Source organism: Pseudoalteromonas shioyasakiensis (assembly GCF_001550135.1).
GTDB lineage: Bacteria > Pseudomonadota > Gammaproteobacteria > Enterobacterales > Alteromonadaceae > Pseudoalteromonas > Pseudoalteromonas shioyasakiensis.
Genome location: NZ_LRUE01000014.1, coordinates 288,357 through 346,027, shown reverse-complemented (window position 1 = coordinate 346,027; position 57,671 = coordinate 288,357). Strand labels below are relative to the sequence as shown.

Below are 57,671 nucleotides of genomic sequence, written 5' to 3'. Positions count from 1 at the left end.
ACTCTGCATAGAATCAATAAATTCTACACCTTCAGCTACATTGTCTAAGTAATCAGCACGGATGATACAACCTGCGCGCCACGTTTGTAGCGTTTTAGAAAGATCTACTTTCCACTGATGAGCACGAGACGCACCTTTGATAAGCGCTAAACCTTGACGGTAAGCAAGTAAACTTGCCAATGTGAATGCATCTTTTAGCTCTGCTAAGTCTAAATCAACGGTATCAGTTGCTTTAGCAGCGTAAGTCATTTCTTTAGCAGCATGCGTATCACAAGTATTTGTTAAGTGACGTGCTTGAACAGCTGCAACTAGTGATGGCACTGCAATACCAAGCTCTAAGGCATTTTGTGCAGTCCATAAACCTGTACCTTTCGCGCCAACTTTATTGTCGATTAAATCAACTAGCGGCTCACCTTCTGTCGTTTCAAGGCTTAAGATATGGCTTGAAATTGACAATAAGTAGCTATTTAAAGTGCCTTCAGACCATTCATTGAAAATGTCAGCCACTTCTTTTGGTGAACGATTAGTACCTAAACGTAATAGTTGATACATTTCTGCAATTAATTGCATTAACGCATATTCGATACCGTTATGCACCATTTTCACAAAGTGACCACTTGCAGATTGGCCTACACGTGCAAAACACGACTCACCTTTGTAGCTTGCCGCTACTTTTTCAAACCACGGCTCAACACGCTCCCAGCCGCCTTCTGAACCACTTGCCATCATTGCAGGACCGTGACGTGCGCCTTCTGCACCGCCAGAAATACCCATAGTGGCAAATTCAAATTTGTTTTGATATTTAAGTTTACGGCTAATGCCATCTTTGTAGTTACTGTTGCCGCAATCTACGATAATGTCATCACAGTCAACACCTGCTTCTGCAAGCTCTGTACATACTTTATCAACCAATTCACCAGCAGGAACTAAAAGAAGAATCGAACGAGGCGGCTCTAAGCGTCTAACCATATCATTTAAATCAGACACAATATGTAAACGGTCTGCCAAACCTAGTGCTTTCGCACAGCTTAGTAACTCGGCACCCGCATCTGGGTTTTTATCATAAGCTACTAATGTCAGCCCTTTTTCAATCAGGTTGAGGGCAAGATTTTTACCCATAACGCCTAACCCTACTAATGCAACTTGCATTTAGTGTCCTCCTCGGTAACAACTATTGGTTAGTTAATCAAAATAATTACGCGCGCATTATACCCAAGCAGCCCAAAAATGCGAGCTTGACAGCCAACTTGAGATAAATCATCGAAATCATGAAGCGACGTTGCACTCAGTATATCAAAATAACCAAGGCATCGGACCAGATTTTTATAATACCCTTTAAAAAGGTATGTGTATTGACGCTACCTGACACCGGTGTCATAATAACGTCATTCACCCTTTGTATACTCTATAATTAATACAAAGAGCCAGATTCTCATAAGTAAAAACAATCATTTTTTACTTATGAGTTCTACATTGTGCTTATGTATAAGCCTATATTAAAGGTTTATAGCACGACATTTTAATAGATAACCATCAATTCGCTTAATATATTTGAGCGCACAGGAGAATTTGATGCTAAGACGCACAAAAATTGTTGCGACCCTTGGACCGGCAACCGATCGCGATAACAACCTAGAAAAAATTATTCGTGCAGGTGCAAATGTGGTTCGTTTGAACTTCTCACATGGAGTAGCACAAGATCACAAAGACCGTGCAGAAGCGGTACGCAGTATTGCTAAGCGTTTAGGCAAACACGTTGCTATCCTTGCTGACTTACAAGGTCCTAAAATTCGTGTATCAACGTTTAAAGACGGTAAAGTAAACCTAGAAGTTGGCGCAAAATTTACCCTTGATGCAAAAATGGAAAAAGGCCAAGGCGACGTTAATGCAGTAGGTATCGACTATAAAGAGCTACCTAACGACGTTAAAACAGGCGACTTACTGTTATTAAACGACGGATTAATTCAATTAACAGTAGATAACGTTGACGGTGACCTAGTTCACACGACTGTTACTGTTGGTGGCGTACTTTCAAATAACAAAGGTATCAACCGTTTAGGTGGTGGTTTAACAGCCCCTGCTTTCACTGATAAAGATAAAGAAGATTTAATCACTGCTACTGAGATTGGCGTTGATTATATTGCTGTTTCATTCCCACGCAGTGGTGATGACATGCGTTATGTTCGCTCTTTAGCAGAAGCCGCTGGCTCAAACGCACAACTATTAGCGAAAATCGAACGTGCAGAAGCCGTTGAAACTGTTGAAGCAATTGACGATATCGTACTTGCTTCTGACGCTGTAATGGTTGCTCGTGGTGACTTAGGTGTTGAAATTGGTGATGCAGCCCTAGTTGGTAAGCAAAAGCTTATCATTAGCCGTGCTCGTTCACTTAACCGTACTGTTGTTACTGCAACACAGATGATGGAATCAATGATCGATAACCCTATGCCAACACGTGCAGAGGTTATGGACGTAGCAAACGCCGTATTAGATGGTACTGATGCAGTTATGTTATCTGCAGAAACAGCCGCTGGTGACTACCCTGAAGAAACAGTAGCGACTATGGCTCGCGTTTGTTTAGGTGCTGAATCACAAAAAGAAACGCACGTTTCTAAGCACCGTTTAGACAGCCGTTTTTCATCAAATGCTGAATCAATTGCATTATCTGCGATGTATGCAGCTAACCACTTAGATTCTGTTAAAGCTATAGTGACTCTGACTGAATCAGGTAGCACAGCTAAATTGATGTCGCGAATCAGCTCTGGTTTACCTATTTATTCATTATCACGTCATCCAAGTACGCTGGGCCAAACAGCACTTTACCGTGGTGTTTATCCTGTATTTTTCGATTCAACGAAGTGTGAAGACGAAAGCATGGTACGTGATGCATTAAACACGCTTGTTGAGCAAGGCTCACTAGTAGCTGGTGATACTGTGATTTTAACTCACGGTGATGCAATGGAAACTATTGGTGCAACAAACACTATGAAGATTGTAACTGTTTAATCTGTTACGAACTTTCATAAAAAAGGCGCAATTAATAATTGCGCCTTTTTTGTTTTTAACTTATTAAATTTTGAATAGCTATTATACCAATCCGCTTAATTAAGTAGTCTATTTTGAGGCAATAAAACCTCGTTGATTACAAGGCAAAAATTTCGTTATTTAGTTGTTCTAAATGAGAAATTTTTAACGCAGTTAGCGACAGGTTTGATCCCTCAAAATGATTAAGTATTATTGCGGGTTGGTATTAGCTCGCGAGCGCTGCTTTCACTTTATCGCGATAGCTACGGCTTACTTTTAGTTCTTGGCCGTTATCTAGCACTAAAAGATACTCACCGCTTACTTGAGTTACAAGTTTGCTAATTTGCTTAGTATTCACAATGGCACTGCGATGAACTCGCACAAATAGTTGTGGATCAAGCTCTTGTTCAAGCTCTTTCATTGTTTTACGAAGGATATGCGTTTGCCCATCTTGGCAATGAAGACACATATAGTCACCAGCCGCATCAACCCATTGAATTGTAATAACAGGCACACGAACAATCTCGCCCTGCTCTTTTACAGCTAATGATTCTGGATAACGACGGTCAGCAAGGCTATCGCCAGTTGCTAACTTCTTTAAAATTTCTTCGCAATTATTGCCTGTAATACCTGCAACAAAGCTCGCTAGTTTTTTCTTATGGGCGTTATCTTGTTGCGTTTTTAAATAGGTATGCACTTTTTCTACCGCCTGTTTTAGTCTGTTGTCATCGACTGGTTTAAGAATATAATCCAACGCATGAATCTCGAATGCTTTAACTGCAAACTGGTCAAAAGCCGTTACAAACACAATAGCAGGTAATGGATTTACGCTCTCACTAAGTGCTCTTGCAACTTCAAAACCGTTCATATTTGGCATTTGAATATCTAAGAAAACCAATTGAATATTGCCCGATAAGCATTCATCAATTGCTTCTTGACCATTGCTACATAAACGAATGACTTCTAAATCGTCAAACTCAGAAAGTCGAACTGCTAAGCCTTTTCTTGCTAGCGGTTCATCATCAACGATCAAAGTTCTAATTTTGCTCATTTCTTAACAGCCTTTTCAAACGGAACGCGCAGATTAACTTTTAATCCACTTGGCGTATTGTCAGAGAGAACAAACGAGTAGTTGTTCTCATAAAGTGTTTTTAAGCGGTCCTGTGTATTAGCTATGCCAACGCCTTGAGAATTAACCAGTTGGCCATTTTTAAGCTCAGTACCAGGACCATTATCGCCTACTTCCAATAATAGTTCATTTGCAAAAACTTGTGCTTTAATATCAATCACACCACCTTCATTTAGTTGCGCTATCGCATACTTTATCGAGTTTTCGATAATAGGTTGGAGGATCAAGCTTGGTACCAAGGCTTCTTTTGCCTGCTCGCTTACATCTACATTAACTTGTAAACGTTCATCAAAGCGTACTTTTTCAATTTCTAAGTACAGCATGAGGGCATGAATTTCTTGCTCTAATGGCACCTTTTTTATTGGGTCTGTATTGAGTGTGTATCGTAAGAAGTCACTCAATTTTGACACCATTAAATTTGCATCTTTGTTCTCTTTTACCAAAATTAAGGTTGAGATTGCATTTAGGGTATTAAATAAAAAGTGCGGATTAAGTTGATAGCGCAGCATTTTCAGCTGAGCTTCGTGAGCCATAGTGGTTGCTTTGAGGGCCTTTTGTCGCTCACTTTGCAATAGCTGGTAATACTTAATACCAAAATACAAACCACTCCAACAAAGAATGATATAAACCGAATCTAACCCTTGTTGAAAGTAATAAAACCATTCATTTGGACGGTAACCGTGACGGTAGATTTCCCATAAATTGAATTTTTGTACAACGGCCCATAATGTGCCTGTGACATAGGAAGCACCAAAAACGACAAGCATTAATACCCAAGGTGAGGCATTCCAAACTTTACGATACATATAACGTAAAGGTACTGTCATTAAACAGCCTGCATAAGCGTTTAGTACAATAACAAATACGTAAATATCACGCATTTCAAAGACTTTTGAGCCGATATAATTAACTAACGCATAACCTATCCAGCCTGCAATTTGCAAAACCCAGAAAAAGCGTTGTCGATTATCAACTAATGATTGCCAATTCAAAATATCAGATTACCTTTCATAATTATTTTTATTATACCGATAGTCACGAGAACAAAGCACTGCCGCCTATCTTAATTTTTTATAGCCTTACCGCATTCTTCAGACATTAAAAAAGCGAAGGCCACAACAGCCTTCGCTTTTTCTCTGCTTTATTTTTAAGCTAGTTTATCTGAAGCCACTTTATAATTTGGATCTTCAATCACATTCACTTCAACTAAATCACGCGCATTGTGTAATAGTTGAATACAATCAGGGCTTAAATGACGTAAATGCAGTTTCTTACCCACTTTTGCGTATTTGTCTGCAAGACTGTCAATCGCTTCAATCGCACTGTGATCAGCAACACGGCTATGTTTGAATTCAATGATCACGTCTTCTGGGTCATTTTTAACATCAAATAGCTCGGCAAAGTTCTTAACCGAACCAAAGAATAAAGGACCATGAAGCTCATACACTTTAGAGCCTTGCTCATCGATGTAATTGCTTGTGTAAATGTGTTTCGCATGCTGCCAAGCAAAAACTAAAGCCGAAACAATGACACCCACACATACTGCGATCGCAAGGTCTGTTACTACGGTTACACCTGAAACAAGCACAATAACAAAAGCATCAGACTTAGGTACACGCTTCATCATTTTGAAGCTTGCCCACTCGAAGGTACCAAGTACAACCATGAACATAACGCCAACTAAAGCAGCTAGTGGGATCATCTCAATGAGGCTGGCTGCAAAAATAATGAATGCTAGCAGTATTAATGCTGCACTAATACCAGATAAACGTGAGCGACCACCTGAATTAATATTGATCATAGATTGACCAATCATCGCACAACCACCCATTGCACCAAAGAAACCACAGGTAATATTTGCAGCGCCTTGACCAATACACTCTTTATTACTGTGACCTCGGGTTTCAGTAATTTCGTCAATTAAGGTCAGTGTTAATAACGATTCAATTAAACCAATTGCCGCTAAAACTAACGCATAAGGGAAGATAATTTTTAATGTTTCAAGATTAAATGGCACCATTGGAATATGGAACTCAGGCAAGCCACCGGCAATTGTTGCTTGCTCATTGCCTGTCATTCCTTTTAAGAAATCAAGTACAGTGCGCGCTTCTAAATCAAAGCCAATCACAATCGCTGTTACAGTAACAATGGCAGCTAACGATGAAGGTACAGCAGTGGTTAGCTTAGGTAAGAAATGAATAATAGCCATAGTTAACGCTACTAAGCCAAGCATAATATAAAGTGCTTGCCCTTCCATCCACTGTTGGCCGCCCATCCCGTCTGGTACTTTAAATTGCCCAAGTTGAGCTAAGAAAATAACAATCGCAAGACCATTTACAAAGCCCAGCATTACTGGGTGCGGAACCATGCGAATAAACTTGCCGAGCTTGAAGATACCTGCGAGTACTTGCAGTATCCCCATCAATAACACGGTAGCAAATAAATACTCTACACCATGATCTAAAACTAAACTTACCATTACAACGGCTAGTGCACCGGTAGCACCAGAAATCATACCTGGACGACCACCAAAAATAGCCGTAATTAAGCCAACAATAAATGCGGCATATAAACCAACCAAAGGCTCAACATTAGCAACAAAAGCAAACGCAACCGCTTCTGGTACCAATGCCAACGCAACGGTCAAGCCTGATAGAATATCGTTTTTAGCAGAGCTTGGCGCTTTGCTGAGTAAGTTAAACATTAAGATCCTCTTTATAGTGAATGCATTTCGGCAAGGCGCAGAATTCTAGCAAAATCCGCAAAAGTTAACAATTATTAACAACAAAACGGCTAGTACCTAAAAGCACTAACCGTTTTCGAAAAAATAAAACGTAGTAGAAAAAGATTAAAGAGGTAAAGACGTACTACGCTTAACGCATGTCATGGTCACATTTGAGTGAACTTCTTGAACAAACTCAAGGTTTAGTAGGTTATCACGAACAAACTGCTCATACCCTTCAATACCTTTTGAAATAATTCGAAGCATGAAGTCCATGGTACCCGCCATGCTGTAACACTCGGTTACTTCATCATAGCTCATAATTAAACGCTCAAACTCAGCTAGATTCGTTCTACCGTGGTTAGATAGACGAACATGGGCATAGACCAACATATCAAAGCCAAGCTTTTTCTCGTCAAGCAAAGCAACTTTACCTTTGATATAGCCATCTTGCTCAAGCTTAGCAATACGACGCCAACATGGAGATTGAGATAAACCAACTTTATCGGCAATTTCTGCCGTAGATAAGCTAGCATCCTGCTGTAATAATGCCAAAATTTGGCGATCTACTTGGTTCAGAGACATTTTATTTCTTTTTCTGTAAAAATACTGGTTAAATTATATAACTGATTTAAAAATCAGTCTGCCTATTTTCTACTATTTATGCAAAAAAATTGCAATTTTATACCGTTCCACTTACAAACTACTTAACTATTGTTACACGTTGGCATTAACCAAAACGTCCGCTAATAAATGGATTTGTTTTTCGCTCATGCCCTACGGTGGTATTCGGACCGTGGCCTGGCAAAATAGCAACTTCATCAGAGAATGATAAAATCTCCGACTTAATTGATTCGAGTAATTGCGCACTATCCCCTTTCGGGAAGTCAGTACGACCAACAGAGCCTTGAAAAATCACGTCACCCACTATCACCTGTTCTGAACCTTGGTGGTAAAAAACAACATGACCAGGCGTATGCCCTGGGCAATGGCGTACAGATAGTTCAAGTTCACCTACGGTGATTGTATCGCCATGATTTAGCCACTTCGTTGGATAAAATGGTGTAATTGGTGCAAAACCAAACATTTGCGCTTGCATTGGCAAGGCATCAAACCAAAATTTATCATCTAAATGTGGGCCAATGATATCAACGCTAAAATGCTCTGCGAGTTGCTTTGCAGCGCCCACATGGTCTAAGTGACCATGTGTTAAGTAAATTGCCTCTAATTGGCAATTTAAAGCAGCAAGTTCTGCTTGAAGTTTGTCTGCATCGCCACCTGGGTCAACCAAGGCCGCTTTATTCGTTTGCTCGCAAATGATAATGCGGCAATTTTGCGCAAAGCCAGTAACAGGAACAGCAATCACTTTCATGTTATTGTCCTTTTTGTAACTGTTCAAACGCCATTAAAATTGGGTATTTTAAATAGCCTTGATCATAAAACGGTGTACGCTCATAGAGCCAATGCAAGCGAGCATCAGCATCTTTTGCAAAGTTTTTATCTTCACGAATTTTTTTATCGAACTCTAAAGCCAATGCAGGTTTTTCTTTAAGCATTTGTCGTGCATAAGGCATTAAAGCGTAATTCTCAACGTATTCAGTGCGCTGAAAAATAGTATTAAACTCGCCCCAAGCAAAGAATGAATCTGGCGCTTCTGGGTGTAGTAAGTGTGTAGCCAGTTCTGAGTATGGCTGCTCAGTTGAGACTTTGTACCAGCCGGTCATATCGACATTTTCTACAGTATTGTAATCAAATGTCGCCTCTACACGAAAACGTCCTTCAAAAGGTGCTTTTGCAAATGAGTAATCAGCAACGCTTGCTTGGGTTAATGGCTCAGAAACAGAACCATTCAACGTCGTTACCTCTACGCCGTGTAATTTAAGCTTACTTACCAATTGGCTGTACGCCGGCGGAATATAAAACGCAGCAGGAACGTTAACGGTCTTTTTAACTTCTTTTTGCCAAAAAACCGGTAATGCGTCATAGTTTTTAGCTTCACCTAAATATTTAACTTCAGGTTGCCCTGACAATGCGCTTTCAGTTCTTGAATAAGCGATCCCTTTAAATTCGATGGTATCTGGCTCTTTAGCATAACCGCGTTCAACAACTAATTGTGTCGGTTTAAAATCGAGCTCTTTTTGAACCGCTTCATTAAGGGCTTTATCGTTTGCAGCTAAAGCGTCAATAGCACCATCAATAAATACATAAGTACCTAATACGCGCTGCTTATAAGGTTTTAAAGAGTGGTTCTCAACTAATATTGTTGGTAATGAACGTAAATCACCCCAACCATTTGAAAAACGTGGTGTTGCCACCCACCCCGCTAAACCTTTTTTAAATTCGCGCTTGTCCATTACAAAAACCAGTGGACCTGGTATATGCCCTGCTTTTTCGAGTTTGGCATCAATAACAGGTTTAAATAGATTATCTAACGCTTGTGACACACTTGGTGATTCACTAGAAAAAACCGGATTATAGCCGTAGGTAACATCATATTGGTAATCAGCGCCATCGGTTACATGGACATCCACGTATAAATCTGGCTTAAATTGATTAATAACCTGCATCACACCGCGTACTTCGGGTGTATCAAGCTTAGTGTAATCACGATTTAAATTTAAATTTAGACCATTCGTTCTAAAGCCCATTTCTATCGGGCCACGCTGATTAATACGGTTGTATTGGCTACTGCGCTCGTGACCATCAACATTTAAAATAGGAATAAACAGAATATTGACTTTGCTCAGAATATCGCGGCGTTTACCTGTTGCAATATCGCGTAGCAACATAAACATGGCGTCTTTGCCATCAATTTCACCACTGTGAATGCCTGCTTGAATGAAGATGGTTGGTTTTGTATCAGCAACAAGTTGTTTTGCATCAAACAAACCTTGCTCATTCGCCACTAACATCTTAACCGCACGACCCGAACTGCTTGTCGTAATAGTCGTTACTTTGAATTGTGTTGGGTTTGCGGCAACAAGGCGATCTACAAACGCCATAGTGTCTGCATAATCAGGCGATAAAGTGCCTTCGCTTAATTCAAAATCTGTGGTTAAAGGTCCTTTTTCTTGCATTAAAGACACACTATCGCCTTGCCATGGCAACAGTGGGGGTAAGTGGCTGTCTAAAGTTACTGCAGCAGATAAAAACACTAAACTCGCAAACATATCACTCTCAAGTGCGGTACTTATTCTATATTGGGGAAATTATAACAACTAATCTGAATGGATTGCGTAAACTGCGGTGATTCAACAAAAAAATGGAGCAAACGACATACGCTATGCAAAATCGTTGTTAGTTATGAATATTAATTAAGATCAAAAAAAGGAGCACTAGGCTCCTTTTTAAACTTTATGAAAAGCGAAATTAAGCCGCTAGGCCTTCTTTTGCTTTTGCAACAAGCGCTGCGAATGCAACTTGGTCATAAACAGCGATATCTGCAAGGATCTTACGATCGATTTCTACAGAAGTCTTTTTAAGACCATTGATAAAACGGCTGTATGAAAGACCGTTTTGACGAGCTGCTGCATTGATACGTGCAATCCAAAGTTGACGGAAAGTACGTTTCTTAGCACGACGGTCACGGTAAGCGTATTGACCCGCTTTAGTAACTGCCTGGAAAGCTACGCGGTAAACACGTGAACGTGCTCCGTAGTAACCTTTAGCTTGCTTTAAAACTTTTTTGTGACGTGCACGTGCGATAACACCGCGTTTAACTCTTGCCATTTCTGAAGACTCCTATTAAGCGAATGGTAACATACGTGAAACTAGACCATGGTCATTCTTATGAACCATCATCTTAGGACGTAAGTGTAATTTACGCTTAGAAGTTTTCTTAGTCAGAATGTGACGAAGATGCGCTTGTTTACGCTTGAAACCGCCAGAAGCAGTTTTCTTGAAACGCTTAGCCGCGCCTCTGTGAGTTTTTAGCTTGTAAGCCATTGCAATAACTCCAAATGTATTGCTTAAAAATTAGCAAGCAGGCGAGAGATATAAAAATAGCTCTACTTTTAAGGCCTAACTTACTGCCATAGTCCGGTGAAGGCTCACTACAAAAGCAGTGCAACCTTACTTATAACCGGTTATTTCAGGTGAACAGTAAACTGTTACTTGCAGACCTGAAATAAAATCGGTGCGTAATATACCCTGTTTATTGCTTTTTAGCAATAGGTGCCATCATCATAACCATCTGGCGACCTTCAACACGATTTGGGAATGATTCAACTTGTGAAACATCTTCTAAATCGGCTTTAACACGGTTTAATAATTCGATACCAATTTCTTGGTGAGCCATTTCACGACCACGGAAACGGATAGTGATTTTAGCTTTATCACCCGCTTCTAAGAACTTGCGTAAGTTGCGTAGCTTAACCTGGTAGTCACCTTCATCCGTACCTGGACGGAATTTGATTTCTTTAACCTGGATTTGCTTTTGCTTTTTCTTTTGTTCTTTTAGTTCTTTGCTTTTTTCAAAGATGAACTTACCGTAGTCCATAACCTTACAAACAGGTGGCTCAGCATTAGGACTGATTTCTACAAGATCTACACCCGCATCATCAGCGATAGCTTGCGCCTCTTTTAATGACACGATGCCAGCTTGCTCGCCGTCGATGCCAATTAAACGAACTTCTTTAGCTGTAATATCTTCGTTGATACGATTTTTTTGAGCTGTTTGTTGCCCTTTCTTGCCGCCTCTAATGGTACGATCCTCCAAGAATATAAAATAAAAAGCGTGTAGTTGGCTGTTTGTTTTGCCCTACACGCTCATGATTTATTGTCGATTTTTAATTTCTTCGCTTACTTTAGCAACGAAATCATCAACACTAAATTTGCCTAGGTCTTCACCTGTGCGAGTGCGTACTGCCACTTCTTGTTGTTCAACTTCTTTATCGCCAACAACAAGTAAATATGGAATACGTTTTAACGTATGTTCACGGATTTTAAAGCCAATCTTCTCATTTCTCAAGTCAGCAGCGGCTCTAATTCCAAGTTTATTTAATTTTTGTACAATTTCTTGCACATAATCTGCTTGTTTATCCGTGATGTTCATGATCACAACTTGCTTAGGAGCAAGCCACGTTGGGAACAAACCAGCGTATTCTTCAGTTAAAATACCGATGAAACGCTCAATTGAACCTAAAATTGCGCGGTGGATCATAACTGGTGTACGACGTTCGTTATTTTCAGCAACATAAGTTGCACCTAAACGACCTGGTAATGCAAAGTCTAGCTGTACAGTACCACATTGCCATGCACGGTCTAAACAGTCATAAAGTGTAAACTCAATCTTAGGACCGTAGAATGCACCTTCACCTGGTAGGTAATCAAACTCAATGTCGTTTGCTTTTAATGCATCAGCTAGCGCAAGCTCAGCTTTATCCCACATTTCATCTTCACCGATACGCTTTTCTGGACGAGTAGATAGTTTTACAACGATCTTCTCAAAACCAAACGTTTCGTATGTGTCGTAAACCATTTTGATACATGCAGAAACTTCATCCATGATTTGCTCTTCAGTACAGAAGATATGCGCATCATCTTGAGTAAAGCCACGTACACGCATTAAGCCGTGTAATGCACCTGATGGTTCGTTACGGTGACAACAACCAAACTCAGCCATACGTAATGGAAGATCACGGTATGATTTTAAACCTTGGTTAAAGATTTGTACGTGACCCGGACAGTTCATTGGTTTGATTGCGTATTCACGCTTTTCAGATTCAGTTGTGAACATCGCATCTGCGTATTTGTCCCAGTGACCTGATTTTTCCCATAAACCACGGTCCATCATTAATGGGCCTTTAACTTCTTCGTAATCGTACTCACGTAATTTTTCACGAACGAAGTCTTCTAGTTCACGGTAAATGCTCCAGCCATCATTGTGCCAAAACACCATGCCTGGTGCTTCTTCTTGCCAGTGCCATAAATCAAGCGCTTTACCAATACGACGGTGATCACGTTTTTCAGCTTCTTCTAAGCGTTTTAAATACGCTTTAAGTTGCTTTTTATCTGCCCATGCAGTGCCGTAGATACGTTGCAGCATCTTGTTTTCAGAATCACCGCGCCAATAAGCACCTGCCACTTTCATGATTTTGAAATGTTGACAGAACTTCATGTTTGGAACGTGTGGCCCACGACACATGTCGATGTATTCTTCGTGATGGTATAAGCCTGGACGATCATCTTTCGCGATGTTCTCGTCTAGGATTTCCATTTTATATGTTTCACCACGCGCTTCAAAAGTATCGCGTGCTTCTTGCCAGCTTACGGTCTTTTTAACAACGTCGTAGTTTGTTTTAGCAAGCTCAAGCATGCGCTTTTCGATAGCATCTAAATCATCTTGGCTTAAAGAATGTTCCATATCGATATCGTAATAGAAACCGTTATCGATGGTCGGACCGATTGCCATTTTTGCTTCAGGGAAAAGCTGCTTAACTGCATGACCAATAAGGTGCGCACATGAGTGACGGATAATCTCTAAACCATCATCATCTTTTGCTGTGATAATTTCTAAACGCGCATCTTCAGTGATTAAGTCACATGCATCAACACGAGTACCATTAACACGGCCTGCAATCGTTGCCTTGGCAAGACCTGGACCGATATCGCTCGCTACGTCATATGTACTTACTGGGTTTTCAAAACTACGCTGACTGCCGTCAGGGAGGGTAATAACTGGCATTATAAATCCTTAATACAGTGGTGATGCCTACAATGCATCACATGTAATATTTTTAAAAAAATTTTATGTAACTCTGCAACGCTTTTACGAATAAGCATTGCTATTTAAGCTTGTATTTACTGAGTCTTCGCAAATACAAGCAGCTATTGTCGCCGCTCACGTTCTCAAATACAAGTAGTTAGAAGACTAAATTGACAATTAGTTAAGTCATTTCATACTTAGTGAGTCAGTACTTTTAGAGTGATGAAAATGCCAAACACGCGTACGTTCAAATTCGCAACGTTTAATTTATTAAATTACACCGCGCCCCCCTACTCGTTTTACCAGTTACATGAACGCTATAACAATACGCAATGGCAGCAAAAACAATTGTTTGTAGCTAATTTCTTAAATGAGGCAAACCCTGATGTGGTGGCGTTTCAAGAAGTGTTTAGTCAGCATGCTCTAGAAGTGCAATGCAAAGAAGCGGGATATGATTATTTTAAAACGGTCGATAGCCCGTCCCATGATAGCCTTTATCCGCAAGTGTTATTCAATCCTGTGGTTGCGATTGCCAGTAAATACCCGTTTAAATCGGCCGATGCATTGACACCATGCCCTGAATTACTTGAGTACTTAAACAATCAAAATGAGTTCAAATTTAACCGCACCCCGATTAAATGCATGATTGATTTACCTGATTTTGGTGAAGTCTGCTTTTATGTTGTTCACTTTAAGTCACAACGTGTGCAATCAATGGCGCATATTCTTAATATTCATAACCTTGAAGATCCGTTGCTGCAGTTGTTACACCAGACGGTGGGTACCATGCAGTCGCAAATATCGCGTTCATTGGAAGCATCTATTGTTTATTATGATGCGCTAAAAACCCAACGCGAAAAGCAATGTGCAACGCTCGTTATGGGTGACTTTAACGATGTACTTACTAGCCCTACTTTATCGTTTATGACACAAGGGTTTCATCCTACACGCTGTGAGCCCTGCATAGAACATAACGAACCCGTTGTTGGCCTAACCGACAGCTACGAGTTTAGTCGGTCGTTTTATGATGAGAAAAACAAACCCTTTAGCCATTATTACCAAGGTAAAGGTAATGTACTAGATTATATTCTTGCCTCTGCACATTTTAATCCCGACTGCCAAGTTTCAAAGGTGAAAGCGCTCGACTATGAAAGTTATGACAAGCATATTTCCCCTACACAACTGACCGAAGACATTAGTGTAAGTGACCATAGTGTTATCGCTATAAAAATTCATTTTTAAAGCAACTGATTTTCATAACGTTACTTGCTATAATTGCGCAAATTAAGTTATTTAGAGAATGACCATGAGAACATGCGGTGTAGAAATTACAGGTAGCGACGTACTACTGTGTATTTTAACCAAAGACAATGACGTATTTGATATCCGTGATGTCAGACAAACACGTTTTACCTTAGGTAACGGTAATGACACAGAAGTAATGCGTAAATTCCAATTTGATTTCAAAAAATTAATGGAAGATTACCAAATTGACTCTGTAGCAATCAAAGAGCGTCAAGCAAAAGGTAAGTTCGCTGGTAGTGCGAAAGGTTTCAAAATGGAAACGGCTATTCAGTTAATTGAGCGTTTAGATGTGCAAGTTTTATCTGCAACTGAAATCAAAGAGCAGCTTAAGCGCAACCCAGTGCCTATTGATTTTGAAGACACAGGCCTAAAAAAATTCCAAGAAAACGCATTCATTAGTGCTTACGTGTACATCATGCGTAAAACTTATAAGCAAGATGAGCCAAAAGCTTAATTGCTGCTTATTCTTAAAAAAACGTGCTACGGCACGTTTTTTTATACCTCAAAACCCATTCTTTATTCTGCTTTATTAAAATTACACTCTGTACATTAGTCTTATAAAGCTTTTCTTTGTCGACAATCTATGTTTAGTTAATCAGGTACGCATGTTTTGAAATCATCCTAATTGATTGTTTCAATTCTTTTGCATCAAGTCCATGACAACAAATTAACCGGACACGGAGAATACAATGCAGACAAAGAACACACACTGTAATGCGCTTCCACTTACTCAAAGCTATTATCAAGGCCGTACAGACATTCCATTGATAGAACAAACAATTGGACAGTACCTTGACAATATTGTCGACAATCACCCTAATCACCCCGCAATTGTGGTTCATCATCAACAGATCCGATTAACCTATAGACAATACCAGCAGCAGATTAACCAGTTAGCAATGGGATTATTATCACTTGGCGTAAAACCTGGCGACCGGGTTGGTATTTGGTCTCCTAACAATATTGAATGGTGCTTAACCCAATTTGCTACAGCCAAGATTGGTGCAATTATGGTGTGCATCAACCCTGCATACCGACCAAGCGAATTAAAATACGCACTCAATAGTGTTGAGTGTTCAACACTTATCACAGCAAGTGAATTTAAAGCCAGTAATTATATAAGCATGCTCTATGAGCTCGCACCGGAACTTAAAGATTCACAAGCAGGTGAATTAAATTTAAACGCCCTGCCACATCTAAAAAATATAATTCGTATTGGTGATGAGCCTGCTACTGGCATGTTTAGCTTCAACGATATCATGCAGCGCGCAACAGATGCCCATAAGCTAGAGCTTGATGCAATAGCTGCTACTTTAAGCTGTGACCAAGATATCAATATTCAATTTACTTCTGGTACTACGGGTAATCCAAAGGGAGCGACCTTATCGCATAAAAACATCCTCAATAACGGATTTTTGATGGCCCAAGCGATGAAGCTGACACATGAGGATAAACTCTGTATTCCTGTACCGCTATATCACTGCTTTGGTATGGTGCTTGGCAATTTAGTATGTATAAGTAAAGGCGCCACCGCAGTTTTTCCGGGTGATTCATTCGACCCTAAAACAACCCTAGAAGTTGTTGAAAAGGAACGCTGTACAGGCCTGCATGGTGTTCCAACGATGTTTATCGCTGAGTTAGAGCTTAAAGACTTTGCAAACTATGACTTAACTAGCCTACGAACAGGCGTGATGGCCGGCTCAACCTGCCCTGAACAAGTCATGCGAAAAGTACACTCATTAATGCATATGAAAGAAGTTGTGATTGGTTATGGCCAAACTGAGTGTAGCCCTATCAATAACGTGACCGAAACAGACTCGCCTCTTGAAAAACAAGTCACCACAGTGGGCCGTGCATTAGCCCATACTGAAGTGAAAATTATCGACGAGCTGGGTGATGTTCAAAAAGTCGGCATACCGGGTGAAGTATGTAGTCGTGGTGCTGGAATTATGCGCTGCTATTGGAATGATGAAGAGAAAACGAAAGCAACAATTGATCAAGACGGTTGGTTACACTCTGGTGACTTAGGTGTGATGGACGAAGATGGCTTTGTTGCTATTGTTGGCCGAATAAAAGACATGATCATCCGTGGTGGTGAAAACATTTACCCAAGAGAAATAGAAGAAGTTCTCTACACCTACCCTGGTATTCAAGATGCAGCCATATTTGGCATTAGCGATGAAAAATACGGTGAAGAAGTATGCGCTTGGATCCAACCTAAAGATGATGCAGTACTTGATGAAAATGCCATTCGTGATTTCTTAAAAGACAAACTAGCCTATTTCAAAGTACCAAAGCACATCCGCTTTGTTGAAGAATACCCTATGACAGTAACAGGCAAACTTCAAAAGTTCAAAATGCGTGAACAAATGCAAGAACTCCTAAGCGAAAAAGCCTTTTCGTAATCATTTACTTGAAAAATACTCTCAAATTTCAAACAAGCTCAGCACCGCTGAGCTTTTTAATTTATTAAGACACCCATATTATGAAAAGATATTAAGACACCCATATTAAATTAAGACGCCCATATTTATTTAAGGAGTTAACCGAGCTTCATATCTAAAGAATAAATTTAAGAAGACACCCAACTTAATATTTCTCACTTCACAAAATTATGACTAAACTTAAATTGTTCAACTCATGGAGGAGAAGAGCATGGCAACCCCACGTAGAAACTTAATTAGCGTTTCAAACACACCTTACTATCACTGCATTTCACGCTGCGTTCGTCGCGCTTATTTGTTCGGGCAAGATCCACTAACGGGTCGTTCATATGAACACCGGCGAGATTGGGTTGAAAACAAACTACTTCAACTTGGACGAATATTTTGTATTGATATTTGTGCCTACGCTGTAATGAGTAATCACACTCATCTGGTTCTTCACATTGATATAGCAAAAGCTAAGCGTCTAAATAATAAAGCGATTCTAATTAGGTGGCACAAGTTATTCAAAAGTACATTCCTATGCCAACGATTCTTAAATGGCGAATTGCTAACAAAAGCTGAGCTCGCTGCGGTTAATACCAGAGTAAATTTATATCGAGAACGGCTCAGCAGTATTAGCTGGTTTATGCGAGTTCTTAACGAGAGTATTGCACGAAAAGCGAATCTAGAGGATGAATGTAAAGGACGATTTTGGGAAGGTCGCTTTAAGTCACAAGCTTTACTTGATGAAGCAGCACTTGCCGCTTGTCTTGCCTATGTAGATTTAAATCCTGTTAGAGCAAAAGCGGCTGATTTACCTGAGCAATCTGACTACACCAGTATTAAATCTAGAATTAATGCAGCTCAAAATAATAAGCAACCGAAATCGCTTATGCGCTTTGCAGGTAAACCTCGTAAACATATGCCTAAGGGAATACCATTTGAACTCAAAACATACCTTCAACTTGTTGATTGGACTGGGCGTTCAATACGAGATGACAAGCCTGGGACAATCCCAGAGGAGGCATTACCAATACTTGAAAGGTTAAACATTTGTACTGAAAACTGGCTCACACTCACCACTTCCTTTACCCGCTCGTTTAAAAATACAGCGGGTAAAGAGCAAGCTATAACTGAGTATGCAAAACACATGAAACGAAAGAGAAGAAGCTCAATAACTAATAGCCAAGCTTTGTTTTGCTAAACACTTAACTTTTCATTTACTACTTTTATTCATCTATTTTAAAAAATAGAAAATTTCTACGTACTGAATTTAATCTCATCTAGAATTAAATAACTAATTTTTAAATTTAAATAACAACAAAGAACTAAACATAATTTGTACATAAATGAAGTCAACCAAAAGCTGTGGCTATCTAGCTTTTAACTACCAAAATTGGGTGTCTTTTTATAAAAATGGATGTCTCTTTAATTCGTTTTATAAAAATGGATGTCTCTTTAATTCGTTTTATAAAAATGGATGTCTCCTTAATTCGTTTTAAAAAAATGGATGTCTTTTATTTATTACACAACTCCTTGTTTTAACATAGCATCTGCAACTCGTTCAAAACCCGCTATATTCGCACCAAGTACCAAGTCGTGTTCATGGGAGTACTGCTTGGCGGTAGCTGAAATTGTATCGAAAATAGACTTCATAACTTGTTGAAGTTTCTCATCAACTTGCTCAGCTCGCCACTTTTGCATACTGGCATTTTGAGCCATTTCAAATTGACTGGTAGCAACTCCACCAGCATTTGCAGCCTTACTTGGCCCTAAAAATACATCATTGTCTTTAAATACTTTTAACGCATCAGCTGTGGTCGGCATGTTTGCACCCTCGCACACAACAGAGCAGCAATTTTCAACCAAAGCTTCAGCATCTTTTTCGGTAATTTCATTTTGGGTTGCGCAAGGAAGTGCAATATCTGCCTCATATCGCCATACATGATGTCCGTCGCTAGGATATTGATTTACAGGCGTAAACTCAGCATCTTTGTGTTCATTCAAATAATCCCTAAGCTCAGCACCTCGTTCATTTTTTAAGTGTTTTACGAGAGCCACATCAAGCCCATCTTTACAATATAAGGTCCCTTTTGAATCACTACAACTAAGAATAACAGCATCGTATTGGACAAGCTTTTCCATCAAATACAATGCTACGTTACCAGCACCAGACACTAGGCATCGCTTACTTCTTAAAGAATCACCTTTAGCATCTAGCATGGCACTTAAAAAATATGCAACACCATAGCCAGTTGCTTCTGTTCTCAGTGAAGAACCTGCCATAATCTCAGGCTTACCAGTTAGTACCCCTTCAAATTGATTAGTGATCCGTTTATATTGACCAAATAGATAACCAATTTCTCTCGCCCCAACGCCAATATCACCAGCAGGAACATCTGTGTTAGCACCTATGTGACGATAGAGTTCAGTCATATATGACTGACAAAAACGCATAATTTCATTGTCACTTTTTCCTTTAGGGTTAAAGTCAGCACCGCCTTTAGCGCCTCCTAATGGCAACCCTGTGAGTGCATTCTTCAAAACTTGCTCAAAGCCTAAAAACTTCACCACACTTTGATTGACACTCGGGTGGAACCTCAAGCCCCCTTTATAAGGGCCTAGAGTTGAGCTAAATTCGATTCTAAAACCACGATTAACTTGCACTTTGCCGTCATCATCAAGCCAAGGAACCCTAAATATTGCTTGCCTTTCAGGCTCAACTAACCTCTCTAGAATTGCCTGCTGTTGATATTCACTGTTACCTTCTACTACCTGATTTATTGATGAAAGCACTTCTTCAACAGCTTGATAAAACTCAGGCTCATTTGGATTAGACTCTTTAACTGATTGCAGTACCTCTTCGATATATTGCATTACAAAATCCTCTTTCAAGCTGTTGAAAATATTCAGTCTATTAGAATTAAACTGACTAAGACATAATATCGATCACTCATGTTTAACGAATAGTGAACACCGCTGATTGCTCCCCATCATATTGCCACTCAAAACGCAGTGGTTCATTTTGAGAATCATAAAACCAAACTTCTGCCACAAGCTCTAAGGCACTATTTGCCAGCATCACAGTCGACGTTAATTTGCTTTGTTTTAGAGGTGCCCGCAATAAGCATTGATCGTAATCAGCCTTATTATCATCGCCTTTCAAGCAGATATTTAAATACGCTCTGCTATCACCCATGTTCAAATCAACATCTATGTTTAGTTCTATCTTGCTACTTAAATCAAATTGAGGAGCAATCGTTAGATCTGCCATTGTCTCTGTTTCCACACTCGTGTCAGGAGGTGTTGTTTCTGGTGGCGGCGTGCTTGTGGTGGGTGTCTGCGTAACAGTTGTGCTTACCGATTCAGTTGAAGAGCTACCTTCTCCACCGCCACCACACGCAGATAACATTAAGCTAATGATTAATAAAGTATAATGTTTCATGACTATTCTCCTCGTAGAATAACATTTGCAAGTTTTGCATTATTAAACCAAAGCGGCTTTTCCCGTCCCTCTGATTCAGCAAATGATCTAAAGTCACTATACGCATGTGTTATATCAACACTCTCTTTTGGATGCGCCCATGAACTGCCAATCTCCATTGCCCAAGGGAGACCCGTTTCAGTTTGGAAATAATAACTTTGAGCACTATTACTGGCATCATCAGAGTCAGTGATTGAAAATAACTGTGAATTGAATTTTTCGGTTGGTTGTTGATTCTTAATATGAACTTCCCAACCACGTGGGTTTTGTCCAACTAAAAACTCACCATGGTAGTGATCTTGAGCCGCGAAAATAAATGGGTCTAAAGTATATTTTGGCGCTTCAATTGTGGTCACTCCACTTTGAAGTGAAACGGTTAAACTAAACGAAACTTTGCTGTTGGTATCACAGCCTGTTTCAGTTCTAAAATAACTACAACTTGACTGCTTATCTGCATAATCCCAAGTGTCTGGCATGATAATGAAAATAGCATCTTCAACCCCTTGTTCTAATATAGAATGTGATTGTGTTTCGCCATTTATCGTTAAATTAATTGAACTTGTATCTATCTGACTTCTTAATATTCGTTTATCAACATCATCGGCTATCGTTTGATACAAACGAACTGCAAAGCCATTATGAAAATCAGCACCAATTCCAACCAACTCCCCTTCTATTTTGTAACCAATGGCCTGACCTTCTTTATCAATCAATGTAGTACGGTAATTTACAACTAAATCGTTAAAGTCATAATCACCAGCAAAAGGCCATTGATCTTCATAGGCAAGGGTTACCCAGCCATTCTCACTTGGGTATACCAAACTTCCATATGTTGTTACCGGGTAATCCTCGACTTCGCCGCCTGTTACCCCACCACTTGCGGTAATTGGGTTAGCCTCGCTGCCATCGGTTACACGAAAGCGTGCCCATGTTGCTCCCATCACAGCATCACTCGGTACATCAACCAGCACACTGTTATCACCTTGATTTAAGCTGTATTTACTTACTGTGATTTCGTCTGGATCAAACTGGAAATTTTGGTCCCAATCGAACCAAGCATATAAATAACCATTATCATTAGGTGCGGTCACTATTATCTGGCTGGTAGAGCCTGCAACAAAATCAGTGACAAATTTAACCCCATCATCTGAGCTATCGACGGGTGAAGCCTGTAAATCTGCAGGAGTGTTAATGTTTTCACCATCAACAACGGCTCCTAAATAAACTAAATTTGATTGGTCTTCATTAGGGTCAAACAGATGGCGGGCACCACTATCAGCAAGCGCTGTTTTATATGGCATAGGGGCATCGCCAAAGTCGATTGAGTTATCAGTTACTTTTACTTCTGCAATAGCACAGCGTGCACCATCATTTTGATTCGATGTTGGCCCTAAGGTGAACACTGCAGCGGTAGGTGTATAACCAACCACAGGGCTGGTGCTTAAATCTACTTTATGGATTTTACCGCTGCGATTATTACTAAAATAAAACTGACCTTGTACATCAAAATAACCAGCACCATTAGCACCGGTATCGCCGGCTATGTCGAGGTTAGCGACAAAAGTGGGTGTCTGATTATCTAAATTGATTTCATAAAGGTCGCCGTTTGACTCAACCGCATACAAAAGATTGCTTTGTGGATGAAAAGCAAAATCATAAATAGCTAAATTCCAGTTAGCTGAGCCTGCAACTAATTGCGCCTGATACTCGTCGGCCTCTTCAGTTAAATCAATGCCATATAGACCAAATTTAGGGTGGTATAAATAGTAAACCGCCTGATTAGTTTCACTACTTACATGAATATCACCAACATAAAAATTGGTATCTGGTAGACCATTTACAATCAAACGCTGTAAAACATAATCATCACCAATACGTACAACACTTCTCGGGGCTTGTTTGCTAAAGCCATACATGTACTGGTCTTGATAATTAAAGCCAACCGCATTTACGCTGTCGTTATTCGCCTCTGTTGTAAAATCCATTGACGCTGCAAGCACGGTGGTTTTGGCAGAAACTAGGTCAACGCCAAACATTTGCGCAGGCGAACCTTGAATCAAAAATGCTTTACTCGGGCACTGTTCAAATGGTGCAGCACTTACAAAGCCTGTTGCAAGTGCGGTTATTAGGTAAGCGGGTATGTTACTTTTCATAATTACACTCTCCTGTGGATGTGTTATTACTCAAAGCAGTAACCATTCCAAAATATAACTCACGCTATAACAAGGTGTTATGAAAAATCAGACTGAGTATTTGCAAGATGCAAGAGGCATAGTTGCATAATGCAATTCTTTTTAGCTATAAAAGCAAATCATTCCCACTTAAAAGAATGACATGCTAGACTAGTTAGGAATAAAAATAATAATAAACCCCACTATGAAACTTAAAGCCTCTGTAATTCTGTGCTTTGCCTTATCAATGAACAGTGCTTTTGCATCAACACTGCAACAAAACATTGATGAAGCCAGAACAATCAGTGACTACCAAAAACGATATGACTATTTAAAAGCCATCGATAAAAAGCTTATTGAGTCTGCCAGCCTTGCAGAACAAGTAAGTTATAACGTTAGATTAATTCACGTTCACATACACCTCGGCCAATTTCAACAAGCGCAAACTATCATTGATGAACTTGAAGCAAGCCCTAAATACAAAAGCGACGCCCCCATTTACAGCGAGTTGTATCTAGCGAAAGCGCGGTTGGCATATAGAAAAAGTGACTTAGAAACCGCAATTTATTTATCGCAACAAAATGTCGCCCTATTTCAGCGCTTACAACTTACCCATTATGAAATTGATGCCGTGGCGAGTCTTGTCAGTGCTTATCATAATGCTGGCGAGTATCAAGCAGCCTTAAACTTGCTTGAAGTTTATATTCACGACAACAATCGCGAATTAACCTTAAAGCAAAAAGAAATGCTCTATCATGGTTATTCGCGTAATCTTGAACAGTTAGACCGCTTAACGCTTGCACTCGAATATAAGCTAAAACGCCGTGAAGTTATTCATCAGATGTCGCCGTCTATCTCGTTACAAGCTGGCATAAGTTATTCAATTGCCCAAAGTTATTTAGATTTAGAACAATACGAAAAAGCAAAGAGCGAATTTATTATAGCCCTTAGTTTTGATAGGCAAACGGGTTCACTTTCTGATATCGGACATAGTTTAGTTAAACTATCCCAATGCGAATATGGGCTAAAAAACTACGATGCAGCACTTGAATACGCACAAGAAGCTCAACAGGTGTTCGCAAGTTATAACAGCGCACGAAATACAGCCTGGGCAAACCATAATATTGCGATAAATTTGCTCGAAGTCGATAAAGCAACTCAAGCATTAACCATTGAAAAACAAGTGATCACTGAACTCAAGCAAGACGATCACTTATATATTGATGTATTACTCACATTAGCAAAGCTATACATTGGCTCTACTGAGCACGAACAAGCTGAACATTTTGCTGAGCAAGCCTACAATTTAAGCAACCAAAAAAATAAGCTGCAAAAGCAAATCACAGCCCTAGAACATTTGATCACTGTGGCAGTACAACAAGCTGATTACAAACAGGCATTGTCGTACCAACGGACTATTACAGAGCTTGAAAAAGGTTTTGCCCGCAACAACTACAATCAACGTTTAGCGGAGCTGCAAAACTCCATTGCGATGCGCGACCGTGATTTGGCCATTCAAGATTTAAAGCTCCAAGACAATGAAAAAAGCCAAGCAATTGCTTCACAGCGCCAAACGATCTTATACAGCATTTTATTATTTAGCCTGCTTTTAGCTGTAATGGGCATTGCTTTATTAAGAATAAGACAGAGAAAACAGCTTATTGAACAGCGCCGAAATTATCTAGATAAACAAATCAGTCAACGTAGTAAGTTATTATCACAAGTTGCTCACGAGTTAAGTGGTCCATTAACCGGGTTGCGCTTACACCTTGAAACGCTCCAAGCAGGCCTCACACAATTTAATGAGCTTACATACGAAAAGCTCAACCAAAAAATCACCGACATGGCAACTTTAGTGACTGATTTAAATAAAATTTCACTTTTAGAGCAAAGTAGCTTTCAGCTCAACGTAGCAACAATTAATGCAGCTGAGTATTTCCAAAGTTTACACGCAGATATGCTGATCCAGCTTGATAAATTTGAAGTGGGTTTCACACAAAATATTGCTGATGAATTTAGTTTAGAGTGTGATGCAACACGGCTTTCACAGTTATTTGCCAACTTAATCAGTAATTCGCTTAAGTACACAAATCACCCTGGTAAGATTAATTTGACGATTAGCCAAAACCAAACACAGCTCTTAATCTGCTATGAAGATTCAGCCCCTGGCGTCAGCGACGAGAGTTTAGCAAAGATTTTTGACCATCTTTATAGAGTGCCAGACTTAAAAACAGTAAAACAATCAGGTTCAGGAATTGGGCTTGCGATAGTAAAACAAATTGTCGAAGCCCATAACTGGCGGATTACAGCAGCTCATAGCGAACTGGGTGGTGTCCGCTATGACTTAACGATTCCTATTTAGTTGATTTGTCTGGCCATTCGAACGCGCCAACATCACCAGGAAAGACAACTGGTGATTCAATACCGTCTTTGTTTACAGCGGCAACACCAAAATAGTAGTTATCGATAACAACATTTTTAAGGGTTGCTTCGGTTACATTGCCAACATCGCGGCTAAATTGCCATTCTGGCTCACTCGTGTAACGCCAATAGATTTTATAACTGACCACCGTTGGATTATCGCTTTTATGCCACGCTAATGTTGTACTTGGTTTTACTGCACCTGAAATACTAACGCCCGTTGGTGGCGCTGGAGCCCATGCCATTGAAGCCATTGTCACTGCATTAAGTGACGTTAACTTCGCCGCATAGGCAAAATCAACATGGTCAATGGTGTCACCGTAGGTAATACCATCTTCAGTACGCAAGTCTTGATGCTGTTGATTATAGTTTTCGTTGGTTTCCATTATACGCACAGCTGCAAAGCCAACATCGTTAAATGGACGGTGATGCCCTCCTCGACCAAAACGATCGAGTCGATATACCAACATGGTATCCAGATTTTCAATGTAGCGATCTGCGATTGTATCTATGTAACGCGCTAGGTTACGGCTTGCAGAGTCAACTTCACCACCTGTAAAACGGCGTTTATGGGCTTGCTCTTTGGTTTCAATAACGCGTGTACCTTCAGAAAAAATACGTGCAGTTGTGTTATCTGTTACCCCATTAATGCCGGTTGAATTTCCAATCATGTCATTGTTTAAAACACCATGAACACGCCAGTTATGCTCTTGTGCATATTTAGCTAAAATTTTACCGCCAAACAAGCCTTGCTCTTCACCAGATAAAGCTGCATAAACAATTGAGCCATTAAATTTATACTTTGATAAAACACGCGCCGATTCCAGCACGCCAGCCACACCAGATGCATTATCGTTAGCCCCTGGCGCATCTGAGGTATAGTCCATTACATCTGACACTCTCGAGTCAATATCACCCGACATCATAACCATTCGGTTCGCATCAACTTGACCGCGCTGAATAGCCACAATATTGACAACTTCAACCGGGTTTGGAATACGCTTTTCACCGGAAATAGTGTCTTTTACTTCGATGATTTCTAGGCAGTTACCGCAGGCTTTAGAAATCGCCTCAAACTCAGACTTGATCCAACGTCTTGCAGCACCAATACCACGTTTATTTGATTTCGTCTCAGATAGAGTATGGCGAGTGCCAAAATCAACCAGCGTTTGAATATCTTGCTCTATACGTGCTTTAGAAACGGCATTTGCAATATCATGCAAAGCTTGTTGATCTTTATATTGAGGTGTTGTGGCATGAGCTGCCGAGATCAATAACAGCGATGAGCTAAACAAAGCACCCGTTGTTGTTATTATTTTACGCTTAAACATAGTTTCACTCCTTCAATGAATCATTAAAGGCTAACTAATATTTCATTTCGCGCAATAGTTATGAGTTAGAAAACAAATTACTAGGTTAAAACTACGGGCCAAGCTTTAATTTAGACGCTGGTAACTTCAAGCTATAACGATAGCGAGCAGTTCGCTCGTCCCTTTCACTATCAAAAAGATAATCACATGCCAATCCTTCAAGCACGCGTTGCAGCTCAGTTTTAATTTTATTGCGGTTTTGATCTAAGGTTTTGCCTTTTAAGCCTTCATCAAGATCACGTATCGCTTTTTGGTGACCACCATACTGCTGCATTAATTTGGCTAGCTGCTGGCCATTTTTATGATCAGGTTTACCCTGTGGCGGATTTAAATAAGCAGGCTCGGCTTCAAACTTTCTTTTTGCATACCAAAAATAATAAAGTAAAGGTGTCTTTGAAAGCCGGATAGGTACTCCATGGATAATCACTTGTTGATTTGCTAAGTCAAAGCATAACGCATCATCAGCCTCTGCTGCTTTTAATGCTTGTTCAATGTTTAAACCTTGCTTTAGGGCTATGCTAAACCAACATTGTTGCTGCTCTTTAAACGATGCCAATTGTAATTCTTGCTGTGCCGTTAAACCCTTTATTAAACCCTGTTGCTTCAAACCATCAAACCAGCGTAACTCTTCAATAGCAGTGCTTAATTTATCTTTCCCAGTCATTAATTGATCGGGTATAGGTACTTTTTGCCTGTTAGTCTGGAGCTTAAATATAAACTTGAACAAATAATCAATAAGTAGACCTACTGCAGTAAATGCGCTTGCCCAAAAAGCCACCAGCCAATAGTTAAAGTTAACCGAGCTATCAATGCTTGCATAGAGTGCGTGATTACCAAATTGCCAGTTAAGTGTGTCACTTCCTGAGAGCTGTATTTTACTTAGGTTTAATTCAGTCACAGTCAAAGAAGCAACTAAATCCCCCGGTAGCTTTGATACAAAAGTAATGTCATGCAAATCATCTAATAGTGAGTGGCTCATGCGCGAAAGTTCTTGGCTTTCATCTATGGCATTATTGAGTGAAGGGTTAACAACCTGAGGAAGCTGCTCTGCAAGTGTCATCATTAGTTGCTGCTTAGCATTTTGCCCAGATAAATAAATCAGCCCAACAAAAATAAGTAAAAATAATACAAGGGCTTTTAAGTAATTCATCTTAGCCCCTTATCGAGACTATAAGGATGCGTGGTATGAACCTTTAACAGCCTTGACTGATATTGCTGTAAATAGGTTACAAGGGACGGCGCTAAATCAGCATATTGATCATTAAGGTACCAAGATAAGGTTGATGAAACATGCTGTAAAGGCTGTGTTTTTGACGCTGGCCAACGCTTTAATTGCCCATGGTGACCGACACTCGGAATAATATCGAGTTTTTCTGCCAAGAAATCATTAACCAAACTTTCTCTATTCGGGTAAAAAACCAATTGTGCATTATCAAGCCCATGACCAAACTGTTTTAATTCACTCATAGGGGCTAAATAACCAGACTCACTGCGCTTGTCTTCGAGTAAACCTATTCGTTTATTCTTTAATGAATTTGCTGAAAGCTGCATATTGTCTTGATGTGAAAACCATGAAATCTGATAACTTGGCAAGCTTAATATTGCTGTATAAAAATCATCCCAATTTGGAAGTAGACCACTTAAGGCATAATCACGATTTAGAAAAAGCGCATAATTGTCACTGAGTAATTGTTCTGTGCTGAGCATTTCTCTGGGTTGCCAAGACACAGTGACAGTTTCAAAACTCTGCTTAGCGAGCAACGTATCGCATAAGGTCTGCGCAAACTCTTCAACCTGCCAATTAGTCGGCATATAAATATGAAAATGCTTTTTACCGCTCGTATTTTTTACTTTGCAGCTGTAACTGTATTGCTCTTTTAAAACCACAGGCTCAATTGTTTGCTGGCTTAAAAACACCATGGCAGGCAGTAAAACCAGTGTGGCAATAAGCAGTCTTAAAATAGTGAAAACAAAATTACGTGGCATTTTTTATTGTTAAAAGTATCTTTTAAATGACTAATTTATAGCATTTGTATTACAAACCTATGAAAAGCGTTTGGGTTAGTTTATTTGTCATAAAAACATCAAATTTAACTTTTCATGTCCCCTTATTTGGTTAAGTAAATTAACCAAAAAGACATCTCTAAAAATTACCAACCCATTGTTTAATAAATACAAAAATTTAAAAGATATCCCTGTATTTTATATCGATGCCGGTTTAACCAAACTGCAATATTTCTATTCCATTCTTTGCCCAACTTTTTAAAACATCCAAAATAACCCGGAGTATTCAAGTGACACCATTTGCTCGAAATCGATTAGCGGCTTGCGTAGTACTTGCCTGTTCATCGTCGTATAGCTATGCAGCACAAACAAAAGACTATAACGAAATAGAAGAAGTCGTTGCTGTTGCATCCCCTATCAAAGACAGCCAAAAAGCAGCTATTATGGCAAAGCAATCTGCCTCTAACTTTGTTGATATTATTGCTGCTGATACCATTGGCCGCTTTCCTGACCAAAACTTAGCGGATTCATTAGGTCGCGTTCCAGGCCTTGCTATTGAACGCGATCAAGGCCAAGCACGCTATATAAACTTTCGCGGTGCACCATTTCGTTACACCACAATTGCCATAGATGGCATGACCATTCCTGGCGCTGAAAATGGCCGTATTCCGCGTTTTGACAGCTTCCCGTCTGTTATTACTAGTCGTTTATCTGCCAATAAAGCAATTATGCCTGATATGCCAGGCGAATCGATTGCTGGTTTTATTAATATCGAAACTTTTAACCCGTTTGATGTTGAAGGTTTCTCACTAGCCACTGATGTAGGTTTAGGTAATCAAGCATTAGGGGATGGTGATATTAGTAAGTTTTCAGTGCGAACGTCATGGTCAGGCGAAAATGTAGGCATTAGTTTATTCGCATCACAAAACAGCCGTGAACAAATCACGGATAACCGCGAATTCGACTTAGAACAAGTGGATTCAGAGCTTCTAGTTAACGAACTTGATATGCGTAGCTATAAAGTAAAACGTGAAGACGAAGCCTATGGTGGCCGATTTGAATATCGTCCGAGCGATTCAATGAACCGTTTTTTCTTCAGCACGCTATACAGTAAATTCCAAGATCATGAAGAGCGCAACCAGTATGTGTTTGATTTTGCAGGCGGTGCAGAAGCTGCGGGCAGCAACCTAGCTGCAGGTGAAACAGGCACAGGCCTTGCCATGGTAAGCCGCTCTTTAGAGTATGGTTTGTATGAGAACTCAACATGGACCAACACACTTGGTGCTGATCTCCAGTTAGGTGATTGGTTTTTAGAAGCGCGTACAAACTTCACAAAAACCGAAAACGATGTGTTTTTACCCCTGCCTTATAGTTTATATGGCACAGCGGTCGCAAGCTATGATGTAACAGATATTAACGACCCTCTTGTCACACTTGCACCAGGCACTTCCCTTAACGATATAGATTATGGCTACGAAATGCTGCTGGTTTACGGTAGTGCGTTATCGATTGATAGCCTGCAATTTAAACTAGACGCAGAAACTGACTTTACTTTCGCAGGGCTTAACAACACCTTTAAAATGGGGCTAGGCCATGACCAGCGTGAAGCACAGGGCTATGGCACAAATGGTGGCATGGCATCACTTTATGGTATTGACCCAAGTGACTATGTAACTGATCAAGCGTGGCATACTGATTTCACAAACAGCATTAACGGCACTTACTACGATAATAAACAGCTGAGAGCTGATTTAGAAAGCGCATCAGGTGGTCTTACGGTCACCCCAGATAACCCCAGCAAAATCAATATTGATGAAAACATCACTACCGCCTATGCCATGGTGACCAACCAATTCAAATGGGGTTCTTTAGTCAGTGGGGTACGTATTGAAAGTACTGACTACACCAGCAGTGGTCCAGAAGGAGAACATTCTGATACCTTCACCGAAGTATTACCGAGTGTGAATTTAAATATTGATTTATCTGATCAAGTTAAATTCAGAGCCGCACTTTCAACGGGTATGAGCCGCCCTACTTACAATGAATGGCGCGCATCAGCATCGATTGATACCACAGAGCAAACCATCTCGGGGGGTAACCCGTTCTTAGAGGCAGAGTCTTCATATGGTGCTGATATGTCATTAGAGTGGTATGCAGGCGATGCAAGTCTTGTTGCAGTAGGCGCTTTCTACCGACACATTGATGATGTCATTTATGCGGATACGACCTATGTAGATGCAGGTAACTACATCAGTGAATTTGCCGGTGAACAATGGAAATACACAGGGTTTATCAATGGTGACGAAGGTCACTTCCAAGGTATCGAGCTTAACTTCATTGGTCAAGCCAGCGATTTTATTTCTGAGAGTTGGGATGGTTTTGGTTTCTCTGCCAACCTAACCCTCTTAGACAGTGAATTTACCACGCTTTCAGGTAGCAGCTTTAGTTTACCAGGCACATCAGACATGATTTTCAACAGCTCTGTTTACTATGAAAACGACCTATTCTCCGCGCGATTAAATTATCAGTATCGTGATGATTGGTTATCAACCACAGAAAACGACAGCATGGGTGAATATTGGGCTGCACAGACCCGTTTAGACCTTTCACTGAGTTACACATTAGCAGAGCCTGTGTATGGTTCAGATGTGAGTTTTTACGCCAACATCAACAACCTTACCGATGAAATTGACGTGCGTTACATCGGCACAGAAGCCACCCCTAACCAAATTGAACGTTACGGCCGCCGTTATATGGCGGGTGTTCGCATCAACTTCTAACCTACTTTTGAATTTTCAGCTCAGAGTTTAATCGCTCTGAGCTGACTAATAGCCAAGGAAAAAACATGAAAACAATCTTTAAAAAAATTGCCATTGCTGCTTTAGTCTCATCAACACTTGCAGCTTGCACAGCAACTGCGCCTAAAGTCGCTATTGAATCTGCACAAACTAATTTTAATAATGAAAACTACCAAATTAGCTGGCAGCAAGATATCCCTGCAGCTGTTGATGTGCTGGTATCAACAACACCAGATTTAACGAATGCAACACTCATTGCTGATGATATTACTACCAATGTATTTAATTGGTCACCAAGTGATGAGCATCAGCGTTACTACTTTTTTGTAAAACCAGAAAATGGTGAAGCAACTATGACCACAACGCGACTAATTCCACTTGAAGGTGGTCGTAACTTCCGCGACTTAGGCGGCTACAAAACCCAAGATGGCCGCACTGTTAAATGGGGCAAAATTTACCGTTCTGGGGTTTTAGCGAATCTAACAAACGACGACTATGCGCTTATCAATAGCTTAAATATCGATACCCTTGTTGATTTTCGTGCTAATTCAGAGCGAGATTCAGAAGTCACAGTGTGGGCTGCTGATAAGGTTGAAATCATCGACCGTGACTACGAAATGGACTTTGATATGGGACAAATTGGCAAAGTACTTCGTGATCCTAACCTAAGCCGTGAAAAGCTCGAAAATGTCATGGTACAAATGTATCCGCGAATTGTAGAAGACCAAAAACAAAACTACACACAGATGTTCGACCGCTTAGTAAACAAAGACGGCGGTTTATTGTTTCATTGTACGGCAGGAAAAGACCGTACGGGTATCAGTGCTGCATTGATTTTAACTGTGTTAGGTGTTGATCAGCAGACAATTATGAATGACTATCTTGCATCAAACGACTACCTCAATTTTGAAAATATGCTTGCTAAAGACACTGGCAAAATGGACCCAAAACATGCAGCAATGATGCAGTTTTTTGCCAGCCTACCAAAAGAAGTAGCGATGCCACTTAAAGGGGTCACTCAGCCTTTACTTGAATCTGCAATTGAGAGCATGGTGCAGCAACACGGAAGTGTACTTAATTACATTCAAGCTGAATTAGACGTAAGCGATGAAGACATTCAAATCCTGCGTGCCAAGTACTTATTGTAAATAACACTGCGTTCACTCCAAAGTTACCCTGTGTTTTTAGCGCCGGGTAACTTTATTCCTTCATTATAAAACACCATGCGATTACCCCCTTCATACTTTGCTTTGTACATGGCTTTATCGGCACACTGAATGAGATATTCTGCGTCACCATAATGCTCAGGGAACAATACGGCACCAATACTTGGCGAGTAAATAAGCTCTGCATCGTTATAAATTAAGGGTTGGCAAATCTCGGTTATTAATTCGTCAACCATTTCGATGACGTCTTTTTTGTGTTTAATGCTATTGAGGATCACCACAAATTCATCGCCCCCTAAGCGCCCTACACTATCTTCTTTTTTTAAGACATGACGAATACGCATAGCAATAGTTTTTAAGAGCTTGTCGCCAGCGCCATGACCATGAATATCATTTACTTGCTTAAAGCCATCAATATCGATAAACAGTACTGCAATCACGGTTGAAATGGTGTTCGCAATTGACAATGATTCCTCGAGCTGGGTGGTTAAGAAACTGCGGTTGGGAAGATCGGTCAGAGGGTCATGCCCTGCCATATAAATCAGTTTTTGTTCGAGCTTTTTTTGCTCTGTAATGTCATAAGCAATAGCTACTCTAACTTGCTTTTCTTTTGACCAATAAACAGACCACAAAACATGCACTACTCTGCCATCTTTTCTAACCCAGCGGTTTTCAAATCGTGGGTGCTGATCATTAACCACTATTTGGTTAATGGCATTGATGGTTTTGGCTCTGTCTTCTGGATAAACAAAGTCCAACATGTTTCTATTTATGGCTTCTTCTGGCGCGTATCCGAAAATTGTTTCAAAGGCTGGATTAGTAAAAAGTAACGTGCCTTTGGCATCAACTACGCATACTGCATCGAGTAGAAGCTCAATAATGTCTGACAAATAATCCGAGGTATCTTTGTTCATACGCAACTTTTAAGCTAGGTCTACACTGAGTATAGACGAAACCTAACAAGTCACTGAAAGTTTAGACCTTAATTGGATATAACTTTTTACAAAGCCAAGCTGAAATAGCGCTGAATACGGCAATACCCGCAAAATCAGCGATTAAATCAACAAAATCTAGCGTTCGAGATTCTACAAAATACTGGCTTAGCTCTTCTAAAATCACAAATGTACTTACAATCAGCACAGCTAAATAAATAGGCCGCCCAGCAACGTTCATTGTTTTAAACTTAAAGGCAAGGTTGATGAATAGCGTAAGTAGTCCAAATAAGCAAAAATGCCCCAACTTATCACCGTAAGGAATTGCCGCAACAAGTTCGAAAAACAGCGACTTTTGCCCAGTATTGGCAAGATAGATAACCCAACCAATAAAACCAAAAAAGCAGATAGCAATTAACACAAGAATACGTTGAAACATCTTTTATGGCGCCATATGAGAGGTTAAAAATAAAAATTGATAGGCAATCACTTTATTCCAATAGTGCCAGTCATGAATACCCGGACGCTCAACATAGTCATGGCGGATCCGCATTTTTAACATCGCCTGGTGTAGCGCTCGGTTTTGCTCAATAAAAAAGTCATCAACGCCTATATCAAGCATAATCGGTAAGGTATCAGCGCCTTTTTTCCATGCCGTATTGCCAGCAGCAATTTTATGAAGGTTATTAATAATGGCAATGCTATCCCATTTTTCTTTGTTTTCAGAGTAACTGCCTAGTACTTTTGCAAGGTCAAACTCTGCACTAAAGGGCCTAACATCAACCCCTGCAGATATTCCTGAAACTGCTGCAAACAGGTTTGGGTGATTTATTGCAATGTTCAAAGCACCAAAGCCACCCATTGATAAGCCTGTGATTGCACGGCCACTTTTAGACCGGTTGGTCGAATATTTAGAATCAATATAATTTAGTAAATCGTCTGCGATGTAGGTTTCGTATTGTGAGCTTTTGTCGATATCAGAATCGAGATACCACGAACCAAAATTGCCATCTGGATTAACTATGATGACATCATATTGGTCTGCCAGTTTTTCAATGTTTGTAAGCTTAGTCCAATCGCTGTGATTGCCACTATAGCCATGTAATACATAGATAACATTGTACTTTTTTGAGTCTTGATAGCCATCCGGTAATGTCACCGTTACGGGTTTTTCGATGGCAGTTTTTTTGCCCTTAAATATGTGGGTATCGGTTTGGTAGGCACAAAGCGGTAAGCTAAAAACGAGGGACAGCGTATAAAGCAACTTTTTCATCATTAATTCCTTTTTCTTATTATATTTTCATTTCTCACACTAGATGTAAATAACTGAATAGTTGATAGATTTTAATCTTAGTTTTTAAATTAAATGAACTGCTAAAAAACCACTCAAATGGTATAGTAACGCCACTTTGATTTTTAAAAAGCGTCGTCTATGTATCGTTTATTTGAGCGGATGACTAATCCGTTTCCTAAAGAGCACCCCTCTCAGCCACCTAATAGCTTATTTGCTTTTTGCCGTCATTATACCCGTGGCATGGAACTATCATTGCTGCTGATGTCGTTAAGTGCCGCAGCGCTCGCTATTTTAGAAGTATCGCTATTTAGTTACATGGGGCAACTTGTCGATTGGCTTGGCGAATACACCCCAGATACCTTATTTGTAGAGCAGCAAGCTGAGCTAACAAAAATGGCGGTTATGTTGCTGGTGGTGTTGCCTATTGTCGTGTTCTTTCACTCAGCGGTGTTACATCAAGCGCTGCTTGGCAACTATCCTATGTCTATCCGTTGGTTAGCACACCGTTATTTGCTTCGTCAGAGTGTTAGTTTTTATCAAAACGAATTTGCCGGCCGTATTGCGACAAAAGTAATGCAAACCTCATTAGCTGTTCGTGAATCAGTGATGAAATTACTCGATGTACTTATGTATATCGTGGTCTACTTCGGCGCCATGGTGTTTTTGGTCGCAGAATCTGACTGGCGTTTAATGTTGCCATTATTAGTTTGGTTAGTTCTTTATGCAGCTATTCAAATGTATTTTGTACCTAAGCTAAAGAAAGTAGCCAGCTCGCAGGCTGATGCGCGCTCAGAAATGACCGGACGTGTAGTTGATAGCTACACTAACATTTCAACTATCAAATTGTTCTCCTACACGCAGCGAGAAGAACAATATGCAAAAGATAGCATGGATGTGTTTTTACAACCGGTATATAAGCAAATGCGCTTAGTTACTAGCCTAAACTTCTCTATCAACACGCTAAATTACTTATTGGTATTTAGTATTGCTACCCTCTCTTTATATCTATGGTCAATTAGCGCCATCAGTGTTGGTGCTATCGCCATTGCGGTTAGTTTATCACTGCGATTAAACGGTATGGCACAGTGGATCATGTGGGAGATCAGTAGCCTATTTGAAAACATTGGTACTGTTGCTGATGGTATGAAAACCCTATCAACGCCGATTGAAGTGGATGATAAAGAAAACGCAAGCACTCTTACTGTTAATGAAGGGTCGATAAGCTTTGAGAATGTGCAATTTAACTATGGTAAAGCTGCCAACGAAACCCATCGCGGCCCTGTTATCAATGGCTTAAATTTAGACATTAAACCTGGTGAAAAAATAGGTTTAGTGGGTCGCTCTGGCGCGGGTAAATCTACCTTAGTGAATTTATTACTGCGTTTTTATGATGTTGACTCGGGCACAATTCGTATTGATGGTCAAAACATCGCTGAGGTAAGCCAAGAAAGCTTACGTAAGCACATTGCGATGGTGACGCAAGATACCTCACTGTTACACCGCTCAGTAAAAGATAACATTCTTTATGGTAGACCCGATGCAACTGAAGATGAAATGCTTGCGGCCGCAAAGCAAGCAGAAGCAATTGAGTTCATCGAAGACCTTGAAGACAGTAAAGGCAATAAAGGCTTTGCCGCACAAGTTGGTGAACGCGGTGTGAAGCTTTCTGGTGGTCAACGTCAACGTATTGCTATTGCACGAGTACTTCTAAAAGATGCGCCAATTCTTATATTGGATGAAGCGACCAGTGCTCTTGATTCTGAAGTTGAAGCCGCGATTCAAACTAGCCTAGACGATTTAATGACTGGCAAAACTGTAATTGCCATTGCACACCGTTTATCAACTATTGCGCAAATGGATAGGCTCATTGTGCTTGATGAAGGTGGCGTGGTTGAACAAGGCTCTCATGAGCAATTAATCGCACAAGGTGGCATCTATGCTGCCCTGTGGTCACATCAAACAGGTGGCTTTATCGGCGTTGAGTAGCTAGGTTTTCACTATTAAAAAAGGCATTGAATGAATTTTCGTTCAATGCCTTTTTTATTGTTAGCAATGCTGTTTAAATCAAACGTAAACCAATCAGAACGAGCATCACAATATTTGCCAAAGCAGCGATTAAAAAGAAATAGCTGCGTGGGCTTGGATTCTTCTCAGTAGCCACACCATAATACAGCAGCATATGAATGATCCTTGCAATCACATACACCCATATACACAGTGCAAATGCGCTGCTGTTCAAGTTTAAAAAGAACCCCAGAAATACGGTACCTAAAAATAACGGGGTATTTTCTAAGGTATTCATAAACGTGCGATGTGAACGAAACACAAAGCTGTCATGACTTAATGAATTATCGAGTTTACCAGGCACCGCATTGGGTTGTTTGGCTTTTGTGACAGCTGCAACTATCCACTGAATAGTAAGCATAATTAGAAAAACATACACAGCCGCATAAGCTGAAAAAGTAAGTTCAGGCATCTTCATTTCCTTTTCTATAACAACATGAATGCCTATTCCTTGCAAAAAACCAACCAATTTAAAGCACTGATTTATAAATGGTTATTTATATGATTTAGCTTTTTCAGTACCAATTGTTCGCAAAGTGTATAAATTTTACAGCGTTGCTGAGCAATTTATGAAGTAAAAATAGATGTTAGTATTATTTGAAACTTAAGAAAACTAAATTTATTTTTACAGGTCGCTAAACTAAAACGGTGCTTTAAAAAGCACCGTTAGTTTTGCTGTACTTTTATTCAAATTATTGAATATAAGCCCCACCACAAACAGGGTTGTAAGTGCCTGTGATATGGCCACTTTTCTCGCTTGCTAAATAGCGCACTGTGTTCGCAACATCTTCCGGTTGAGCAATTTTTTGCGTCGGTGTGTGTTGCCTAATCATTTCTTTAAACTCTTCTGGCGCTTCTTTTGTTGCATCTGTTTCTACAAGGCCAGGCGCAACGATATTTGAAGTGATCCCATAAGGACCAAGCTCTTGAGCCAAATATTTATTGAAACTATCAAGCGCGCCTTTTGCAGTACCGTGAGCAATAAAAGCGGGTGCTGGCATTTCTGATAAAGTACTTGAAATAAATATTAATCGACCAAACTGCTTTTCTTTCATTACTTTAGCTGCAAGTTGAGCTGTGTTGTAAGCCGCAAACATTTCATCATTTAATTTTTGAGAAAATTCTTGCCAAGTTTGATCAAGAAATGGCTTCGAAGTAAAACTCATATTCGCATTTGAGATAAGTGCATCAACTCCGCCATGCTGGCTAATATTGTTGATCATTTCTTCAACTTGAAGCGGATCTCGGACGTCTGCTTTAACAGCAAAAGCCTCACCACCATTTGCGATAATTTCATCAGCAAGCTTGTTTGCAACTTCTGAACTATTTACATAATTAATAAATACTCGGTAACCCTCAGCAGCCAACGCCTTTGCGCAAGCTGCACCAATACCACGCGCACCACCTGTAATTAATGCATTTCTTTTAGACATACTAATTCCTTATTAATAAAAAATATAATTTAAGATTTGAGCAAAGATCGAAGATTTGAGACAACCTTAACTAATAGCTCTTGCGATTCATTTAAACCTTTAAGATCAATATGATTTTGAGAATCATCTAATACACCCTGAGCAATTTTTGTGCATTCGCTTACAACATCGAGTGACTGCTCTGTCAGGTTAACCAATTTAGTACGGCTATCTGCTTCCGACTTAACTCGCACAATCCAGCCATTTTTCTCTAATACTTCTACTGAGCGGCTTACGCTTGATTTTTCAAGATACAAAATGTCACAGATTTGGCTCTGTGATATGGAGCCATATTGCTTTAAAGTTAAGATCACTCCCCATTGTTCCGCAGTGATATTTATACCTGCCTGCTTAAACCGAGAAGTTAAAAGCCGATTAAATAAACGGCTCGCTAAACCTGTTAAATGTCCCATAGAGACCGTTAAAGGCACTTCTAATTGGTGTTTATTGTTTTTCAAAAGCGTTCACCACATATAGTTGCATATACAACAAAATAACTTAAATAAGATTTACTTGCAATTAGCATTATTCAACTTTCTTAAATTTCGATTCAGGTTAGCCTTGTTGCTATTTCTACTTTACCGCAGCCTTAAGAGCCTTTACCCTTACCTATTGATCATTTTGTGGTATGAATAATATTTCCCCACAAAAATACTAAAACTCTAATAATAAAGGTTTTTTATGCGCTTAGGTCCCGGACTTCTGGTCACCGCTGCTTTTATTGGCCCAGGTACCATCACCACGGCAAGTGTTGCTGGTGCTAATTTTGGCTTTGCTCTTATTTGGACTTTATTGTTCTCTGTCATAGCGACTATTTTGTTGCAATCTATGGCAGCTCGTCTTGGTGTGGCTACAGGGCTAGATTTAGCCTCAGCACTTAGAACCACCATTCAAACACCGGTATTTAAAGCCCTGGCTGTAATATTAGTAATAAGTGCGATTGGCATTGGCAGTGCAGCTTATGAAGCAGGCAATCTGACTGGTGCAAGTTTAGGACTACAAGAAATACTACCTTCTGTAAGCCCATTACTCTGGACTCCCCTTATTGCAGTTTTAAGTGCAGTTCTTTTGTACACTGGCAAACATAAAGTCATTGAGGGTGCGTTAATTGTTTTAGTGGTGTTGATGAGTTTAGTGTTTATTTCAACGCTGGTGATGGCGGCTCCGCCACTTGGTGAAGTGCTAAAAGGATTTATACCTAGCTTACCTGATAATTCAATTACCACGGTACTTGCATTGATAGGCACAACAATTGTGCCCTACAACCTGTTTTTACACTCTGGGGTACTTGCAGAAAAACACGATAGTTCAAAAAATATCGACAAAGTAATCAAAGAAACAAACCTTGATACCGGTATTTCGATAACTTTAGGTGGCATAATCACGTTAGCTATCTTATCAACAGCCTCTGTGGCTTTTTACGGTACCGATGCAGGTAAAATTTCAGCGGCCAATATGGCTGTGCAGCTTGAGCCACTTCTAGGTGGTATGGCCCATTATTTCTTTGCTATCGGTTTATGTGCTGCCGGGCTTACTAGCGCAATCACCGCACCGCTTGCGGGTGCTTACGCTGTTTGCGGCATGCTTGGTTGGTCAACACAAATGAGTGATACACGTTTTAAACTGGTTGCTATCACTATCCTTGTTTTCGGTGCACTGGTCGCATCGCTTGGGCTTGATCCGGTTGCGGTTATCATCTTTGCGCAAGCTGCCAATGGTTTATTACTACCAATTGTGACCTGTTACCTTGTTTGGTTAGTGAATCAAAAATCGGTGATGAAAGGCTACACTAATTCGCTGTTACTTAACCTTGTAATTGTGCCAGTAATACTGCTTATATTTGGCCTTAGCCTTTATAAACTAAGTAATCTAATTTTTTAGTTTGAAAAAATATTATACCAATTAGCTTAATTAAGTGAGCTATTTTGAGGCAATAAAACCTCGTTGATAACAAGGCAAAAATTTCGTTATTTAGTTGTTCTAAATGAGAAGTTTTTAACGCAGGTAGCGACAGGTTTAATACCTCAAAATGTTTAAGTATTATTGCTGATTGGTATTAAAAAAAGGCCGCAAATTTGCGGCCTTTTTAATGCTTAAACGCTTATTTAGTATAAGCGCGTGGCATCGCTGAATCAGTTGTATAACGGTCGCGTAGTTTGTCTTGACGCGCTTCGGTTGAAACCTCTTCACCGTTGATCCACATTTTGCTTACGTGTGAGTTAAGCTCAAATGGATCTGCAGACCACATAACTAGGTTTGCACGTTTACCTTTGGCAATTGCGCCTGAGTTTAAACCAAAAACATCAGCAATATTGCTGGTTACTGCGCTAAGTGCACCTTGTTGGCTCATACCGTATGACACAGCATTACCTGCATCAAAACGTAATTGGTATACATTGTGGCTTGAATCACCAGCAACACCAATAATGACTTTTACACCGGCTTTTTCAAGCTTACCTGCGTTAGCAAGGTTTGCATGTAATGAGTCAAAGCTACCCGGTAAGTTAGCCATCGAGCTGATGATCACAGGAACATCCGCTTTAGCTAGAGCATCCGCAACCACAACAGCATCATCACCGCCATGAATCACTAAATTGATGCCATAGGTTTCTTTTAACTTAACAAGTTCATAGATGTCAGATGCGCGTTGAACACTCGCAATCAGTGGCATATCACCAGCAAGCACAGCTGCTAGCACTTTTTGCTCTGTTGATGGCTCTTTTTTGTCGTCTTTTTTAGCTGACTTTTCGCCTTCAAGCTTGTCGATAAGTGTTTTCATCGACATAGCACGTGAGCCTTTACTCTTTTCACCTAAATGAACAACAAGTGCAACTTGCTTTTTATTTACGCTTTCAAAGCTACCTGATAGATCAACTACAGATGCAAGACCCGCAAAGATACTGTCACCGCCGTTTGGTACAATCACGTCTTGAGTAATGCCGCCTTTGCGAGCATAAGGAATTAAGCTACTGCGTGGGTTGAATGCAAGGCTTGGATCAAAATCAATGCCCGCTTTGTCGTCACCACCATCGCGTGACCCTGCAACAGCACCCACTTCGACTAAGCCTAATTGGTTCATAGTACCAATAAAGCCAGCAGTCACGATTTGGCCTTTTGCATCAATGGTTGTATCCGCGTTGATAGACGCAGGGTTAATAGCAACAATTTTGCCATCTTCAATAACAACGCTTGCGCCTTCAAGTACGCCTTGCTCTGTTGAAGTGTGTAGTGTTGCATTTACAATCGCTACCGATGCAGCACTTGCTGTCGCAGAAAATAAGCCAGCAGCAACAAGTGACAGCTTTAATGATTTAGTTAATTTTGTCATCAATGTTACTCCTATTTTTGACCTAGCATGAAATCACTTTGTGCTTGGTATTTATCATCGTTACGATCATAAACTTTGGCACCATCGATAAATACTTGTTCAGCTTTTGCATAAACACTGAATGGGTTTTGGTTCCAAATAACCACATCAGCTTGCTTACCTGCTTCAAGTGAACCTGTTTTATCATCAATACCTAGCGATTTAGCCGCGTTTGAAGTGATCCACTTGATTGCGTGTTGCTCAGAGATGTCATAACCCACATCATTCGCGCGATACATCACCTTACCAGCTTCTTGGTTTAAGCGTTGGATAGTTGTATCTGAATCAGAGTGAACAACGGCACATGAATTTTTAACAGCATCTACAATTGCTACGTTCTCTTGAACCATATCGTAGGCTTCCATTTTAAAACCCCACCAATCTGGCCAAAGTGCCGCACAGTTACCGTTCTGGGCGAGTAAGTCAGCAATTTTGTATGCTTCAACACCGTGATGGAAAGTACCTGAGTGATAACCGAACTCTTTACCAAGGTCGATCATCATGGCCATTTCTTCTGCTTTATAACAGTGGTTATGGATTAAAATGTCACCTTCTAACACACCAGCTAGCGTATCTAGCTTAATGTCGCGATGAGGTGCTGCAGGGTTTTTACCCGCGGCATAATCACTTTCGTACTTATCCCACTCGCGTTTGTACTCAGTCGCTTCAATCCACGCTGTGCGATAGCCCGCCATGTTACCCATACGCGTTGATGGTAAAACACCTTTGCGGCCATAAACACGTTTCGGGTTTTCACCACATGCCATTTTTAAACCATACGGTGCTTCAGGAAACTTCATACCCTGCATCGTGTGCGAAGGAATGTTTTTAAGCGTTACACCACGGCCACCAATTAAGTTAGCTGAACCTGGTAGAATTTGTAATGACGTAATGCCGCCTTCACGAGCGCGGTTAAAGCCAGGGTCTTGTGGCCATACTGAATGCTCAACCCATACTTCTGCAGTCACTGGGCTGGTCATTTCGTTACCATCTTGGTGAGATGCCACCGATGGAGTTGGGTATGCACCTAAATGTGAGTGCACGTCAATAATACCCGGTGTTACCCATTTGCCTTGTGCATCAATTGTTTTATCAGCTTGAACAGAAAGGTCTTTACCTACTTGTTGTACTTTGCCATCGACAAAGAATACATCTGCGTCATCTAAACGCTCGCCTGTGCCGGTTAAAACAGTGGCATTAGTGATTAACGTACTTTGTGATGCAAGTGGTTGATAAGTGCTTGGGTATGGGTTTTTGTTAATTGAGACTTTTGGATCTTGCGGGCCATTGTCTTGGCAACCCGCTAACGCGACACCAAGCGCCATAACCAACAAGGATGGTGCAAATTTTTGCATTCTTACGTTCCTCTTTTTTATTATTTAATTACTTTAACTAATTGTTAATTCTAATGCGAGTAAACGAGGCCAGTCACCAATATTCAAGACGAACAACCAGCCTCACAGAGCACTATTTCTTTATGTAGTTGTTATATAGCTGCTCTAACGCACCTTCGGTCGTCAAGCTCGGATCTTTGTTGATAAAATGTTTCACAGTTCGAGTTACAAAGTCTGAGTTTTGCTTATGCTGCTTGGCAAAACTTTTAATCAGTGAATCAGCATCGTTAGTTGCGGTTACTTTTTCGTGTCGATGGCGGTATTGACTAAATGCACGGTTAAAATCGCCGTTATAATCTTCTACCACCAGCTTATAGAATTCTGTTCTGTCGACTTGTAAATCATTAATGCTGTAATTAAGCGCGTCTTTAAAGTCATGAAAGACTTTGCCTTGCACATCAAATTCGGCACGCTTCTCACGAATAGTGACACTGGCATCTTCAGTTGCATAGCTATAACCTTGAAATGCTACTCGCTCAGCTGCCTCTGCACCTAGCTTCATGCCGGCCTTAATACTGTGCACAAACTCATCACTCATATCGTGAAGTTCACTCTCATGCCACATGCGATAAATTCTCAGCGCTTTTGCATACTTTGTTGAAAGTTTCTTTTTAAGCTTTGTAACTCGCCCATCAATCGTCAGCACTCGTTCGTTATGCAGTAATGCAAAGCACTCATAACATGCTGGAATTGATATAAATTCAGCCTCTTCGCCTAAATCTATAATACTTTGCAGCATATGCAGTGGCGGACAAAAATCTCGCTCAGTTGCTTCACAACCACAATAAAAACATTGATTAAAGTGTTTTGATTCAGATGCATAGGCTTGTTGATAATAGCCTGCTAATTTTGTGGTCACTCATGCTCCTTATACTCTGATTAGCCTTTTTAAGAAAAGCTAGAGTTAATACTTAAATGTAACAGCTACGTAAAAATTAAGCCTTTAATACGAGCCAAAACACGTTTTAAAAAAATAAATGAAAAAAAATTCAACCTATTTGTGTCAAAATTCACACTTTAAAATAGCACTTATCAAGCGGTTAGTTTTACTTGTTCACATCTACATACTTACTTACATCTTGTCGATTTTCATTAACAGCAATTGTTCTTGTTTAGCGTAATACTTTAAATGTGCCCAGCAAACAGGAAGTGTGAAGTATCCATAAAAGCGAGGTCGCACATACTAAACGTAATACGGACAACAACTGGAGAGAAAGATGAATACGTTAACTACAGCACTAGGTACAGCATTAATTTTAGGTTCTTCATTAGCAGCAACTGATGCAACTGCAGCACAATTTGTCGCAGCAGATGACTCTGTAGGCACGCAAGCTTGCATGGCCATTGCTTCTAACAAACCATTAAACGTATCAAGCACAATGCGCGATCTACGCTTAAGCAAACGAGTAATGACAGAAAAACTACTTTGCAATGATATGACGACTGATAAGTTTGCAAGCACTTATGGTTTTCATAACTCTGCGAAATACTTAAATTTTGAAACAGCAACAAAAACAAGTATTCAAGATATTGCTAAAGTATCTGATGACACAGTGATTGTTATTGCTGGTTCTAAATAATGATGAATTCACTGTAGCAGGTCTTTAAAGGCCTGCTACAAATTCCTTCTTCATTAAACTAGCGCAGCGATCAGGCCAAATAGGCCACCAAATACTCCGCCCCAAATCACTAACCAACCTAAATGTTCTTTGATCATGGTTTGAATAATATCTTTCACCATGGTTGGCGTAAGCTCATTCAAACGCTCATCAACTAAACGCTCAACAGTACTGTGCAATGAGCCACCAAGATGAGAGTTGGCAAATAGCTTTTCATCTAGAATCGTTTTAAATTCGTCGCTCTTTGAAATATCAATCACCGCTGCTTTCATTTTTTCAATGAAAGGTTCACGCATCGGCTCAAGCGCATCACGGCCACCAAACATTGATAGCATGCCACCAAATTGTGAGTTTTCGATAACCTCAATTAATGAATCATAAGCCGGACTTAAATTAACTTCACTGATCACTGGCTCTAAATCAATATTTGGCTTAGCGAGCGCCATAACCTGATCTATTTTCTCTTCGGCGAAGAACTCGGTCATTACCAAGTTACGAATAGCCACCTTAAAAGACGCAAACTTTAAAGTTATAACCCCAGAGCCGTATAAAAATGGTACTTTTTCGAATAGCATGTGAATAGCAAGCCAGTTAGTTACTGCGCCCGATAACGCAAATAAACCAACAGAAAGCACAATTGCTTGTTCAAATAAAAATCCGACTAATACTAAGGCAAGCGCCACTAAATTAGTAATGAGACTTTTATTCATCTGACCCCTCATAAATACTTCGATAAACTTTAACAATATTAACGCTATGGGTTTGTTAATTCATCGTCTTTTTGCCATAGTTTAATTATATGGTTAAAAGGTGAACAAAATTATGTGGAATTCGGTGAATGAACAGATTAGCCAAGCGATGCACTTTGATTTTAAGCATACCTTTAAGCGCCAATTACAATCACCCAATAACGACAAATACTTCCAAATTGGTGATGATCTACACCACTTTTTTGTGAAAGTCGCTCACTTGAGTGATCTGGAGCGCCTAGAGTGCGAAGCCTTTAATCTTGAGCTATTAACCCAAGAAAGCTTATTTATGATCCCAGATTGCATCACCACAGGTTGCAATATTGAGTTTTCATTTATCGTGCTTGAATGGTTAGAGCTTGATAAAAAGCCCCATACCAATTGGCATGAAATGGGGGAGCACCTTGCCCATTTACACCAAAAGCATACCCAAGCTATGTTCGGCTTAGATAACGACAACTTCCTTGGCCCTACTCTACAACCAAATCGCTGGCACAAAAAATGGGATGTATTTTTTGCTGAAGAACGCATTGGTTGGCAATTACAGTTATTACAAGAAAAAGGCATTGAGCTTGTCAATCAAGACACCTTCATCGCTTTTGTTAAAGACGCACTGCATAGCCATGTTGTAGAGCCTTCGTTATTACACGGAGATTTTTGGCGTCGAAATATGGGCTTTTATAATAATGTTCCCAGTGTATTTGATCCTGCTTGTTATTATGGTGATCGGGAATGCGATATAGCAATGAGTGAGCTATATGCGCCACTGCCTGATAGCTTTTATGATGCCTATAACGAAATCTATCCTCTGCAGGTAGGTTACGAGCAACGTAGAGCCATCTATCAACTATACCCTATGCTCAATAATGCCAATATCTTTGCAGGGCACTATCTTACTGAAGCAAAACAACAAATTGATCAGCTACTGAAATAAGCGAGAATTCACTGTAAAAGGAATGTCACAAACCGCTAAACACAGCTATATTTAGCTTATAAAGCGTATTAATAAAGATGCTAACCGAATTGGTAGCACTACGCTTACATCTATTCGGTTAGTGAGTTATATCAATCTAATTAAATCTAGATTCATTTTTGATGAGTTAGGGTTTAATGAAGATTGCAATTTAACGAACTCAGGCATGCCTGATTAAGGTAAAAGCTGATGAAAGACCAATACACACAACGGATTTCATGCCCTCACTGTGGCCACCACATTCATGTTGCACTTGATGCAAGCGACGGTGACCAAGATTACTATGAAGATTGCGCAGCATGTTGCAATCCCATTCATTTAAATATGCATATAGATTACGCACATAACAAACTCGAATTACATGTCGATAGTGACGACGAGCAAATTTTTTAATTTGCTCGTTTGATGTATTTATTTTGCTTGTTGCGAAAGATAATTTTCGACCGTGTTGATAATGGTATAAGTTTGCTGATCAACTTCGATATTTAACTTATCACCTTCGCGGTAGTTATCGAGATTGGTAATAGAGAGTGTTTCTGGGATCAGGTGTAGCCAAAAGCCCTGCTCATCAACTTCACCTACAGTGAGGCTTGCCCCGTTAACGCTCACAAATCCCTTATACAAAACGTATTTTTGCCACTCTTTTGCTAATGCTAATTGCATCTTACAGTTATCTTGAAAATGGTTAATTGAAAGTATCTCGGCCATACAATGAATGTGACCCGACACGATATGCCCACCTAGTTCAGTACCAAAAGTCACTGAACGTTCAAAATTTACCGTATCATTGACAGCCAGCATACCTAGGTTGGTTAACTTCAATGTTTCATCAATCACATCAAAATTTATAACACAGCAGCCTTTCGTGTCTGATGCAAACTTCACCACGGTTAAACAACAACCATTAATGGCTATGCTTGCGCCGATATTCAGGTTTTCAGCATATTGCTGATCTACTTTTAAAGCTAGCCTTAGTACACCGCCTTGGTTAGTAGCATCAACCACAACGGCTTGCGTTTGCACAATTCCAGTGAACATCGCTTTCTCTTTTTTCATTAAATAGATAACTGCGATTTTTATTGATCTATGAATAGATTACAATGGCTGTCTGTTTATTTAGTCGTGTAATTTATGTCTTTTTGTAGTTGGGAAGCCAAAAGGTTAATTTCGTTAGCCATTCCTGTTTTTTTGGCACAGGTAACCCTTATTTTAATGACGGTTGTAGATACCGTGATGGCAGGCCAAGTGAGTGCAACAGACTTGGCAGCACTTTCTATTGCAACGGGTATTTGGAATCCGTTAATGCTTGCGTTGCAAGGCATATTATTGGCGTTAACTGGGATCATAGCGCAGTTTGCTGGTTCAAACGATAAACAAGGTATTAGCCACTACTTTCAACAGGGCCTGTATCTGGCGTTAGTACTTGCCATAATCGGTTTAGGGCTGGCAAGCCTTGCTGATACAGTGCTTAGTCAATTAGATACTTCACAGTCTATTACAGAATTAGCCGAGCAATACATTCATTTTGTTAAATGGGGTATTTTCGGTTTTTTACTTTTCAGTGTGTACCGCAATATCACTGAAGGTATGGGAATGACCAAACCTGCTTTTTACATTAGTTTAATTGGCTTAGCAGTTAATATTCCGGCCAACTACGTATTTATACACGGTAAATTAGGTTTTCAAGCGTACGGTGGCGCGGGCTGTGGTATTGCCACGGCGCTGGTATTTACAGCAATGGCGTTAACTCAGGTTATTTATTGTCACTTTAACAAAAAGATTGATGCCAAAGCATTGCTAGCCAATTTCGAAGCGCCAAAGCCCGCTACTTTGTGGACTATCACCAAAGTGGGTATTCCAATTTCATTAGCTACTTTTTTTGAAGTTACACTATTTGCTTGTATTCCTTTGTTTATAGCGCACTTAGGTGCGGTTGCTGTTGCCGGTCACCAAATTGCGGCTAGTGTAACGACATTATTGTTTATGATGCCGTTAAGCCTCTCAATTGCCATTAGCATTCGAATAGGCAATTTGTTTGGCCAACAACATTATCAGCAGTTAAAAAATGCCGTTAAAACGAGTTATATTCTCGCGGCAATTATTGCTTTTTTACTGGCAAGTGTGACCTTTTTTGCCCGTGATATTATAAGCCAATTGTATTCTGACAACCCTGAAGTATTGGCCCTTGCCTCTTCAATCATGGTACTTGCTTGTATCTACCAGTTACCAGATGCCCTGCAAGTTTCTGCCAATGGTATTTTACGTGGATTGAAATACACGGCACCAATTGGTTATATCACCTTTGTATCCTATTGGTTGATCGGCTTTGCGCTTGGCTTCGTACTTGCTCGTACAGATTTAATTGTTCCAGCACTGGGCCCTCATGGCTTTTGGATAGGCATTATTGTGGGGTTAAGTGCCGCAGCAATTATGTTGATGTTCACTGTTCATAGGCGATTTAAACATGCACCTTTTTTGCAAAACCAATAGCCTTTTAAACTCTATCATCGCAACAGCGTGTGTGGCACTTATTGCCTGCACGCCCGCCTCCGGTGATGTAAATCACACCTATGCGCAAAGATTAGAAAACGTACTTAAGACTGAAAGTTTTAAACTCTCTAAACCAAGTACACTCACTGTTAACCACTTTTCTGAAAATACTGAAGATAAAGCAACCATTGGCATGCTTGAACTTGCCCAATTACGCCAATGTAAACTTGCAAACCTTATTGCTGAGCACAATAACCAGCTTGGCAAAACAGCAACGCCTGCTAATGTTCTTAGTTATCAAATTAAGTTTATTCAAAGCGCAAATGAATGCTTAGAAAGCTTTGATGAGCAAGGTGAGCTAGTTGAAAAAATAAAACTCACCGCAGTACAAAAGCAAGCAAACCTATCAAATTACTTTAAAGCTATGCTGCTCAACGAAAGCGAGTTTAAGCAAAGCTGGCAGCTAAGTTCGACACACATTGATGAAAACACCGCAGGTTTTAGTGAAACCGTGAGCGCGATGGAGCAAATTGCTAAATTAAACAAGCATATTAATAACGGCAAAATAAACGCTATAGAGCCTGAGCAAATCATCAACCAACTCGAAGTATTAAATCGCTTTAAATACAACAAGCTTCTTATTTCGGCAGCAAGGGTGCAAACACATTACAATCAACAATTAACAGCGCTGCTCATGAAGTATTCAAAAGATGATCTCTGCCCTGCCAACAAGAATAAACAAAAAGCGCAAACGCTTAGTAATGTGTTTAAAAAGTTTTATTTAGAGCAATTACAGCCTTATCAATCATTCTTAGTGGGTCGATTAGAAACCCTACAACCTCTTTACCAGCAAATATGGCATGACACCGAAATGGCCCAGTTTGTAGATAGCGGCAGTAATGCCGCAATTTTACAAAGTCTTAAGCGCTCTGCGAAAAGCCATGTTACTTGGTGGCAAGGTTTTTACAGAACGTGCGAAATTAGTCCGTTATGAATAAAAAACCAGCACTTAGCATAAAAATAGCTAAAGCTGCTTGATTCACACAACCAGTCGCTATATATTAGCCTCCGTTGTTTAGCCACGCTAACAACCATTTAAATCAAAATACAACCGTAGCTCAGTTGGTTAGAGCACTACCTTGACATGGTAGGGGTCGGTGGTTCGAATCCACTCGGTTGTACCATGATTTAGGTATAACCAAAGGAAAGAGCACTACCACTCTTAATGGCCCGGTCCAAAGGTCGGTGGTTCGAATCCACTCGGTTGTACCAAAACATTTAATCTACTTCAGAATTAAATGCCTGTACGACCGTAGCTCAGTTGGTTAGAGCGCTACCTTGACATGGTAGAGGTCGGTGGTTCGAATCCACTCGGTCGTACCAATTATATCTTTATTGCTTCTTTTTAATTCCACAACTTCTATTAATAAGTACACTAATCTAAAAAGATTTACTCAGTTGGTTAGAGCACTACCGCTCTCAATGACCCACGCCAAAATCAGTGGTTCGAATCCACTCAGTCGTACCAATTTATTCAAATTCCTCATAATTTTATTATCCTAAAATCAATATTAAACAGTTGAAACTCAGTTGGTTAGAGCACTACCGCTCTCTATGACCCACGCCAAAATCAGTGGTTCGAATCCACTCGGTCGTACCAATTTATTCAAATTCCTCATAATTTTATTATCCTAATCAATATTATACAATTGAACCTCAGTTGGTTAGAGCACTACCGCTCTCTATGACCCACGCCAAAATCAGTGGTTCGAATCCACTCGGTCTACCCTAGCGCCTAGTACCTAGCTCCTAGCCCCTTGAAACTTGTAACTTTAAACTAGCCCCTCGAAACTTAAATTCGGAAACTAACCCACCTGCTCCCCTAGCGAAAATATCCTCTCTACTAACTGCCACTTACCTTGCTGATTAGTACTATCTACGTTCTGAAACTGCTCCATTAGGCTTTCCCATGCTTGCACCTGTGGGTTCATCGCATCTTGTTTTGCTTTTTCTGTAAAGCTAAATGAATCATCGGTTTGCAGTATCATGATAAGGGTTGTGCCAACACGATGAATCGCCATGTCGGTAATTCCTGAATCGCGAATAGCACTTATGACTTCAGGCCAAACTTGCTTAGGGCTATGGTACTGCTCGTAAGTAGCTATAAGCTCTGGGTCGTTTTTTAGCTCTAATGTAAGGCAGTACTGCATCTGGCTCTCCTTTTATTGTTTATGAATAAATACAACGCGATACGCAAAAATCGTAATTGCAACAAAACACAGCATAGGTAATATAAATGACGTTTGTTCAGCACTTAAAAAAGCAATGGGGTTCGCATCAATAATCATCCCCTGTAATGGGGGCATTAATGCCCCGCCAACGATTGCCATTACCAGCCCCGCGGATGCAATACTTGCATCCGCTTTTAAGCCATTTAGCGCAATGCCATAAATAGTTGGAAACATTAAAGACATACAGGCAGAGGTGGCGACCAAAGAATACAGCCCTACTTCACCGCCGATAAAAACCACCAAACACATCAAGCTCGCAGCGGCTATTGCAAACCACATTAATAACAGCCCCGCTTTAAACCAATTTAGTAGGTAGGTGCATAAAAATCGGCTCGCAAGAAAAAAGCACATAGCAATAATATTAAAATGCTGTGCCTCAGCTGCACTTAGCCCTACCTCAGCCATGCCATAGTGAATAATGAAGGTCCAACACATAATTTGAGCACCTACATAAAACACCTGTGCTACTACCCCTTCACGATAGGGTTTGTTGTTTATAAGCCTTATAAATAAAGGCTTTAATGCTTGATTGCGTTTATCTGATGCCATGAGCTGTGTATTAGGCAACCGATAAAACAAATAAACAAACAATAAACAGATCACAACCAATGCAATTGCCACATACGGGGTGCGAATAGTCGCTAAATCAGCGCTTTGCATGAGTTGGTGATGTACAGGATTGGTTACTGCAAACTGCTGTAGTGCATCGGTTAATTTACCATTGACAATCGAAGGTAGCATTTGCGCATACTCGGGATGTGCTGCTTTTTCTTCTGCTCGAAACTTTGCAACATGAAGATTATTTAAAATCAGGTTTGAGGCCACAAACATGCCAAGTAAAGAGCCTACTGGGTTAAATGCTTGCGCTAAATTAAGTCGTTTGGTTGCAGTTTGTGGGCTGCCCATTGATAAAATATATGGGTTTGCCGTTGTCTCTAACAGCGCTAAACCACAGGTCAAGATACATAATGCCGCAAGAAAATAGTTAAACTCGCCATACACACTTGCTGGAATAAACAATAAAGCCCCAACAGCATAAAGACCAAGCCCTAAAACGATGCCGTATTTATAACTAAAGCGCCGAATAAACAAAGCGGCAGGAATTGCCATTACGCCATAGCCTAAGTAAAACGCAAATTGCACCAAGCACTTTGTGTGTTTGAGATCAAGAAAATATCTTTAAACGCCTTAACTAAGGGGTTAGTTATATCATTGGCAAAACCCCAAAGCGGAAAAAGTGCCGCCACCAAAATAAATGGTATCAGCATGTCCTTTGATACGACTCGGTCATCGTTACGCTTAGTGTTTATTCTTTTGTGTGTGTTCATAAACAAGCCTGTTTTTTTAATACAAGGCTCACTGATTACTCGCTATGCCATGTAAAATCGATTCAAACAATGTCAAACCAGTTTATAGAGTCGCACATATTTCATGTAGAAAATCACCATCAGCCAGAGTGATTTTTGTACAAATGATTAAACATAAAACATCGCTACAGCCAAAATTTCATATACAAAAACCTGTTTAAAATACGTGCTAAACGCGTTGACTCACTTCAAGCCCAAACATATTTTACAAAGAAATTCATTTTTCAAATCGTTGCAGATTAACAACGTGAGATGGCTATGGCTGAGAATAAATTTGTACAGTTACACCCACACGATAATGTCATTGTTTGCTGCCAATCGGCGCAAAAAGGCGAACAAATTAACATTGCAAATCAGGTAATAACACTCGATTCAAGTGTCACTATCGGACACAAAATTGCCTGCCAAGATATTGCCGCTGGTGAGCAGATTTTAAAGTATGGCGCTTCAATTGGTTCTTCGACTGAAGCTATAAAAACAGGCCAACATGTTCATCTACACAATATGAAAAGTGACTACATTGCTAGCCACACTCGCCATACAGTAACGGGAGAATAATATGCGCGGCTATTTAAGAAACGATGGCTCAAAAGGCATTCGAAATACCCTAGTTGTGGTTTACTTGGTTGAGTGTGCGCACCATGTTGCACGTTCTATCGTTAATAAGATGGATCACCCTGATGTGCAACTAATCGGTTTCCCGGGCTGCTATCCAAACAACTATGCGCTTGCAATGATGAAAAGCATTTGCACTCACCCTAATGTGGGCGGTGTTTTATTAGTGTCACTAGGCTGTGAAGGTTTTAACCGTGAGTATTTGAGCGATGCTATTACTGAGTCTGGTCGTCCAGTAAATACCCTAGTGATCCAACAAAATGGCGGCACAAAAAACACTATTGCCAAAGGCATTATGCAAAGCCAAATCATGCTTGAGCAGCTTGCTCAATGCCCAATTGAGTACATGCATCTCGATGAGCTTGTCATTGGCACTATTTGTGGTGGCTCTGATGGCACCAGTGGCATAAGCGCAAATCCGGCAGTTGGAAAATGTTTTGACCGATTAATTAGCGCGGATGCTACCTGCATTTTTGAAGAAACCGGTGAACTTGTCGGTTGTGAGCAAATCATGGCTCATCGAGCCGAAAGCCCAGAACTCGCCAAGCAACTTATTGATTGTGTTGTAAAAGCAGAAAATTACTACACCAAAATGGGCTATGGCAGTTTTGCCCCAGGCAATGCGGAAGGCGGTTTAACAACTCAAGAAGAAAAATCAATGGGCGCCTATGCCAAGTCTGGCGCATCGCAAATAAACGGCATTATCAAACCAGGAGAAAAGCCAAATAAAAAAGGCTTGTTCTTAATGGATGTGGTGCCCGATGGCGAACCTATGTTTGGTTTTCCAAATATTTCAGACAACCAAGAGATTGTCGAAATGATAGCCTCAGGAGCTCATATCACCTTATTTACCACAGGCCGCGGCTCTGTTGTTGGTTCTGCCATTTCACCGGTTATTAAAATCTGCGCTAACCCAGAAACCTATGCAAATCTCAGTGATGATATGGATATAAATGCCGGCGCTGTTATTGAAGGCAGTAAAACCGTTAAGCAAGTGGGAGATGAAATTTTTGAGTTGATTGTTCGAGTTGGCAATGGTGAACAAACCAAATCTGAGCAAATGGGACATCAAGAGTTTTTATTAACGTATAAAACCTTCGATAGCATTGGGCCTGCGTGCTTGAAATAAAGCTGAGGAATTCATCATGAGCAATTACTTTAACCACCTTTACCCAGATATTGCTGACCTTAAGAAAAAAGCCAAGAAACGTATTCCTCGCTTTGCCTTCGATTACCTTGAAGGCGGTTGTATGCAAGAGCATGGTGTAAAGCGAAATAGAGATGACATCAATAGTGTGCAATTACGCAGTGAACTATTAAAGCCATTTGCAGGTAGCAGTCAAACTGTCGAATTATTTGGCCATACATACGCTGCCCCATTTGGTATTGCGCCTGTTGGTTTACAAGGGTTAATGTGGCCAAAAGCCCCTGAGATTCTTGCTAAAGCCGCCGCTGAAAAAAACATTCCTTATGTACTAAGCACGGTTTCATCATCTAGCCTAGAACGAATCGCAGAAGTATCAGAAGGCCATACGTGGTTTCAGCTTTATAACCCGACCGATGAAAAGATTAGGCTCGATTTACTCAATCGCATCAAAGCAGCCCACTACCCTGTGCTAGTTGTCACCGTTGATGTGCCTACCTTTGGCTACAGGCCACGAGATATTCGAAATGGCCTTGCTATGCCACCGAAGATGACACTGTCTAATATTTTGCAGATGCTAGCAAGACCCCGTTGGCTTTATGAAACAGCGCTTGCTGGTAAACCAGAAATGGAAACGCTCAAGCCGTATATGCCAAAAAATATGCCTACCGATGAACTCGCAGCCTTTATGAATAAAACCGTCATGGGCCGCGTAGATCTGGAAGGTTTAAAACCGATTCGCGATTTATGGCAAGGGCCTTTGATCATTAAAGGGTTGATTAATGAGTCTGATGTACAAGCGGCCATTGCGCTCGGCGCAGATGGGGTTGTTATGTCAAATCATGGCGCGCGTCAGCTAGATGCCGGTGAATCTCCCGTCAAACCACTGCAAACTGTCGCTGCCAAGTATTCAAACGACATCAAAATTTTTATGGATAGTGGGCTTCGTAGCGGAACAAATATTGTGAGTGCACTTGCAAGCGGCGCTGACTTTACATTTTTAGGTAGGCCCTTTGTGTATGGCGTGGGTGCCCTTGGCGATAGAGGCGGCATTCACACCATCAATGCCTTGATGATGCAAATTACTCAGATCATGAATCAGCTAGGCTGTGCCACTGTATCTGAACTGCCCGATTTTTTGGTGAAGTAACACAAACTGCTTAAGAGGTAGGTTATGAAAAACACATTTAAAACGCGTCCGCTTGGAAAAACCGGCATTGAGGTTTCAACCCTCGGTTTTGGCGCGGCCTCTATGGGTAACCTATATCAAGCAGTGAGCGATGAAGAAGCTAAAAACACCTTAACTGCAGCAATTGAAGTAGGCATTTCATTATTCGATACCGCCCCTCGCTATGGTGCTGGGTTAAGTGAACGTCGTGTTGGTGATGCCCTGCGCGGCCTTGGTAAAAAAGACTATATTCTATCAACTAAGGTTGGAAGATTGATCAAACCCGATCCCCATGCTGATGTAACGCAGCTCCGTCATAGTTTTGCTACCCCCATGCCTTTTGATGCTCAATATGACTATAGCTACGATGGCATTATGCGCTCTTTTGAAGATAGCCAGCAACGCTTGGGCTTGGCTGAAATTGATATTTTACTCGTCCATGACTTAGGGGTTGATACACATGGCGAGCGAGATGCCTTTTATTTTATGCAATTTGAGCAAGGCGGCTACCGCGCGTTAGAAGAGCTCAAAGCAAGTGGGCAAATTAAAGCTATCGGTTTAGGGGTTAACGAAGTTGAAATATGCCAACGTGCAATGGCAATTGGTCTGTTCGATTGCTTTTTATTAGCTGGTCGTTATTCACTATTAGAGCAGCAACCTCTCGATGATTTTTTACCTGAATGTATAGAGCATGGTGCGTCTATTATCTTAGGTGGGCCCTATAACTCGGGAATATTAGCAACGGGCGTTCGTCATTTTCAAAACCCATACTACAACTATCAACCAGCGCCACAAGAAATCATCGACAAAGTCGCCAAAATTGAAGCTGTTTGTGTTGATCATAATGTCACATTAGCAGCTGCAGCTTTACAGTTTCCACTCGCGCATCCCGCCGTTGCCTCGGTTATACCTGGGCTTGGTAACGAAAAACGAGTGCACAAAACCGTCGAATTATTTAATCAGGTGATCCCGAACCAGTTTTGGCAAGATTTAAAAACAGCGGGTCTCATTGCACAGCATGCACCGACTCCAGAAAGCGGAGACGCATCATGAACACAATCAGCACACTCAACCCGATTAAGAAAATAGATAGCCATCAACATTTTTGGCAATTGAGCCGTGGCGACTATCGCTGGTTAAGTGAAGATTTAACTGTGCTTTATCAAGATTATTTACCAGAAAGGCTCACTACGACCCTTGCTATTAATGACATTGCTAACACTATTGTGGTGCAAGCAGCCGATTCACATGATGAAACGCGCTTCCTACTAAAACTTGCTAGGTCCCATAGTTTTATTGCTGGTGTAGTTGGTTGGGTCGACTTTAATGATGCTAACGTTCTCAAACAGTTAACCTTATTTGCTTCAGATCCTTACTTCAAAGGTGTACGCCCTATGCTGCAAGATATTGAGCAAATTGATTGGATCTTAAACCCTAAATTTACACCAATTTTCCAATTTTTAGCGGCGCATAAGCTCTGTTTTGATGCCCTAGTGCATGAGTGCCATTTGCCGCATATCATCACTATTGCAAAGCAGCATCCTCATCTAAACATCGTTATTAATCATCTGGCTAAACCAGATTTAACAAAGCCAAAATCTGAACATTGGGAAGACATGCTCTATCAACTTGCATGCTTAAAAAATGTTGCAATTAAGTTTTCTGGGCTTATGTCACAAGCTAAAGCAGGTTGTGTCGATATCGATACATATCGCCCCTACTTCGAACTCATTTATCAGTTATTTGGAGCCAACCGTATTTTATGGGGCAGCGACTGGCCAGTGGTTAACATGAATGGCTGTTATACCGACTGGCATTACATCAGCGATGAGCTGATAAGTGTTCTACCAGTCTCTGAGCAGCGAAAGATTTGGTCCGATAATGCCAAGAGACTTTACCAATTATTTTAATTCCCCCAGTTAAGGACTTTTTATGAGCCAGCAAAACACAAAAAAAATTGCCCTAGTAACCGGTGGTGGAAGTGGCATCGGGCGCAGCATCTGTTT

50 protein-coding genes, 2 tRNA genes and 1 pseudogene (2 of these 53 cut by a window edge) are annotated in these 57,671 nt (G+C 40.4%); 23 read left to right on the top strand and 30 right to left on the bottom strand.

Features of this window, described 5'->3' with window-relative positions:
* On the bottom strand, positions 1-1,149 hold the 5' portion of the coding sequence (gene gndA, locus PASHI_RS08830; RefSeq protein WP_062565309.1) for an NADP-dependent phosphogluconate dehydrogenase. Its footprint begins 225 nt before the window's first position; the window shows 1,149 of its 1,374 coding nt (coding positions 1-1,149); the start codon lies at positions 1,147-1,149; its stop codon lies beyond the left edge, outside the window.
* Positions 1,150-1,572: 423 nt separating this feature from the next.
* Here gndA and pyk point away from each other — a divergent pair, with 423 nt between their 5' ends.
* A complete protein-coding gene (pyk, locus tag PASHI_RS08825) occupies positions 1,573-3,006 on the top strand; it encodes a pyruvate kinase (protein WP_062565308.1) in 1,434 nt (477 codons plus the stop codon).
* 244 nt (positions 3,007-3,250) lie between these two features.
* Here pyk and PASHI_RS08820 read toward each other — a convergent pair whose 3' ends face one another.
* The 10 genes from PASHI_RS08820 to thrS form a co-directional block, all read right to left on the bottom strand.
* Positions 3,251-4,075: a LytR/AlgR family response regulator transcription factor gene (locus PASHI_RS08820; protein WP_054554883.1), complete on the bottom strand. Its 825-nt coding sequence runs from the start codon at positions 4,073-4,075 to the stop codon at positions 3,251-3,253.
* Positions 4,072-5,145 (bottom strand): sensor histidine kinase, encoded by a 1,074-nt coding sequence (locus PASHI_RS08815; protein ID WP_054554884.1) that lies wholly within the window; start codon positions 5,143-5,145, stop codon positions 4,072-4,074. Before PASHI_RS08815 ends, PASHI_RS08820 begins: the two co-directional genes overlap by 4 nt.
* 155 nt (positions 5,146-5,300) lie before the next feature.
* Entirely contained in the window at positions 5,301-6,857 is a 1,557-nt protein-coding gene (locus PASHI_RS08810; protein ID WP_062565307.1) for a SulP family inorganic anion transporter, read from the bottom strand.
* A 144-nt stretch (positions 6,858-7,001) separates the two neighbouring features.
* Positions 7,002-7,460 (bottom strand): Lrp/AsnC family transcriptional regulator, encoded by a 459-nt coding sequence (locus PASHI_RS08805; RefSeq protein WP_036968198.1) that lies wholly within the window; start codon positions 7,458-7,460, stop codon positions 7,002-7,004.
* A 145-nt stretch (positions 7,461-7,605) separates the two neighbouring features.
* Entirely contained in the window at positions 7,606-8,247 is a 642-nt protein-coding gene (locus PASHI_RS08800; protein WP_062565306.1) for an MBL fold metallo-hydrolase, read from the bottom strand.
* A gap of 1 nt (position 8,248) precedes the next feature.
* A complete protein-coding gene (locus tag PASHI_RS08795) occupies positions 8,249-10,045 on the bottom strand; it encodes a M14 family metallopeptidase (protein WP_062565305.1) in 1,797 nt (598 codons plus the stop codon).
* Positions 10,046-10,244: 199 nt separating this feature from the next.
* The gene (rplT, locus tag PASHI_RS08790) at positions 10,245-10,604 is read right to left on the bottom strand and encodes a 50S ribosomal protein L20 (protein WP_036968189.1); all 360 of its coding nucleotides are present in this window, start codon (positions 10,602-10,604) and stop codon (positions 10,245-10,247) included.
* Between the two features lie 15 nt (positions 10,605-10,619).
* The gene (gene rpmI / locus PASHI_RS08785) at positions 10,620-10,820 is read right to left on the bottom strand and encodes a 50S ribosomal protein L35 (protein ID WP_054554888.1); all 201 of its coding nucleotides are present in this window, start codon (positions 10,818-10,820) and stop codon (positions 10,620-10,622) included.
* A gap of 208 nt (positions 10,821-11,028) precedes the next feature.
* Complete coding sequence (gene infC / locus PASHI_RS08780; protein WP_082389338.1) at positions 11,029-11,592, bottom strand: translation initiation factor IF-3; 564 nt, start codon at positions 11,590-11,592, stop codon at positions 11,029-11,031.
* A 57-nt stretch (positions 11,593-11,649) separates the two neighbouring features.
* Positions 11,650-13,560, bottom strand: a complete 1,911-nt coding sequence (gene thrS / locus PASHI_RS08775) for a threonine--tRNA ligase (protein WP_054561407.1) — start codon at positions 13,558-13,560, stop codon at positions 11,650-11,652.
* A 249-nt stretch (positions 13,561-13,809) separates the two neighbouring features.
* Here thrS and PASHI_RS08770 point away from each other — a divergent pair, with 249 nt between their 5' ends.
* From PASHI_RS08770 to PASHI_RS08755, 4 genes are all read left to right on the top strand, one after another.
* Positions 13,810-14,823, top strand: a complete 1,014-nt coding sequence (locus PASHI_RS08770) for an endonuclease/exonuclease/phosphatase family protein (RefSeq protein ID WP_062565304.1) — start codon at positions 13,810-13,812, stop codon at positions 14,821-14,823.
* 64 nt (positions 14,824-14,887) lie between these two features.
* Positions 14,888-15,340, top strand: coding sequence for a DUF3010 family protein (locus PASHI_RS08765; protein WP_054561405.1), 453 nt, complete (start codon positions 14,888-14,890; stop codon positions 15,338-15,340).
* A 235-nt stretch (positions 15,341-15,575) separates the two neighbouring features.
* The gene (locus PASHI_RS08760) at positions 15,576-17,291 is read left to right on the top strand and encodes an AMP-binding protein (protein ID WP_062565303.1); all 1,716 of its coding nucleotides are present in this window, start codon (positions 15,576-15,578) and stop codon (positions 17,289-17,291) included.
* 250 nt (positions 17,292-17,541) lie between these two features.
* Positions 17,542-18,516 (top strand): transposase, encoded by a 975-nt coding sequence (locus PASHI_RS08755; protein WP_062565302.1) that lies wholly within the window; start codon positions 17,542-17,544, stop codon positions 18,514-18,516.
* 320 nt (positions 18,517-18,836) lie between these two features.
* Here the strand turns inward: PASHI_RS08755 and gdhA are convergent, their stop codons facing one another.
* The 3 genes from gdhA to PASHI_RS08740 form a co-directional block, all read right to left on the bottom strand.
* The gene (gdhA, locus tag PASHI_RS08750) at positions 18,837-20,189 is read right to left on the bottom strand and encodes an NADP-specific glutamate dehydrogenase (RefSeq protein WP_062565301.1); all 1,353 of its coding nucleotides are present in this window, start codon (positions 20,187-20,189) and stop codon (positions 18,837-18,839) included.
* An 82-nt stretch (positions 20,190-20,271) separates the two neighbouring features.
* Positions 20,272-20,757, bottom strand: a complete 486-nt coding sequence (locus PASHI_RS08745) for a hypothetical protein (protein ID WP_062565300.1) — start codon at positions 20,755-20,757, stop codon at positions 20,272-20,274.
* 2 nt (positions 20,758-20,759) lie between these two features.
* Positions 20,760-22,949: an LruC domain-containing protein gene (locus PASHI_RS08740; protein WP_062565299.1), complete on the bottom strand. Its 2,190-nt coding sequence runs from the start codon at positions 22,947-22,949 to the stop codon at positions 20,760-20,762.
* Positions 22,950-23,172: 223 nt separating this feature from the next.
* On the opposite strand from PASHI_RS08740, the gene PASHI_RS08735 reads away from it, so the two are divergent.
* Positions 23,173-25,329, top strand: a complete 2,157-nt coding sequence (locus tag PASHI_RS08735; protein ID WP_062565298.1) for an ATP-binding protein — start codon at positions 23,173-23,175, stop codon at positions 25,327-25,329.
* On the opposite strand, the gene PASHI_RS08730 is transcribed toward PASHI_RS08735, so the two are convergent.
* The 3 genes from PASHI_RS08730 to PASHI_RS08720 form a co-directional block, all read right to left on the bottom strand.
* Positions 25,322-26,719 carry a M28 family metallopeptidase gene (locus PASHI_RS08730; protein ID WP_062565297.1) on the bottom strand — a complete coding sequence of 466 codons (1,398 nt, stop codon included), beginning with the start codon at positions 26,717-26,719 and terminating at the stop codon, positions 25,322-25,324. The genes PASHI_RS08735 and PASHI_RS08730 overlap by 8 nt on opposite strands.
* 91 nt (positions 26,720-26,810) lie before the next feature.
* Entirely contained in the window at positions 26,811-27,908 is a 1,098-nt protein-coding gene (locus PASHI_RS08725) for a hypothetical protein (RefSeq protein WP_062565296.1), read from the bottom strand.
* Positions 27,905-28,744 (bottom strand): type 2 periplasmic-binding domain-containing protein, encoded by an 840-nt coding sequence (locus PASHI_RS08720; RefSeq protein ID WP_062565295.1) that lies wholly within the window; start codon positions 28,742-28,744, stop codon positions 27,905-27,907. Before PASHI_RS08720 ends, PASHI_RS08725 begins: the two co-directional genes overlap by 4 nt.
* 308 nt (positions 28,745-29,052) lie before the next feature.
* Here PASHI_RS08720 and PASHI_RS08715 point away from each other — a divergent pair, with 308 nt between their 5' ends.
* Both PASHI_RS08715 and PASHI_RS08710 read left to right on the top strand, forming a co-directional pair.
* The gene (locus PASHI_RS08715; protein WP_062565294.1) at positions 29,053-31,542 is read left to right on the top strand and encodes a TonB-dependent receptor; all 2,490 of its coding nucleotides are present in this window, start codon (positions 29,053-29,055) and stop codon (positions 31,540-31,542) included.
* A gap of 65 nt (positions 31,543-31,607) precedes the next feature.
* Positions 31,608-32,708 carry a tyrosine-protein phosphatase gene (locus PASHI_RS08710; protein WP_062565293.1) on the top strand — a complete coding sequence of 367 codons (1,101 nt, stop codon included), beginning with the start codon at positions 31,608-31,610 and terminating at the stop codon, positions 32,706-32,708.
* A gap of 23 nt (positions 32,709-32,731) precedes the next feature.
* On the opposite strand, the gene PASHI_RS08705 is transcribed toward PASHI_RS08710, so the two are convergent.
* From PASHI_RS08705 to PASHI_RS08695, 3 genes are all read right to left on the bottom strand, one after another.
* The gene (locus PASHI_RS08705; RefSeq protein WP_062565292.1) at positions 32,732-33,640 is read right to left on the bottom strand and encodes a sensor domain-containing diguanylate cyclase; all 909 of its coding nucleotides are present in this window, start codon (positions 33,638-33,640) and stop codon (positions 32,732-32,734) included.
* A gap of 61 nt (positions 33,641-33,701) precedes the next feature.
* A complete protein-coding gene (locus PASHI_RS08700) occupies positions 33,702-34,097 on the bottom strand; it encodes a VanZ family protein (protein ID WP_062565291.1) in 396 nt (131 codons plus the stop codon).
* Between the two features lie 3 nt (positions 34,098-34,100).
* Positions 34,101-34,934, bottom strand: coding sequence for an alpha/beta hydrolase (locus PASHI_RS08695; RefSeq protein ID WP_244269381.1), 834 nt, complete (start codon positions 34,932-34,934; stop codon positions 34,101-34,103).
* A gap of 156 nt (positions 34,935-35,090) precedes the next feature.
* Here PASHI_RS08695 and PASHI_RS08690 point away from each other — a divergent pair, with 156 nt between their 5' ends.
* Positions 35,091-36,938 (top strand): ABC transporter ATP-binding protein, encoded by a 1,848-nt coding sequence (locus PASHI_RS08690; protein WP_062565289.1) that lies wholly within the window; start codon positions 35,091-35,093, stop codon positions 36,936-36,938.
* Between the two features lie 73 nt (positions 36,939-37,011).
* Here PASHI_RS08690 and PASHI_RS08685 read toward each other — a convergent pair whose 3' ends face one another.
* From PASHI_RS08685 to PASHI_RS08675, 3 genes are all read right to left on the bottom strand, one after another.
* A complete protein-coding gene (locus PASHI_RS08685; protein WP_062565288.1) occupies positions 37,012-37,428 on the bottom strand; it encodes an MAPEG family protein in 417 nt (138 codons plus the stop codon).
* Positions 37,429-37,708: 280 nt separating this feature from the next.
* Positions 37,709-38,449 carry an SDR family oxidoreductase gene (locus PASHI_RS08680; protein WP_058584926.1) on the bottom strand — a complete coding sequence of 247 codons (741 nt, stop codon included), beginning with the start codon at positions 38,447-38,449 and terminating at the stop codon, positions 37,709-37,711.
* A gap of 29 nt (positions 38,450-38,478) precedes the next feature.
* The gene (locus PASHI_RS08675) at positions 38,479-38,946 is read right to left on the bottom strand and encodes a MarR family winged helix-turn-helix transcriptional regulator (RefSeq protein WP_208855489.1); all 468 of its coding nucleotides are present in this window, start codon (positions 38,944-38,946) and stop codon (positions 38,479-38,481) included.
* Positions 38,947-39,169: 223 nt separating this feature from the next.
* Between PASHI_RS08675 and PASHI_RS08670 the strand changes: the two genes are divergently transcribed.
* Positions 39,170-40,369, top strand: coding sequence for an Nramp family divalent metal transporter (locus PASHI_RS08670; RefSeq protein ID WP_062565286.1), 1,200 nt, complete (start codon positions 39,170-39,172; stop codon positions 40,367-40,369).
* Between the two features lie 220 nt (positions 40,370-40,589).
* Here PASHI_RS08670 and PASHI_RS08665 read toward each other — a convergent pair whose 3' ends face one another.
* The 3 genes from PASHI_RS08665 to PASHI_RS08655 form a co-directional block, all read right to left on the bottom strand.
* On the bottom strand, positions 40,590-41,816 hold the full coding sequence (locus tag PASHI_RS08665) for an amidohydrolase family protein (protein WP_058584924.1): 1,227 nt from the start codon (positions 41,814-41,816) through the stop codon (positions 40,590-40,592).
* Between the two features lie 11 nt (positions 41,817-41,827).
* Entirely contained in the window at positions 41,828-43,210 is a 1,383-nt protein-coding gene (locus tag PASHI_RS08660; RefSeq protein ID WP_062565285.1) for an amidohydrolase, read from the bottom strand.
* A gap of 112 nt (positions 43,211-43,322) precedes the next feature.
* Entirely contained in the window at positions 43,323-44,108 is a 786-nt protein-coding gene (locus PASHI_RS08655; RefSeq protein WP_062565284.1) for a hypothetical protein, read from the bottom strand.
* 358 nt (positions 44,109-44,466) lie between these two features.
* Between PASHI_RS08655 and PASHI_RS08650 the strand changes: the two genes are divergently transcribed.
* Complete coding sequence (locus tag PASHI_RS08650; protein ID WP_062565283.1) at positions 44,467-44,829, top strand: DUF3718 domain-containing protein; 363 nt, start codon at positions 44,467-44,469, stop codon at positions 44,827-44,829.
* 53 nt (positions 44,830-44,882) lie between these two features.
* Here PASHI_RS08650 and PASHI_RS08645 read toward each other — a convergent pair whose 3' ends face one another.
* Complete coding sequence (locus PASHI_RS08645) at positions 44,883-45,578, bottom strand: hypothetical protein (RefSeq protein ID WP_054561387.1); 696 nt, start codon at positions 45,576-45,578, stop codon at positions 44,883-44,885.
* Positions 45,579-45,690: 112 nt separating this feature from the next.
* Between PASHI_RS08645 and PASHI_RS08640 the strand changes: the two genes are divergently transcribed.
* Complete coding sequence (locus PASHI_RS08640; protein ID WP_062565282.1) at positions 45,691-46,551, top strand: fructosamine kinase family protein; 861 nt, start codon at positions 45,691-45,693, stop codon at positions 46,549-46,551.
* Positions 46,552-46,779: 228 nt separating this feature from the next.
* Positions 46,780-46,983: a CPXCG motif-containing cysteine-rich protein gene (locus tag PASHI_RS08635; protein WP_054561385.1), complete on the top strand. Its 204-nt coding sequence runs from the start codon at positions 46,780-46,782 to the stop codon at positions 46,981-46,983.
* Positions 46,984-47,001: 18 nt separating this feature from the next.
* Here PASHI_RS08635 and PASHI_RS08630 read toward each other — a convergent pair whose 3' ends face one another.
* Positions 47,002-47,628 carry a riboflavin synthase gene (locus tag PASHI_RS08630; RefSeq protein ID WP_062565281.1) on the bottom strand — a complete coding sequence of 209 codons (627 nt, stop codon included), beginning with the start codon at positions 47,626-47,628 and terminating at the stop codon, positions 47,002-47,004.
* Between the two features lie 93 nt (positions 47,629-47,721).
* Here PASHI_RS08630 and PASHI_RS08625 point away from each other — a divergent pair, with 93 nt between their 5' ends.
* The 4 genes from PASHI_RS08625 (at position 47,722) to PASHI_RS08610 (ending at position 50,463) form a co-directional block, all read left to right on the top strand.
* Positions 47,722-49,080, top strand: coding sequence for an MATE family efflux transporter (locus tag PASHI_RS08625; protein WP_062565280.1), 1,359 nt, complete (start codon positions 47,722-47,724; stop codon positions 49,078-49,080).
* Complete coding sequence (locus tag PASHI_RS08620) at positions 49,055-50,074, top strand: DUF3080 family protein (RefSeq protein ID WP_062565279.1); 1,020 nt, start codon at positions 49,055-49,057, stop codon at positions 50,072-50,074. The genes PASHI_RS08625 and PASHI_RS08620 overlap by 26 nt, the downstream gene beginning before the upstream one ends.
* A gap of 113 nt (positions 50,075-50,187) precedes the next feature.
* A tRNA-Val gene (locus PASHI_RS08615) sits at positions 50,188-50,264 on the top strand.
* 122 nt (positions 50,265-50,386) lie between these two features.
* A tRNA-Val gene (locus PASHI_RS08610) sits at positions 50,387-50,463 on the top strand.
* A 482-nt stretch (positions 50,464-50,945) separates the two neighbouring features.
* On the opposite strand, the gene PASHI_RS08605 is transcribed toward PASHI_RS08610, so the two are convergent.
* The gene (locus PASHI_RS08605; RefSeq protein WP_062565278.1) at positions 50,946-51,290 is read right to left on the bottom strand and encodes an L-rhamnose mutarotase; all 345 of its coding nucleotides are present in this window, start codon (positions 51,288-51,290) and stop codon (positions 50,946-50,948) included.
* Between the two features lie 12 nt (positions 51,291-51,302).
* Positions 51,303-52,699: pseudogene (fucP, locus tag PASHI_RS08600) on the bottom strand (L-fucose:H+ symporter permease).
* Positions 52,700-52,996: 297 nt separating this feature from the next.
* On the opposite strand from fucP, the gene PASHI_RS08595 reads away from it, so the two are divergent.
* The 6 genes in view from PASHI_RS08595 to PASHI_RS08570 are tightly spaced (at most 24 nt apart) and all read left to right on the top strand, a layout consistent with a single transcriptional unit that may run on beyond the window.
* Positions 52,997-53,296: a UxaA family hydrolase gene (locus PASHI_RS08595; RefSeq protein ID WP_062565375.1), complete on the top strand. Its 300-nt coding sequence runs from the start codon at positions 52,997-52,999 to the stop codon at positions 53,294-53,296.
* A gap of 1 nt (position 53,297) precedes the next feature.
* On the top strand, positions 53,298-54,482 hold the full coding sequence (locus PASHI_RS08590; RefSeq protein WP_062565277.1) for a UxaA family hydrolase: 1,185 nt from the start codon (positions 53,298-53,300) through the stop codon (positions 54,480-54,482).
* A 16-nt stretch (positions 54,483-54,498) separates the two neighbouring features.
* Complete coding sequence (locus PASHI_RS08585; protein ID WP_062565276.1) at positions 54,499-55,647, top strand: alpha-hydroxy acid oxidase; 1,149 nt, start codon at positions 54,499-54,501, stop codon at positions 55,645-55,647.
* 24 nt (positions 55,648-55,671) lie between these two features.
* On the top strand, positions 55,672-56,718 hold the full coding sequence (locus tag PASHI_RS08580; RefSeq protein WP_062565275.1) for an aldo/keto reductase: 1,047 nt from the start codon (positions 55,672-55,674) through the stop codon (positions 56,716-56,718).
* Entirely contained in the window at positions 56,715-57,575 is an 861-nt protein-coding gene (locus PASHI_RS08575) for an amidohydrolase family protein (protein ID WP_062565274.1), read from the top strand. The genes PASHI_RS08580 and PASHI_RS08575 overlap by 4 nt, the downstream gene beginning before the upstream one ends.
* A gap of 22 nt (positions 57,576-57,597) precedes the next feature.
* Positions 57,598-57,671, top strand: partial view of an SDR family NAD(P)-dependent oxidoreductase gene (locus PASHI_RS08570; protein ID WP_062565273.1) — the 5' portion only. 703 nt of this gene lie beyond the right edge of the window; only the first 74 of its 777 coding nucleotides appear in the window; its start codon is at positions 57,598-57,600; its stop codon lies beyond the right edge, outside the window.

What these genes read in the sequence shown, in the direction of transcription:
- PASHI_RS08705 (WP_062565292.1), bottom strand. Translation starts at nt 33,640, where the DNA reads ATGAACAAAGATACCTCGGATTATTTGTCAGACATTATTGAGCTTCTA.
- PASHI_RS08695 (WP_244269381.1), bottom strand. Translation starts at nt 34,934, where the DNA reads ATGATGAAAAAGTTGCTTTATACGCTGTCCCTCGTTTTTAGCTTACCG.
- PASHI_RS08645 (WP_054561387.1), bottom strand. Translation starts at nt 45,578, where the DNA reads ATGAATAAAAGTCTCATTACTAATTTAGTGGCGCTTGCCTTAGTATTA.
- PASHI_RS08735 (WP_062565298.1), top strand. Translation starts at nt 23,173, where the DNA reads ATGAAACTTAAAGCCTCTGTAATTCTGTGCTTTGCCTTATCAATGAAC.
- PASHI_RS08590 (WP_062565277.1), top strand. Translation starts at nt 53,298, where the DNA reads ATGCGCGGCTATTTAAGAAACGATGGCTCAAAAGGCATTCGAAATACC.
- PASHI_RS08635 (WP_054561385.1), top strand. Translation starts at nt 46,780, where the DNA reads ATGAAAGACCAATACACACAACGGATTTCATGCCCTCACTGTGGCCAC.
- PASHI_RS08760 (WP_062565303.1), top strand. Translation starts at nt 15,576, where the DNA reads ATGCAGACAAAGAACACACACTGTAATGCGCTTCCACTTACTCAAAGC.
- PASHI_RS08585 (WP_062565276.1), top strand. Translation starts at nt 54,499, where the DNA reads ATGAGCAATTACTTTAACCACCTTTACCCAGATATTGCTGACCTTAAG.
- rplT (WP_036968189.1), bottom strand. Translation starts at nt 10,604, where the DNA reads ATGGCAAGAGTTAAACGCGGTGTTATCGCACGTGCACGTCACAAAAAA.
- pyk (WP_062565308.1), top strand. Translation starts at nt 1,573, where the DNA reads ATGCTAAGACGCACAAAAATTGTTGCGACCCTTGGACCGGCAACCGAT.
- PASHI_RS08770 (WP_062565304.1), top strand. Translation starts at nt 13,810, where the DNA reads ATGCCAAACACGCGTACGTTCAAATTCGCAACGTTTAATTTATTAAAT.
- PASHI_RS08805 (WP_036968198.1), bottom strand. Translation starts at nt 7,460, where the DNA reads ATGTCTCTGAACCAAGTAGATCGCCAAATTTTGGCATTATTACAGCAG.
- PASHI_RS08575 (WP_062565274.1), top strand. Translation starts at nt 56,715, where the DNA reads ATGAACACAATCAGCACACTCAACCCGATTAAGAAAATAGATAGCCAT.
- PASHI_RS08710 (WP_062565293.1), top strand. Translation starts at nt 31,608, where the DNA reads ATGAAAACAATCTTTAAAAAAATTGCCATTGCTGCTTTAGTCTCATCA.
- PASHI_RS08700 (WP_062565291.1), bottom strand. Translation starts at nt 34,097, where the DNA reads ATGTTTCAACGTATTCTTGTGTTAATTGCTATCTGCTTTTTTGGTTTT.
- PASHI_RS08810 (WP_062565307.1), bottom strand. Translation starts at nt 6,857, where the DNA reads ATGTTTAACTTACTCAGCAAAGCGCCAAGCTCTGCTAAAAACGATATT.
- PASHI_RS08595 (WP_062565375.1), top strand. Translation starts at nt 52,997, where the DNA reads ATGGCTGAGAATAAATTTGTACAGTTACACCCACACGATAATGTCATT.
- PASHI_RS08745 (WP_062565300.1), bottom strand. Translation starts at nt 20,757, where the DNA reads ATGAAACATTATACTTTATTAATCATTAGCTTAATGTTATCTGCGTGT.
- PASHI_RS08765 (WP_054561405.1), top strand. Translation starts at nt 14,888, where the DNA reads ATGAGAACATGCGGTGTAGAAATTACAGGTAGCGACGTACTACTGTGT.
- PASHI_RS08665 (WP_058584924.1), bottom strand. Translation starts at nt 41,816, where the DNA reads ATGACAAAATTAACTAAATCATTAAAGCTGTCACTTGTTGCTGCTGGC.
- PASHI_RS08755 (WP_062565302.1), top strand. Translation starts at nt 17,542, where the DNA reads ATGGCAACCCCACGTAGAAACTTAATTAGCGTTTCAAACACACCTTAC.
- PASHI_RS08605 (WP_062565278.1), bottom strand. Translation starts at nt 51,290, where the DNA reads ATGCAGTACTGCCTTACATTAGAGCTAAAAAACGACCCAGAGCTTATA.
- PASHI_RS08720 (WP_062565295.1), bottom strand. Translation starts at nt 28,744, where the DNA reads ATGCCACGTAATTTTGTTTTCACTATTTTAAGACTGCTTATTGCCACA.
- PASHI_RS08630 (WP_062565281.1), bottom strand. Translation starts at nt 47,628, where the DNA reads ATGTTCACTGGAATTGTGCAAACGCAAGCCGTTGTGGTTGATGCTACT.
- rpmI (WP_054554888.1), bottom strand. Translation starts at nt 10,820, where the DNA reads ATGGCTTACAAGCTAAAAACTCACAGAGGCGCGGCTAAGCGTTTCAAG.
- PASHI_RS08640 (WP_062565282.1), top strand. Translation starts at nt 45,691, where the DNA reads ATGTGGAATTCGGTGAATGAACAGATTAGCCAAGCGATGCACTTTGAT.
- PASHI_RS08680 (WP_058584926.1), bottom strand. Translation starts at nt 38,449, where the DNA reads ATGTCTAAAAGAAATGCATTAATTACAGGTGGTGCGCGTGGTATTGGT.
- PASHI_RS08725 (WP_062565296.1), bottom strand. Translation starts at nt 27,908, where the DNA reads ATGAATTACTTAAAAGCCCTTGTATTATTTTTACTTATTTTTGTTGGG.
- PASHI_RS08650 (WP_062565283.1), top strand. Translation starts at nt 44,467, where the DNA reads ATGAATACGTTAACTACAGCACTAGGTACAGCATTAATTTTAGGTTCT.
- PASHI_RS08730 (WP_062565297.1), bottom strand. Translation starts at nt 26,719, where the DNA reads ATGTTTAAGCGTAAAATAATAACAACAACGGGTGCTTTGTTTAGCTCA.
- PASHI_RS08690 (WP_062565289.1), top strand. Translation starts at nt 35,091, where the DNA reads ATGTATCGTTTATTTGAGCGGATGACTAATCCGTTTCCTAAAGAGCAC.
- PASHI_RS08795 (WP_062565305.1), bottom strand. Translation starts at nt 10,045, where the DNA reads ATGTTTGCGAGTTTAGTGTTTTTATCTGCTGCAGTAACTTTAGACAGC.
- PASHI_RS08670 (WP_062565286.1), top strand. Translation starts at nt 39,170, where the DNA reads ATGCGCTTAGGTCCCGGACTTCTGGTCACCGCTGCTTTTATTGGCCCA.
- PASHI_RS08620 (WP_062565279.1), top strand. Translation starts at nt 49,055, where the DNA reads ATGCACCTTTTTTGCAAAACCAATAGCCTTTTAAACTCTATCATCGCA.
- PASHI_RS08660 (WP_062565285.1), bottom strand. Translation starts at nt 43,210, where the DNA reads ATGCAAAAATTTGCACCATCCTTGTTGGTTATGGCGCTTGGTGTCGCG.
- PASHI_RS08685 (WP_062565288.1), bottom strand. Translation starts at nt 37,428, where the DNA reads ATGCCTGAACTTACTTTTTCAGCTTATGCGGCTGTGTATGTTTTTCTA.
- PASHI_RS08740 (WP_062565299.1), bottom strand. Translation starts at nt 22,949, where the DNA reads ATGAAAAGTAACATACCCGCTTACCTAATAACCGCACTTGCAACAGGC.
- PASHI_RS08625 (WP_062565280.1), top strand. Translation starts at nt 47,722, where the DNA reads ATGTCTTTTTGTAGTTGGGAAGCCAAAAGGTTAATTTCGTTAGCCATT.
- thrS (WP_054561407.1), bottom strand. Translation starts at nt 13,560, where the DNA reads ATGCCAGTTATTACCCTCCCTGACGGCAGTCAGCGTAGTTTTGAAAAC.
- PASHI_RS08800 (WP_062565306.1), bottom strand. Translation starts at nt 8,247, where the DNA reads ATGAAAGTGATTGCTGTTCCTGTTACTGGCTTTGCGCAAAATTGCCGC.
- PASHI_RS08820 (WP_054554883.1), bottom strand. Translation starts at nt 4,075, where the DNA reads ATGAGCAAAATTAGAACTTTGATCGTTGATGATGAACCGCTAGCAAGA.
- PASHI_RS08580 (WP_062565275.1), top strand. Translation starts at nt 55,672, where the DNA reads ATGAAAAACACATTTAAAACGCGTCCGCTTGGAAAAACCGGCATTGAG.
- gdhA (WP_062565301.1), bottom strand. Translation starts at nt 20,189, where the DNA reads ATGCAATATATCGAAGAGGTACTGCAATCAGTTAAAGAGTCTAATCCA.